We start from the raw sequence: 50,350 nt of genomic DNA, 5'->3' as shown, positions 1-50,350 counted from the left end.
TACAAAGTTACTACAAAAAAGTGAAATGCGGAAAGTTATAGTGATAGAATTGAGTTACAAGGGTTTTAGTTGAAGTGGCGATAATTCGTGAAGCCATTACAATCCCTGCCGAAGCCAAATCCTGACGCCGCAACGTTACTTGTTCGTAACCATGCCCGAAAATGCGACAAACGGGTACGGATAGCGAAACAATACGTTAAGGAATAGTGAGTTACCGATAACTCACGCAAAAATTTCGGTTACGGAAAAAGATTGCTCCGTTCCTCCCCGTTTTGCGTACCGACACCGGACTCTTCACCAACTAATTTTGAAACCAAAAAATTAAGGACGATGAAGAGTACATTTTCAGTAATCTATTACCTCAAGCGTCAGGTAGTGAAAAAGGACGGGACAGTACCCGTCATGGGACGCATCACGGTGGACGGCAGCCAGACGCAGTTCAGCTGCAAGCTGACAGTCGATCCGAAACTGTGGGACACCAAAGGTGGACGTGTCACAGGCAGAAGCGCGGCGGCACTCGAAACGAACCGTATGCTTGACAAGATGCGGGTGCGCATCAATAGGCACTATCAGGAAATCATGGAACGTGACAACTTCGTCACGGCTGAGAAGGTGAAGAACGCTTTTCTCGGACTGGAACACCGCTACCACACGCTGATGCAGGTGTACCGTCGTCACAATGAGGACTATGAGAAACAGGTGGAAGCAGGCATGAAAGCAAAAGGTACACTGGAAAAGTACCGTATCGTTTACAAGCACCTGCAAGAGTTCCTCGACATCCGCTACCATGTGAAGGACATCGCACTGAAAGAGCTTACCCCCGCTTTCATCTCCGACTTCGAGATGTTCCTGCGCACGGACAAACACTGCTGCACCAATACCGTGTGGCTGTACGTCTGCCCGCTACGGACGATGGTGTTCATCGCCATCAACAACGAGTGGCTGACACGCGACCCGTTCCGCGAGTATGAAATCAAGAAGGAGGAAACAACACGCAGTTTTCTGACCAAAGAGGAAATACGCCTGCTGATGGACGGGAAACTGAAAAACGCCAAACAGGAACTGTACCGTGACCTCTACCTGTTCTGCGCTTTCACCGGGTTGTCGTTCTCGGATATGCGCAACCTCACGGAAGAGAATATCCGCACCTACTTCGACGAACACGAGTGGATAAACATCAACCGCCAGAAAACGGGCGTGGTGTCCAACATCCGCCTGCTTGACATCGCCAACCGCATAATCGGCAAATACCGTGGGCTGTGCGAGAACGGCAAGATATTCCCCGTCCCGCATTATAACACGTGCCTTGCCGGTATCCGTGCCGTCGCCAAGCGTTGCGGCATCACCAAGCATATCACGTGGCATCAGAGCCGCCACACGGCAGCCACGACGGTATTTCTCTCTAATGGCGTACCTATCGAAACCGTCAGCTCCATGCTCGGACACAAGAGCATAAAGACGACGCAGATTTACGCGAAGATAACCAAAGAAAAACTCAATCAGGACATGAAGAACCTTGCCGCAAGGTTGAACAGTGTTGAGGAATTTGCAGGTTGCACCATCTAAAAAAGAGAAGCCATGAAACGTGACATAATCATCATAGAGGACAAGGCGGTCAGCGTAACCGGTAACGACGTGTGGATGACCGCCACCGAAATCGCCGGACTGTTCCATACGACCGTCCCGGCAGTGAACGCCGCCATCAAAGCCATCCGCAAGTCGGACGTGCTTAACGACTACGAGGTGTGCCGCTACATGCAACTTGAAAACGGACTGTACGCAGATGTGTACGCGCTTGAAATCATCATCCCCGTCGCCTTCCGGCTGAACACCTACAACACCCACCTGTTCCGCACATGGCTGGTGGGAAAAGCTCTCGCCAAAGAGAAACGGCAGGCATACGTGATGTTCATACAGAACGGAAAAGCCGGGTACTGCTGATTGCGCATACCACATAAGACAAGGAAACGGGCAGCACCACAAAAAGTGTCGCCCGTTTCCTTTTTTCTTGCCAACCGCGCTCACTCCAGCGGCTTGCGGTAATTTGCTTCCAGCACTTCACGCAGCCCCGTTTCCGGGTAAAGCACCTTCCCTCCCAAAAGTATGAAGGGCAACACGCGGTTGTTGCGGTATTCCTGCAATGTGCGTCGGCTTACGCGGAGCAGTTCCGCCACCTCGCCGTCCGTCAGGTAACGTTCCCCGTCCAGCAGAGGACGGTAACTTTCCAGAAAGGCGGACAGCCATTTCGAGCCTTTGCGCATATCCTGCACCACAGAGGCTATCGGCTCGTCTTCCATCGTAAAAACATCGTTGTTCTCGTTCATCATAACTTCGGATTCAGTGGGTGAATAAATCAAATCATCTGCCGTGCGGATAGAGCGTGCCGATAAGCGGTATCAGCCGCTTCACCTCCTCCGGCTTGTAATAAAACCTGCGGTTTATCTGCGAGTAGCCGATAAGCCGCCTGTCGCGCAGCGTCTGCAACGTGCGCGAACTTATTCTCAACTGCCTACAGACTTCCTCGCCCGTGAGCCATCTTTCCATGCGCCTCGTGTCGCTTTTGCGCCTCAGGGCGGCGACCTTCTCCGAGAGTGCGCCGAATGCCGCCACCATCATCTCGAAAGTCTTTTTCTCGATAGATACTATTTCCATATTCATGCAATTATCGGTTTGCCCGCAAAGGTAACGGTACGGTCCTGAACACGTGCCGTTTTCCGCTGAAAGGCTGCCTGTTGCGCCGTTTGACCGGGTTACGGAGCCATCTTCCGTAAAAATCTTACGTGAGTCACGTAGTGAGTTGTTAAAGCCCCTTTTGTTTATTGCCGATTTTTGCTGCAGAAACAAAAAGAAAGGACTGAATATGAAAGTGATAACGATGGAAAGTTCCGCCTTCCGGTCATTGACGGAACAGATAGCGGAGATTGCGGCACACGTCCGTGCCGCCTCCGGCGACAAGAAAGCGGCATCGCCCGACAGGTTGCTCACCACACGCGAGGCGGCGCACCTGCTTAACGTGAGTACCCGCACCCTCCAGCGTATGCGCAGCGAGCAACGCATCGGTTATGTCGTGCTTCGCGGTAAATGCCGCTACCGGCAGTCGGAAATAGACCGCCTGCTTGAAGCGTGTGCCGTCAACGAGGACGCGGCGACACCGCAGGAATTGAAACGCAACCACACGCTGCGCACTGGCGGCAAACCAAAAGGAAGGAGGACATAGGTCATGGAACTGCTCACACGAAACAACTTCGAGGGCTGGATGCAGAAGCTGATGGAACGGCTCGACCGTCAGGACGAACTGCTGCTGGCGATGAAGGCTGAGGGGAAACAGCCTACTATCACGGAAAGCATCCGCCTTTTCGACAATCAGGATTTGTGCATGCTGCTCCAGATAAGCAAGCGCACACTGCAACGCTACCGCAGTGTCGGCGCATTGCCCTACAAGACACTGGGCAAGAAAACCTATTACAGCGAGGAGGATGTGCTGACATTCCTTTCCAACCATATCAAGGACTTCAAAAAAGAAGATATAGCCTTCTACAAGGCTCGTATCCATAATTTCTTTCATAAATAACCCATTAAAACATTTTTCAAATGGCAAAGAAAAAAGACGAAAAGGACGTGCTGGTAGTCCGTGATGAGAAGACGGGCGAGATCAGCGTGGTAGCCGGGCTGAATGCAGACGGCACACCCAAGCGTACCCCTGCGAAAGCTGAGAACGCGCAGAGTTTCCTGCAATTCGACCGACAAGGCGACGTGCTGGACAACTTCTTCAAGAACTTCTTCCGGCAGTGCAAGGAACCCAGCCGCTTCGGTTTCTACCGCATCGCGGCAGACCAAGTGGATTCCATGCTTGGCGTGATGAAAGACCTGCTTCAGCATCCGTACCAGAACAAACAAATCCTTGCACCGCACAAAATCGACACCTTCCCTTATCAACAGCAGGTGCAGGAAGAGATGGCGGCACAAAAGACAGAGAAACAAGAACCTCAAAAACAGGAAAACATGGAACAACAGAAAGAACAGCAGGAAAGCCCGCAACAGACGCAGGGCAGACAGGGCTACCAACCCATCAACGAGAGCAAAATCAACTGGCAGGAGCTGGAGGACAGATGGGGCGTGAAGCGTGACGACCTTGAAAAGTCCGGAGACCTTACGAAGATGCTCCACTACGGCAAGTCCGACTTGGTAAAGGTCAAGCCCACCTTCGGCGGCGAATCATTCGAGCTGGACGCCCGCCTCTCCTTCAAGAAGGACGGTGAGGGAAATGTCAGCCTCGTGCCGCACTTCATCCGCAAGGAGCAGAAGTTAGATGAGTACAAGGAACACAAATTCTCCGACGATGACCGGAAGAACCTGCGCGAAACGGGCAACCTCGGCAGGGTCGTGGACATTGAGGACAGGGAAACGGGCGAAATCATCCCCTCCTACATCAGCATCGACCGCAAGACGAATGAAATCACGGACATTCCGGCAAACAAGGTGCGCATCCCGGAGCGCATCGGCAAGACGGAAATCACCAAACAGGAGCAGGACATGCTCCGCGCCGGACTGCCCGTGCGCGACAAGCTCATCGAGCGCAACGACGGCAGGAAGTTCGTCACCACCCTTCAAGTGAACGTGGAGCAGCGCGGCGTGGAGTTCGTGCCGGGAACCGGAAGGTCGCCCCGTACCGCACAGACGCAGGAAGCCAAAGGTGACACCTCGAAAAGTCAGGCGCAAGGCGGGGAAAATGCCGCACAGACCAAGAAGGAGCAACGCCGCAACACGTGGATGAACGAGGACGGCAGCATCCGCCCCATCAGCAAATGGAGCGGCGTGAACTTCACCGACAAGCAGAAAGCCGACTACGTGGCGGGTAAAGCCGTGAAACTGGAGAACGTGACCGACAAGCAGGGCTTCCATGCCACGATGTATATCAAGTTCAACCCGGAGAAGGGCCGCCCGTACCGCTACGAAACGAACCCCGACAACGCCCAGCAGGTCGCCCCGTCCAACGAGAGCCGCACACAGGTGGCGGTGAACAACGAGGGCAAAACCAACGAGGCGACAAAGAACCTGAAAGAGCCTTTGCAGAAAGGTCAGACCGCCCCGAAGGACGACCGCCAGCAACAGCAGCAGGAGAAGCCGAAAAAGAAGAACAACAAAGGCATGAAAATGTAATCCCGTGTCCGCCACTGAATCCAAAATAAAATCCAAAGTATCAACAAAAAAGCAAGAAAACATGAAGACAATCATTGCAGAAAAGCCCTCCGTGGCACGTGAAATCGCCCGCATCGTGGGCGCGACAAAGAGAGAGGAAGGATATTTCGAGGGAGGCGGCTATGCCGTGACATGGGCATTCGGACACCTCGTTCAGCTTGCCATGCCCGACGGCTACGGCGTGCGCGGATTTGTCCGTGACAACCTCCCGATTATTCCCGACACATTCACGCTCGTCCCCCGTCAGGTCAGGACGGAGAAAGGTTACAAGCCCGACAGCGGCGTGGTGTCGCAGATAAAAGTCATCAAAAGACTGTTCGACACAAGCGAACATATCATCGTGGCGACCGATGCCGGACGCGAGGGAGAGCTTATCTTCCGCTACCTCTACCACTATACGGGTTGCACCACTCCTTTCGTGCGCCTGTGGATCAGCTCTCTCACCGACAAAGCTATCCGTGAGGGACTGCGGAAACTCGAAGACGGCAGCAAATACGACAACCTCTACCTCGCCGCCAAAGCGCGGAGCGAATCCGACTGGCTCGTGGGCATCAACGGCACACAGGCGTTATCCATCGCCGCCGGACACGGCACGTATTCCGTGGGGCGGGTGCAGACACCAACGTTGGCTATGGTATGTGAACGCTACTGGGAGAACCGCCGCTTTACGTCCGAAGCATTCTGGCTGCTCCATATCGCAACGGACGGTTGCGACGGCGAAGTCGTGAAATTCTCATCCTCCGAGAAATGGAAAGAGAAAGAACCGGCGATGGAACTATATAATAAGGTAAAGGCGGCAGGTTGCGCCACTGTCACGAAAGCCGAGCGCAAGGAGAAGACGGAGGAAACTCCCTTGCTCTACGACCTGACCACGCTCCAGAAAGAAGCCAACGCCAAGCACGGCTTCACGGCGGAACAGACGCTTGAAATCGCGCAGAAACTCTACGAAAAGAAGTTGATAACCTATCCGAGAACGGGAAGCCGCTACATCCCCGAAGACGTGTTTGCCGAAATTCCCAAACTGCTCGCTTTCATCGGCACACAGCCCGAATGGAAAGACAAGGTGCGGGCAAAAGCCGCCCCGACACGCCGCAGCGTGGACGACGGCAAGGTGACAGACCACCATGCCCTGCTCGTCACGGGTGAGAAACCGCTCTTCCTCTCCAAAGAGGACAATACCATCTATCAGATGATTGCCGGGCGCATGGTCGAGGCATTCTCTGAGAAATGCGTCAAGGATGTGACCACTGTCACGGCGGAATGTGCCGGAGTGGAGTTTACCGTAAAAGGCAGCGTCGTGAAGCAAACCGGATGGCGTGCCGTCTATGGCGAGGAAAAAGAGGAAATTACCATCCCCGGCTGGCAGGAAGGCGACACGCTGACACCGAAAGGCTCGTCCATTACCGAAGGAAAGACCAAACCCAAGCCGCTGCATACCGAAGCCACCCTGCTCTCGGCAATGGAAACGGCGGGCAAGGAAATTGAGGACGACGCACTGCGGCAGGCGATGAAGGACTGTGGCATCGGTACTCCCGCCACACGCGCCTCCATCATCGAAACGCTTTTCAAGCGCGGTTACATGGAACGCTGCAAGAAGTCGCTTGTTCCCACCGAAAAAGGACTTGCCCTCAATTCCGTCGTCAAGACGATGCGCATCGCCGATGTTGCCATGACGGGCGAATGGGAAAAGGAGCTGGCGCGTATCGAGCGCGGGGAACTGTCCGCCGACACCTTCCGCAAGGAGATAGAGGCGTACACACGTGAGATAACCTCCGAACTGCTCTCGTGCGACAAGCTCTTCGGCAGCCGTGACTCCGGCTGCGCGTGTCCCAAGTGTGGCACGGGCAGGATGCGGTTCTACGGCAAGGTGGTACGCTGCGACAACACGGAGTGCGGACTGCCCGTGTTCCGGCTGAAAGCGGGACGCACCCTGTCCGACGATGAAATCAAAGACCTGCTCACCGAAGGGCATACCAAGCTGCTCAAAGGGTTCAAGAGCAAACAGGGCAAGAGTTTCGATGCTGTTGTCGCCTTTGACGGGGAATATAACACGACTTTTGTGTTCCCGGAGGCTAAAAAGGGCAAGAAATTTTCAGGACGGAAGAAATAGTATTAACTTTGCCACTTGTTCAGAGTAATGAATTGTTCTTCGATACCGGATTACACTCATACTTTGGATTTAGTGGTGGCACTCGGAGGGATACCGAGTGCCTTTTTCTTCCTTTTTCCAACCGATTATCCCGTTAATTATCAATCCGCTAAATCCAAAGTAATGAACAACAAGAAGAAAAACGAGGGTCAGACCGACTTTTCCTATTACGGTCTGTACCTGCTGGACTATCTCCGCACGAACAAGTTTGAACAGGCTGACGACACCGCTTTCATACGGGAACGGGCCGACCGTGCCGCCGAAACGTATGAGAGGGCACGGCTTGAAGGCTATCCCGCCGATGGTGCGCAGGAACTGGCGATGGACACGCTGCTGCGCGGGCTGCATTATTCCCGTTACGCCATCCTCCGCGAAGTCGTGGAAAACGAGTTTGCCGATGAAGTGCCGGAAGAGAAGCGTGAAGCCTTTGTCCTGAAACTGCTGCCGCTTGTCGGCAACGTGTTCTCCGTCTATGACCTCTCGGATGACAATTTCGCCCTGTCTTCCGATTACGACCTGCTCTACACGGAGCTGACGGGAGCAACCGTCCTTTACTTAGACGAATATGGCGTTTAACCGCAAACAGAAACTGCGGGACAACATCGAGGCGATACGGACGGCATTCATCCTTGACAGGGAAAACAGGACAGCGACAACCGAAGAGCGTGCCATACTTCAAAGGTACTGCGGTTTCGGCGGTCTGAAATGTATCCTCAACCCTGCAAAGGAACTGACGGATGCCGTCCGGTGGGCGAAATCCGACCTCGAACTGTTCGCCCCGACGGTGGAGCTGCACAGGCTTATCCGTGAGAACAGCAAGGACGAAACAGAGTACAAGCGGTTTGTGGATTCGCTGAAAGCGTCCGTGCTGACCGCTTTCTACACCCCCAAAGAGATAACCGACACCATCGCGGACGTGCTGGCAGATTACAGCGTCCGCCCCGCCCGTATGCTCGAACCGTCGGCAGGTGTCGGCGTGTTCGTGGATTCCATGCTACGGCACAGCCCCAATGCGGATGTGATGGCTTTCGAGAAGGATCTGCTCACGGGTACAATCTTGAGGCATCTCTATCCCGACCAGAAAATGCGCACCTGCGGTTTTGAGAAAATCGAAAGACCGTTCAACAATTATTTCGACTTGGCGGTGTCCAACATTCCGTTCGGTGACATTGCCGTGTTCGACGCGGAGTTTCAGCGGAGCGACTCTTTCGGCAGACGCTCCGCCCAGAAAACCATCCACAACTATTTCTTTCTCAAAGGACTGGATGCCGTGCGTGACGGCGGTATCGTGGCGTTCATCACCTCGCAAGGGGTATTGAATAGCACCAAGACCTCCGTGCGTAACGAGCTGTTCAGTCAGGCCAATCTGGTATCCGCGATACGCCTGCCCAACAACCTGTTCACGGACAACGCGGGGACGGAGGTGGGCAGCGACCTGATTGTCCTGCAAAAGAACCTCAGCAAGAAGGAAATGTCGCAGGACGAGCGGCTGATGACCGTGATACAGACGGACACGAAAACCGACCTGACCGACAACGCCTATTTCATCCACCACCCGGAACGCATCGTGCATACGACGTCGAAACTTGACACTGACCCCTACGGGAAGCCCGCTATGGTTTATCTGCACGAGGGCAAGACCGCAGGTATCGCCGGGGACTTGCGCCGGATGCTCAACGAGGATTTCCATTACAGGCTCGCCATGCGTCTGTATTCGGGAACAATCTGGCAGTCGGGAACGGAAGAAAAGGTTACCGTTCAAAAGGAGGCGGAGCGTCCTGCTATAAAATTGGAAACGGTATCTTCGGCGCAGACGGTGGAAACTCCGACGGAAAAACCGCAACCCGTTGAGGAAAAACCGGAGATAGAGCCACGTCCGAAATATTCTGACGGGGTGCAGCTCTCCTTGCTCAACCTCTGGGGGATGACGGAAGAGGTCAGCCAACCGAAAACCTCCAAAAAGAAAAAGACGGTGAAAAAGGCAGTTACGGCAAAGTCCACTCCGCCCAAACCGAAAGTCACGGTTACACCGACAGCTCCAACTGCAAAACCCGCTATGGAGAATAAGGAGGTGAAAGCGGAGAACACCGCCAAGCCTGCCGACCCGGACGACATCTATGCAAAGCTGGACTGGGAAACCAATCCTCCCATCAACGGCTTCTACGAGATGATGATGGAACTCACGCCGGAGCGCAGGAAGGAACTTCGGGAGCTGGCAAGGCAGCATAATGAAAAACATGAAAACAGAACGGTTGCGACGATCACGCCGGAAGTACCACGTGAACAACCCCGGCAGGAGGAAACACAGCCGGAAGCAGTCGCCGCACCTGCTGTTACCGATGCTCCACCGGAAACGGTGGCTACTTCCCTTTTTCCCGACATCGAACCGGAAAAGCCGAAGGAGGAAGTCGCGGACCTTACGCCGCGTGCCTACCATCGCACGCCGGAGATGCACCTGCGCGAAGGCTCGCTGGTGGCTGACCGGGGGCGTCATAACATCGGCTATCTGAAGGACATCACGCCATACGGGGCTACATTCCAGCCGCTCGACCTGAAAGGATACCAGAAGGAAAAGGCGTTGTTGTATGTGTCGCTGCGTGACGCCTACGAGCGTCTGTACCGTTATGAATCGCTCCGGCGCGAGGCAAATGTTCCGTGGCGAGAGCATCTGAATACCTGTTACGATGAGTTTGTCATGCGCTACGGCAACCTCAACGCCAAGCAGAACGTGAAGTTAGTGATGATGGACGCGGGCGGGCGTGACATCCTTTCGCTGGAACGGGTGGAGAACGGAAAGTTCGTCAAGGCGGACATCTTCGAGCATCCCGTTTCCTTCTCCGTGGAGAGCCATGCCAACGTAGGCTCTCCCGAAGAAGCCCTGTCCGCGTCGCTCAACAAATATGGCACGGTCAATCTCGACTATATGCGGGAGATAACCGACAGCACGGCGGAGGAGTTGCTCACAGCCCTGCAAGGACGCATCTATTACAATCCGCTCGTGACCGGTTACGAAATCAAAGACCGCTTCATAGCCGGGAACGTGATAGAGAAGGCGGAACGCATAGAGGCTTGGATGGGCGAAAACCCCGAAAGTGAGCGTATGCCGGAAGTGAAACAGGCGTTGGAGGCTCTGAAAGATGCCGAACCGCCGCGTATCGCCTTCGAGGATCTGGACTTCAATTTCGGGGAACGCTGGATTCCGACGGGTGTCTATGCCGCCTACATGAGCCGGCTGTTCGACACGGAGGTGAAAATCGCCTATTCCGCAAGCATGGACGAGTTTTCGGTTGCGTGCGGCTACCGCACCATGAAAATCACGGACGAGTTTCTGGTAAAGGGGTATTACCGGAACTATGACGGTATGCACCTCTTGAAACACGCCCTGCACAACACCTGCCCCGACATGATGAAGTCCATCGGCAAGGACGAGCATGGCAACGACATCAAGGTGCGCGACAGCGAGGGCATACAGCTCGCCAACGCCAAGATTGATGAAATCCGCAACGGTTTCTCCGAATGGCTCGAAGAACAGTCGCCGCAGTTCAAGGAACGGCTGACGACAATGTATAACCGCAAGTTCAACTGTTTCGTGCGCCCGAAGTATGACGGCTCGCACCAGACCTTCCCCGACCTCAATCTGAAAGGCTTGGCAAGCCGGGGTATCAAGAGCGTCTATCCCTCGCAGATGGATTGCGTCTGGATGCTGAAACAGAACGGCGGCGGAATTTGCGACCACGAGGTGGGAACCGGCAAGACGCTGATAATGTGCATCGCCGCGCATGAGATGAAGCGTCTGAAATTGGCACATAAGCCGATGATTATCGGGCTGAAAGCCAACGTTGCGGAGATTGCCGCCACCTATCAGGCGGCATATCCCAACGCACGTATTCTGTACGCTTCGGAGAAGGACTTTTCGACCGCCAACCGTGTGCGCTTCTTCAATAATATAAAGAACAACGACTACGATTGTGTCATCATGTCGCACGACCAGTTCGGCAAGATACCGCAGTCGCCGGAGTTGCAGCAGCGCATCCTGCAAGCGGAGCTTGACACGGTGGAGGAAAACCTCGAAGTGCTGCGGCAGCAGGGAAAGAACGTGTCGCGGGCTATGCTGAAAGGTCTGGAGAAGCGCAAACACAACCTTGAAGCGAAGCTGGAGAAGGTGGAACATGCCATAAAGTCACGCACGGACGACGTGGTGGATTTCAAGCAGATGGGCATCGACCACATCTTCATAGATGAGAGCCACCAGTTCAAAAATCTGACGTTCAACACGCGCCATGACCGTGTGGCGGGACTGGGCAACAGCGAGGGAAGCCAGAAGGCACTGAACATGCTCTTTGCCATACGCACCATACAGGAGCGCACGGGCAGAGACTTGGGAGCGACCTTCCTTTCGGGTACTACCATCAGCAACTCGCTGACGGAGTTGTATCTGCTGTTCAAGTATTTGCGTCCGAAGGAGCTGGAACGGCAGGACATCCGATGTTTCGACGCTTGGGCGGCGATATTCGCCAAGAAGACGACGGATTTTGAATTTAACGTGACGAACAACGTGGTTCAAAAGGAGCGTTTCCGCTACTTCATCAAGGTGCCGGAACTTGCCGCCTTCTATAATGAAATCACGGACTACCGCACGGCAGAGGACGTGGGCGTAGATCGTCCCAACAAGAATGAGATACTGCACCACATACCGCCCACGCCGGAGCAGGAGGACTTCATACAGAAGCTGATGCAGTTCGCCAAGACTGGCGATGCCACACTTCTGGGCAGGCTGCCGCTTTCGGAAACGGAGGAAAAGGCGAAGATGCTTATCGCCACCGACTACGCCCGCAAGATGGCACTCGACATGCGCATGATAGACCCGCATTATGAAGACCACCCCGATAACAAGGCGAGCCACTGTGCCAAGATGATCGCGGAGTATTACCAAAAATACGACGCGCAGAAAGGCACGCAGTTCGTTTTCTCGGACTTGGGGACATATCAGCCGGGCGACGGGTGGAACGTCTATTCGGAAATCAAGCGCAAGCTGACGGAGGATTACGGCATACCGCCAAGCGAGGTGCGCTTCATTCAGGAGTGCAAGACCGACAAGGCTCGGAAGGCGGTGATAGACGCCATGAATGCCGGAACGGTGCGTGTTCTGTTCGGCTCCACCTCCATGCTCGGAACGGGTGTGAACGCACAGAAAAGGTGTGTGGCAATTCATCATCTCGATACGCCGTGGCGACCGTCCGACCTGCAACAGCGTGACGGACGCGGAGTTAGAGCCGGAAACGAAATTGCCAAGCATTTCGCCGGGAACAACGTGGACGTAATCATCTACGCGGTGGAGAAGTCACTGGACAGCTACAAGTTCAACCTCCTGCACTGCAAGCAGACTTTCATCAGCCAGCTCAAAAGCGGTGCTATGGGGGCGCGTACCATCGACGAGGGGGCAGTGGACGAGAAATCGGGCATGAACTTTTCGGAATATATGGCGTTGCTATCCGGCAACACCGACCTGCTGGACAAGGCGAAACTTGAAAAGCGCATCGCCTCGCTCGAAGGGGAACGCAAGTCGTTTAACAAGGGCAAGCGTGATTCGGAGTTCAAGTTAGAGTCGAAGACGGGCGAGTTGCGTAACAACACGGCTTTCATAGATGCCATGACGGAGGACTGGAACCGCTTCCTTTCGGTGGCGCAGACCGACAGGGAGGGCAACCGCCTTAATATAATAAAGGTGGACGGTGTGGATTCCGCCGATGAGAAGGTTATCGGAAAGCGTTTGCAGGAGATAGCGAAAAACGCCACTACGGGCGGGCTTTACACACAGGTCGGAGAACTGTACGGTTTTCCGATAAAGGTGGTGAGCGAGAGGATACTCAAAGAGGGATTGGAGTTTACCGACAACCGCTTCGTGGTAGAGGGGAACTACAAGTACACCTATAACAACGGACATCTGGCAATGGCTGATCCGATGGCTGCCGCCCGAAACTTCCTGAACGCGATGGAGAGGATACCCTCCATTATCGACCAGTACAAGGCGAAGAACGAGGTGCTGGAGAGGGAGATACCGCAGTTGCAGGAGATAGCGGGCAAGGTGTGGAAGAAGGAGGACGAGCTGAAGCAGCTGAAATCCGAACTTGCCGCCCTTGACCGAAAAATACAGCTGGAACTTGCGCCGCCCACGCCCGAAGTCGCCGAAAAGGAGAAAGAAGGGCAACAGGTCAAGCCGGAAGCGGAAGATGTGAGGAACAGGCAGGCGCAATATCCCGAAAATGCACCGCCGCAGATACGCAGTCCGGCGGATAGTATCGTTGCCAACCATGTCATAATCGGGCGTCCGGGACTGTATGCCAAGGAGGAAACCCGGTTCAAAGGATTGAAAATATAACCTTAGGAATTTTATCTGAAGTATTAATAAGGGCTATCCCAAAAGGTCTAAAAGTAAATTTTATCCTTTCTGCAAGTATCTGTAGGATGGCAACTGCATTTTTTTCTTTTTGGGCAGCCCTTATTAAAATTTATTCTTATTTTAGGTTATATACATTCATGTCCATTTATGTAAAAAATCCTGCTGACCTTGTTTATGTCTTGTCAGTCACCATTTGCAAAACCATATTTGACCCTCAAAGAGGCTGAATTTGATAAGCAACTTGCTACATACTCATAATAAGGAGCTAAATAGAACACGAATGGGAAATACTCAAATGCCAAACTAAAGAAGATATTGGCCAAAATAAACGCTATACCGAGAGAGAAACTTGATTTTTCAACTTCCTAAAACAGTGTTGTTCAAACATTTCTACTTATTTGTACTTACCAGTTGAACCTACGTTTCCCTAATAAAATGTCTATGGTAAAAAGTTAAAAAATCCTCCTACTTTTGTTAGATATATTTTTTTGTGTAATTTTGTAATCGTTATGCGGCAGTAATAATATACATATTAATACGAGTTAGGAATCCTGTAGTTCTCATATGCTACGAGGAGGTATTAAAAGGTGCGTTTCGACAATGCATCTATTGTAGTATATTATTGCTTAATCCAAATGAATATTATAAATTTAGGAATTCTTGCTCACATTGATGCAGGAAAAACTTCCGTAACCGAGAATCTGCTGTTTGCCAGTGGAGCAACGGAAAAGTGCGGCTGTGTGGATAATGGTGACACCATAACGGACTCTATGGATATAGAGAAACGTAGAGGAATTACTGTTCGGGCTTCTACGACATCTATTATCTGGAATGGTGTGAAATGCAATATCATTGACACTCCGGGACACATGGATTTTATTGCGGAAGTGGAGCGGACATTCAAAATGCTTGATGGAGCAGTCCTCATCTTATCCGCAAAGGAAGGCATACAAGCGCAGACAAAGTTGCTGTTCAATACTTTACAGAAGCTGCAAATCCCGACAATTATATTTATCAATAAGATTGACCGAGCCGGTGTGAATTTGGAGCGTTTGTATCTGGATATAAAAGCAAATCTGTCTCAAGATGTCCTGTTTATGCAAAATGTTGTCGATGGATCGGTTTATCCGGTTTGCTCCCAAACATATATAAAGGAAGAATACAAAGAATTTGTATGCAACCATGACGACAATATATTAGAACGATATTTGGCGGATAGCGAAATTTCACCGGCTGATTATTGGAATACGATAATCGCTCTTGTGGCAAAAGCCAAAGTCTATCCGGTGCTACATGGATCAGCAATGTTCAATATCGGTATCAATGAGTTGTTGGACGCCATCACTTCTTTTATACTTCCTCCGGCATCGGTCTCAAACAGACTTTCATCTTATCTTTATAAGATAGAGCATGACCCCAAAGGACATAAAAGAAGTTTTCTAAAAATAATTGACGGAAGTCTGAGACTTCGAGACGTTGTAAGAATCAACGATTCGGAAAAATTCATCAAGATTAAAAATCTAAAAACTATCAATCAGGGCAGAGAGATAAATGTTGATGAAGTGGGCGCCAATGATATCGCGATTGTAGAGGATATGGATGATTTTCGAATCGGAAATTATTTAGGTGCTGAACCTTGTTTGATTCAAGGATTATCGCATCAGCATCCCGCTCTCAAATCCTCCGTCCGGCCAGACAGGCTCGAAGAGAGAAGCAAGGTGATATCCGCTCTGAATACATTGTGGATTGAAGACCCGTCTTTGTCCTTTTCCATAAACTCATATAGTGATGAATTGGAAATCTCGTTATATGGTTTAACCCAAAAGGAAATCATACAGACATTGCTGGAAGAACGATTTTCCGTAAAGGTCCATTTTGATGAGATCAAGACTATATACAAAGAACGACCTGTAAAAAAGGTCAATAAGATTATTCAGATCGAAGTGCCGCCCAACCCTTATTGGGCCACAATAGGGCTGACTCTTGAACCCTTACCGTTAGGGACAGGGTTGCAAATCGAAAGTGACATCTCCTATGGTTATCTGAACCATTCTTTTCAAAATGCCGTTTTTGAAGGGATTCGTATGTCTTGCCAATCCGGGTTACATGGATGGGAAGTGACTGATCTGAAAGTAACTTTTACTCAAGCCGAGTATTATAGCCCGGTAAGTACACCTGCTGATTTCAGACAGCTGACCCCTTATGTCTTCAGGCTGGCCTTGCAACAGTCAGGTGTGGACATTCTCGAACCGATGCTCTATTTTGAGTTGCAGATACCCCAAGCGGCAAGTTCCAAAGCTATTACAGATTTGCAAAAAATGATGTCTGAGATTGAAGACATCAGTTGCAATAATGAGTGGTGTCATATTAAAGGGAAAGTTCCATTAAATACAAGTAAAGACTATGCATCAGAAGTAAGTTCATACACTAAGGGCTTAGGCATTTTTATGGTTAAGCCATGCGGGTATCAAATAACAAAAGGCGGTTATTCTGATAATATCCGCATGAACGAAAAAGATAAACTTTTATTCATGTTCCAAAAATCAATGTCATCAAAATAATGGAGCGGTCAGGAAATTTCTATAAGGCAATACAGTTGGGATATATACTTATCTCCATTCTTATCGGATGTATGGCATATAATAGCCTCTATGAATGGCAGGAGATAGAAGCATTAGAACTTGGCAATAAAAAAATAGACGAGCTCCGAAAAGAAATAAACAATATCAATATTCAAATGATAAAATTTTCTCTATTGGGTGAAACAATACTGGAATGGAACGATAAAGATATCGAGCATTACCATGCACGGCGTATGGCAATGGACAGTATGCTTTGCCGTTTCAAGGCCACCTATCCAGCAGAGCGCATCGATAGTGTGCGCAGTCTTTTAGAGGATAAGGAACGACAGATGTTCCAGATAGTCCGGTTAATGGATGAACAACAATCTATTAACAAGAAGATAGCCAATCAAATTCCGGTTATTGTGCAGAAAAGTGTGCAGGAACAGTCCAAAAAGCCAAAACGAAAAGGTTTCTTGAGCATCTTCGGCAAAAAAGAGGGAACGAAGCCAACGACAACAACGACTACGCTCCGTTCATCCAATAGAAACATGGTCAACGAACAGAATGCGCAGAGCCGTCGATTGTCAGAACAAGCCGATAGTCTTGCTGCCCGTAATGCAGAACTTAACAGACAACTGCAAGGATTGATTTGCCAAATCGAAAAGAAGGTGCAATCTGATTTACAAAATAGAGAAAGCGAGATAACAGCCATGCGTAAAAAATCATTTATGCAGATAGGCGGCTTGATGGGATTTGTTCTTTTGCTGTTGGTCATTTCCTATATCATCATACACCGTGATGCAAAGAACATTAAACGATACAAACGCAAGACAACGGATTTGATCGAGCAATTGGAACAGTCCGTGCAACAAAATGAGATACTCATAACCTCCCGAAAGAAAGCGGTATATACTATTACCCATGAGTTGCGTACACCACTGACGGCAATAACCGGCTATACCGAACTTTTGCGGAAAGAATGCAATAGCGGTAATAATGGGCAATATATCCAAAATATACTGCAATCCTCCGACCGTATGCGGGATATGCTCAACACTTTGCTTGACTTCTTCCGCCTGGACAACGGCAAGGAACAGCCCCGTCTGTCACCCTGCCGGATTTCTGCAATCACGCACACACTTGAAACGGAGTTCATGCCTGTTGCCGTGAACAAAGGGTTGTCCTTGTCCGTGAAGACTGGACACGATGCCATTGTATTGACCGACAAAGAGCGAATAATACAAATCGGGAATAACCTGCTGTCAAACGCTGTCAAGTTCACAGAAGAAGGCGGTGTTTCTTTGATTACTGAATATGATAATGGAGTTCTGACACTGGTCATTGAAGATACAGGTACAGGCATGACAGAAGAGGAACAGAAACAAGCGTTCGGTGCGTTTGAACGTCTATCAAATGCCGCTGCAAAGGAGGGTTTCGGGCTTGGGCTTGCCATAATGCGTAATATTGTGTCGATGCTTGGCGGAACAATCCGTTTGGACAGCAAGAAAGGGAAAGGCAGTCGTTTCACAGTTGAAATTTCTATGCAGGAAGCTGAAGAACAGCTTGGATATACAAGCAATACACCTGTTTATCATAACAATAAATTCCATGATGTTGTCGCCATTGACAATGATGAGGTATTACTTCTAATGCTGAAAGAGATGTATTCCCAAGAAGGAATACACTGCGACACTTGCACCGATGCTGCGGCACTGATGGAAATGATACGCCAGAAAGAATACAGCCTGTTGCTGACAGACTTGAATATGCCTGGTATAAACGGTTTCGAATTGCTGGAACTGTTGCGTTCGTCCAACGTGGGCAATTCACCAACAATCCCGGTGGTTGTGGCAACCGCTTCGGGCAGTTGTAACAAAGGGGAACTATTGGCAAAAGGCTTTGCCGGATGCCTGTTCAAGCCGTTCTCCATATCGGAACTGATGGAGGTTTCCGACAGGTGTGCCATAAAAGCGACACCGGACGGGAAACCGGACTTTTCCGCCTTATTGTCCTATGGCAATGAAGCCGTCATGCTGGAAAAGTTGATAACTGAAACAGAAAAGGAAATGCAGGCGGTACGGGATGCAGCAAAAGAAAAAGACCTGCAAAAGCTGGATTCCCTGATCCACCACCTGCGCAGTTCGTGGGAGGTGCTCCGTGCCGACCAACCGCTGAATGTACTTTACGGATTGCTTCGTGGCGATGCTCTCCCGGATGGTGAAGCGTTAAGCCATGCCGTGACTGCTGTGCTGGATAAGGGAGTGGAAATAATACGGTTGGCAGAAGAGGAAAGGAGAAAATACGAAGATGGATAAGACAAAAATAATTGTGGTGGAAGACAACATCGTGTATTGCGAATATGTCTGCAATATGCTGTCACGGGAGGGCTACCGCAATATGAAGGCTTACCACCTCTCAACCGCGAAGAAACATCTGCAACAGGCAACAGATAATGATATCGTGGTTGCCGACCTGCGTCTGCCTGACGGCAGTGGCATAGACCTTTTGTGCTGGATGCGAAAGGAGGGAAAGATGCAGCCCTTCATCATTATGACCGACTACGCCGAAGTTAATACCGCCGTGGAAAGCATGAAACTCGGCTCGATAGACTATATTCCCAAACAGCTTGTGGAGGATAAACTTGTCCCCCTGATCCGTTCCATACTGAAAGAACGTCAGGCAGGACAACGCCGTATGCCTGTATTCGCCCGTGAAGGTTCCGCTTTTCAGAAAATCATGCACCGGATAAGGCTGGTAGCCGCCACCGACATGAGCGTGATGATATTTGGTGAGAACGGCACGGGTAAGGAGCATATTGCCCATCTGTTGCATGACAAGAGCAAACGTGCAGGCAAGCCATTTGTGGCGGTGGACTGCGGTTCACTCTCCAAAGAGCTTGCACCGTCGGCTTTCTTCGGACACGTCAAGGGAGCGTTTACAGGTGCGGACAATGCCAAGAAAGGATATTTCCATGAGGCGGAAGGCGGCACGCTTTTTCTGGACGAGGTAGGAAACCTCGCGTTGGAAACCCAACAGATGTTGCTCCGCGCCATACAGGAGAGGCGGTATCGCCCGGTCGGAGACAAGGCAGACCGGAATTTCAATGTCCGCATCATCGCTGCTACCAATGAAGATTTGGAAGTAGCGGTGAATGAAAAGCGTTTTCGGCAGGATCTTCTGTACCGCCTGCACGACTTCGGGATAACCGTTCCTCCGTTGCGTGACTGTCAGGAAGACATCATGCCGCTGGCAGAGTTCTTCCGTGATATGGCAAACAGAGAGCTGGAGTGTAGCGTGAGCGGGTTCAGTTCCGAAGCACGTAAAGCGTTGCTGACACACGCATGGCCGGGCAACGTGCGGGAACTTCGGCAGAAAGTTATGGGTGCTGTATTGCAGGCGCAGGAAGGTGTTGTCATGAAAGAGCATCTGGAACTTGCCGTGACGAAACCGACCTCTACTGTCAGCTTCGCCTTGCGCAATGACGCGGAGGATAAGGAGCGGATATTGCGTGCGTTGAAACAGGCAAACGGCAACCGGAGTGTCGCCGCAGAACTGCTCGGCATAGGCAGGACAACACTATACAGCAAACTTGAAGAGTATGGACTTAAATATAAATTCAAGCAATCATAGCCCGTAATTCACTGAATTTGGCTATCTTTGCATAACATTTGAGAAAAACGGCGATTGGCAGGAGCTTTTCGCCGCCAACATATAGGATAAGACCGCAAGGCGTTTCAAGCGAAAATCTGGTAAATTGGAACTACGGAGACGATTGCGTGATGCTTATGCTATGCTTACGCATAGCGTGCATTCACGTACTCTCCGTAAAGGCTTTACCAGAGCCATCGCTTGAAGGTAGTGTGAATTGCACGCTACTTTTTTACCCTTGCCTAACGAAAGGAAACGATTATGGGTAAAGTTCAGATTCTCGCCGTACTGACGATGGACGGATGTCTTTCTTCAGAGTTATATGATAAAGCACATCAGGATTTGTGCCTTGACCGTTGCGGTCTTGATGAAATCAGGAAGAAAGCCCTTTACCGTGTGACACCGGACTATTCCATTTCAATGCTGCACGAATGGAGAAAAGACGGCACAAACATCCGTTACCTCGCGGAAGCCACACTGGATACGGCAGATTATATAAACGGACTACTGCGTATGCACGCTGTGGATGAAATCATACTATACACCGTTCCTTTCATATCCGGAAGCGGACGACATTTTTTTAAGTCGGCTCTGCCAGAGCAACACTGGACGCTTTCCTCCTTGAAAAGCTATTCCAACGGTGTATGTCGCATTATCTATATCCTTGATAAAAAAGCAAGATAGCCAAAATGTGCGGCAAGCATACATTTCTATTTTCAGGAATAGAATAAATGTTCTGATTACAAACAATTTAAGTCGGAGATAATTTGTCCTTGTGAAAAAATATTGAATTTTATACCTCTGAAATCCAGTACTTTGTAAAATTGAGTGTTGGATTTTTTATTTTCTGCCGCGTTTTTTGCCAATTATATTCATGTGCGCACGCAGAAAACAAAGTGTAATTTTCAAAATTGACAGAACCATGAATTATTTCTTGCTGGCGGAAACCGACTTTTTCCGCCTGATAAACGAAGCCGGTGACTGCAATATGGAAACGGCATACACGGCTTTTGCCACCCAAGTGATCGAACTGTGTAACGGTAGCATGGACGCGAACCTTACCGTCATCGCGCTTGCCTACATCGAAATCGAGTTGCAGCACCATCCCGTGCGCAACCTGTCAGAAGAAAAGAGAGAGATTGCCGCCTATGTCAGCAAGGCCCTGTCTTTCGTGAGGAAGATGCAGAAATTCCTTGCCACGCCCCAAGTGCCGCCACTGATATCCGCCAACAACACAACAGAAACCGCCACCAGCCTCCTGCAATGGACGGGCAATGCCATCGACCTCGTGGAACTTATCTACGGCATCGACGAGATGGGCTGCATCAACAACGGCAACATGCCGCTCAAACAGCTTGCCCCGCTCCTTTACAAGATATTCGGGGTTGAGTCGAAGGACTGCTACCGTTTCTACACCGATATCAAACGCCGGAAGAACGAAAGCCGCACCTACTTCCTTGACAGAATGCAGGAGAAATTGAACGAGAGGATGCTGCGCGATGATGAGTTGGATCGTATGAGGAGATAAAAAACAAATTCATTAGAATAAATCACATCAATTCAATTCATTATTTTGTTATATTAGAAAAAGATATTAACTTTGCATTGAAATTGATATAGTCATAATTCAGATGAACTCAATACACGATATAACAGACTACATTATCTTACGAGTAAAATCGGAAGATAGATTTGCGTCTTTAATAAATTTAAAGTTGCAGAAGTTATTGTATTATGTTCAAGCATGGTCTTATGGTATCAATAAAAAACCTATGTTTGACGGCGAGTTTGAAGCATGGATTCATGGTCCGGTAAATCGAGAAATCTACAATCGATTTAATTCTACAAAATATCTCTATTCAGAAATCAATATTGATGATTGCATGAATCACAATGTGAGTTTATCATCAGAAGACGCTGAATTCATTGACTTTATATTGGAGAATTATCTTAAATATAGCGGTGCTGAATTAGAACGATTGTCCCACAATGAGATGCCTTGGATTGAAACACGTGGAGATTTAAATGTAAATGAGCGTTGTGACAAGGTTATTACTCCAGAACTAATGATTGAGTATTATGGGAAAAAATGGGAAACTATTAAATCTTAATTCAGATTCTCCTAAATACGGAAACAAATCATTAGTTACCAAAGAACAAGAAAATGAGTTAAAGAGAAGGAAGATAACTTTTTCCTTCTCTTACTTTAAGCAGATACCTAATTTTCAGATTGGAGAGTGTTCTAAGGGATGGCATATTGGGCTTCTTGAACGATTAGGTGCTTTGGGTACTATGACACCGCAAGAAGTATTAGAAGAAAATAGAGGTAGTATTGCATTAAGATGTCATCCAATAGATTGGAGTGCTAAAAACATTCCTATTCAACGAAAAGATTTAGATTGGCTACCAAAAGAAATATTGGACAATGAGACAGATTTTCCAATAATGCAATTTTCGATAACAAAAAGTACGGGGCGTATTGTAGGTTATTTTGATCGGGATTCTTCTATATTTCACATAGTATTATTAGATCCTGAACATAATATACAACCGGCAAAGAAAACTAATTATCAAATACAACCAACTACAAAAGGGTTATCTCAATATGATGATTTATTAAATAAGTTGGAACGAATTAAAAGTATCGTATCAGATTGTTCTGATAAAAAGTGCAAATTGCATTCACATATTAGTGTTATAGAAGAATTACATGACAATATTGTTTATATAGGACTTGATAATGACTTCTATAGCACTTATCAAGAAATCTTAAAGAAAATTCCATTGCAAAAAATTTTGGAAAACGGAATCTTAGTAAGTATGGATAATGCTTAAGTTCTAAAAAAATGAAGAAAGGTTTATGGTAAGCCTTTCTTCATTTTTTTATTTACTTCTGCTGCAACAGATATTTCAGGTTATCATCGCCCGCGATGCGCTCCAGTTCCTCCTGCACAATCTGCTTCACCTCTTCCTTGATACGCCGGTAGTTCGCCTGCACCGTTTCTTTCATGCGGTCGTTGCCGTCCTCGTCCGTGAAATCGGTAATGACCGGAATTTTCTTGTAGGCACGTTCCTCCCGCTTCACCTTCTCGGCATCCACCACAATCTCGCAGTGAAAAATTTTCTGTTCGATACGTTCGTTGAAGTTGTCGGACACCGAACCGACAAACATTCCCTGCGTCAGACCGGAAATCTTGCTCGGCGGAATGAGCGCATCCATCTGCGTGTTGATGGAGGTGGAAACATCCTGCCGGTTGATGGAGATAGACTGCCGTTTCTGCAACACCTTACCGAACCGTTCCGATAGTGTCTTTGCCGTTTCACCTACCACCTGCCCGGAGAAAATGTTACCGACCGTATTCATCACCACTTTCGCCTCCTTATCACCGTAGTCGCGCACCAGCTGGCTGAAATCCTGAAATCCCAGACACACGGCAACCTTGTTGCTTCGGGCGGTGGCTATAAGGTTGTCCAACCCCTTGAAGTATATCGTGGGCAGCTCGTCGATGATGACCGATGACTTCAGCATTCCCTTCTTGTTGATGAGTTTCACGATACGGGAGTTATACAATCCGAGAGCCGCCCCGTAGATGTTCTGACGGTCGGGATTGTTGCCCACGCATAGGATTTTCGGCTCTTCGGGATTGTTGATGTCCAGCGTAAACTCGCTGTCCGACATCACCCAATAGAGCTGCGGGGAAATCATCCTCGAAAGCGGGATTTTCGCCGACGCTATCTGCCCCATGAGCTGCTCCGCAGCCCCTCCGAGCCAAGCATCCATGAACGGGGAAAGGTAGTTTTCCAGCTCCGGGTAAGAGGTCAGTATCGGGAAAATATCCTCGTAGCGGCGGTTCAAAAACTCGATGGCATGGGGAAACGTGCAATACTTCCCGTTCTGATAGATTTTGAGATACCAGATAATGCTGGCAAACAAAATGATAGGTGACTCCACGAAGAAGTCGCCCTGCTTTTGCACATCGGGTAAGTCAAGGGCATTACTGCCCCCTTCTCCCCTAAGAACCGTACGTGAGAGTTTCCCCTCATACGGCTCAAGCAACTCAATATTTCTATTTGTTGTTAGAAATCGGCTCATACTTTCAACAGTTTCGTTTATTTCGCTTGTAGCAGTTGTTATGGACAAGTTGCCGTACAATTGAACCACCAACAGATATTTCATTGACGTTCCATGCTTTTGTACAATCTATCTCCTTGCCGCATAACGGACAAGTCCGCTTCTGCTTGTTCCATAAATATAAGAGTGACTTACGTCCTTTGAGAGATTCCAGCATTTGTTGCTCCTTTCGCTGAAAGAAATAATCATCATATTCCGGGTCGAAAGGGTTTGCCTCCCCCTTGACTTGCTTGTACGGAGTATAATGTATATCCGACAACCTTTTAAGGGTCAGGTAGTTCACTTTCTTGCTTTTTGTTTCATATTTCCATGCAAACGTCCATTTACGCCCCCGAATTTCATGCCAATACTTATCTGCAACCCAAGACTTGCGTTTCTTTGGGTGGCGACGTAAAGCCCATTTCTTTGTGAGGTTGTAAATGTGATTGTCGCAACCGTGAAAAGCATTGGTTGATGCACCATATCGGTAATAGTTTCCCCAACCTGTTATCACAGGATTGAGCATTCGTATCAGCGATTCCTGCTTACACATTTTATGTCCTTTAACGATGTCACTGATTTTTGCCCTAAAGCGTTTCTGTGCATCTTTGGACGGAGATGTGTACAGCCTTTTGCCGAACTTCCTTACATTGAAACCTAAGAAATCAAATCCATCGTATATGTTCGTAATGGTAGTTTTCTCTTCGGATAAGGTAAGACCCCTTTCTTTGAGAAATTCTATCACCATTGGTTTGACCTCGTTTTCCAATAATTCCTTATCTCGACCTGTGATTATAAAGTCGTCCGCATACCTGATAAGATTCACTTTGTAGTGGAATGTCTTATAGTTGATGAAACGTCTTTTGAATCTTTCAGCCAAGAGTGGTTGAAGTCCGTCAAGTGCCATATTTGCAAGTGTCGGTGATATGATACCTCCTTGTGGTGTACCCTCTTCTGTCGGGAACAGTTTACCATTGAATACAGCTCCACATTTCAGCCATTTTCTGAGTATTGTTTTATCCATAGGGATATTTTCAATAAGCCAGCCGTGACTGATGTGGTCGAAGCAACCCTTAATATCTCCCTCCAAAATCCATTCGGGGGAATGCTGGCGATTTAGAACCGTATCAATCTGACGAATTGCGTCCATTGTCCTGCGCTTCTTTCGGAAGCCGTAAGAAAAACGGTCGCCTGTCGTTTCGGCTATCGGTTCCAATGCCATGAGATATAATGCTTGCATCGCCCTGTCTTTCATGGTCGGTATTCCCAACGGTCGGAGTTTACCGTTCTTTTTCTTGATGTGAACCCTACGGAGCGGCTGTGGATGGTAGCCACGACGTCTAAGTTCACCGATTGCTTTGTACTTGCGCTTGGGAGAGTCCCAAAGCTGTTTATCTACTCCAGACGTATTCTTCCCTTTGTTGGAAGTAACCCTCTTTACTGCCAATGCCTTGGCGTAAAAAGAGTGGGTAAGCATCCACTGCAAGGTTTTCACCTTGTTATGTCTGCCTTCTTTCTGAGCCTTTACAATACGCGCTTGTAGCTTTCGGACATAGGTTTCACACTTAGACCAGTTCATACCGTCCCAAGTCAGATTCCTGCTGTCAGCAGGCGCACACGATGTTTTAATCTCGTTCATTTGCTTTCCTCCTTTTGAAAGTTCTAAAAGTTATCTTGTAAAGAGTTACCATATACGGAAGTCTGCCCACTTTCGTGTCGGATGATGTTACCCTCATTAACTCGTGATGTTGGTTCAATCCGTATCCTCCCCATTACAGGGCGGCATTCGCTTTCTCCGTTATCTCATACCTGCACCCCATTCGGCTTGCCTTGCGGTTCGCTTACTCGCATTATTACGAGAGAGATACAGGCTTGCCCTGTTCCACGCAATTGACAAACGGATAGTTTAGGTTCTGCCAAGTCCGCCGGCAGTGCTATGTCCGTGTAACCCCAACATGGGCGAGGGTTATCCGACTGCTTACCTTTTGGTGAGAGCTAAAGTATCTTGCGCTCCTTCAAACCTTACGACGGCTAAAGTCAGTTCACATTACGTTAACCATGCTATCCAGCCTCGCCACTCGACGGTATGATACTAACCGCCCTTGACGTTCCCTCACGGTTCAGTCTTGTCCTTTCGGAAAGTGTACTTTGTCCTATAAGCTTAGCACAACCCATCACTGGAGATGCACCTTATAGTAGGCTACCGCTGACGGAACAGCGGGTTAAATCTTGCAATATACATTGCTGTTTAACAATCAATTACGTGACTTTTCAGGTCACACATCGGGTAAGTCAAGGGCATTACTGCCCCCTTCTCCCCTAAGAACCGTACGTGAGAGTTTCCCCTCATACGGCTCAAGCAACTCAATATTTCTATTTGTTGTTAGAAATCGGCTCATACTTTCAACAGTTTCGTTTATTTCGCTTGTAGCAGTTGTTATGGACAAGTTGCCGTACAATTGAACCACCAACAGATATTTCATTGACGTTCCATGCTTTTGTACAATCTATCTCCTTGCCGCATAACGGACAAGTCCGCTTCTGCTTGTTCCATAAATATAAGAGTGACTTACGTCCTTTGAGAGATTCCAGCATTTGTTGCTCCTTTCGCTGAAAGAAATAATCATCATATTCCGGGTCGAAAGGGTTTGCCTCCCCCTTGACTTGCTTGTACGGAGTATAATGTATATCCGACAACCTTTTAAGGGTCAGGTAGTTCACTTTCTTGCTTTTTGTTTCATATTTCCATGCAAACGTCCATTTACGCCCCCGAATTTCATGCCAATACTTATCTGCAACCCAAGACTTGCGTTTCTTTGGGTGGCGACGTAAAGCCCATTTCTTTGTGAGGTTGTAAATGTGATTGTCGCAACCGTGAAAAGCATTGGTTGATGCACCATATCGGTAATAGTTTCCCCAACCTGTTATCACAGGATTGAGCATTCGTATCAGCGATTCCTGCTTACACATTTTATGTCCTTTAACGATGTCACTGATTTTTGCCCTAAAGCGTTTCTGTGCATCTTTGGACGGAGATGTGTACAGCCTTTTGCCGAACTTCCTTACATTGAAACCTAAGAAATCAAATCCATCGTATATGTTCGTAATGGTAGTTTTCTCTTCGGATAAGGTAAGACCCCTTTCTTTGAGAAATTCTATCACCATTGGTTTGACCTCGTTTTCCAATAATTCCTTATCTCGACCTGTGATTATAAAGTCGTCCGCATACCTGATAAGATTCACTTTGTAGTGGAATGTCTTATAGTTGATGAAACGTCTTTTGAATCTTTCAGCCAAGAGTGGTTGAAGTCCGTCAAGTGCCATATTTGCAAGTGTCGGTGATATGATACCTCCTTGTGGTGTACCCTCTTCTGTCGGGAACAGTTTACCATTGAATACAGCTCCACATTTCAGCCATTTTCTGAGTATTGTTTTATCCATAGGGATATTTTCAATAAGCCAGCCGTGACTGATGTGGTCGAAGCAACCCTTAATATCTCCCTCCAAAATCCATTCGGGGGAATGCTGGCGATTTAGAACCGTATCAATCTGACGAATTGCGTCCATTGTCCTGCGCTTCTTTCGGAAGCCGTAAGAAAAACGGTCGCCTGTCGTTTCGGCTATCGGTTCCAATGCCATGAGATATAATGCTTGCATCGCCCTGTCTTTCATGGTCGGTATTCCCAACGGTCGGAGTTTACCGTTCTTTTTCTTGATGTGAACCCTACGGAGCGGCTGTGGATGGTAGCCACGACGTCTAAGTTCACCGATTGCTTTGTACTTGCGCTTGGGAGAGTCCCAAAGCTGTTTATCTACTCCAGACGTATTCTTCCCTTTGTTGGAAGTAACCCTCTTTACTGCCAATGCCTTGGCGTAAAAAGAGTGGGTAAGCATCCACTGCAAGGTTTTCACCTTGTTATGTCTGCCTTCTTTCTGAGCCTTTACAATACGCGCTTGTAGCTTTCGGACATAGGTTTCACACTTAGACCAGTTCATACCGTCCCAAGTCAGATTCCTGCTGTCAGCAGGCGCACACGATGTTTTAATCTCGTTCATTTGCTTTCCTCCTTTTGAAAGTTCTAAAAGTTATCTTGTAAAGAGTTACCATATACGGAAGTCTGCCCACTTTCGTGTCGGATGATGTTACCCTCATTAACTCGTGATGTTGGTTCAATCCGTATCCTCCCCATTACAGGGCGGCATTCGCTTTCTCCGTTATCTCATACCTGCACCCCATTCGGCTTGCCTTGCGGTTCGCTTACTCGCATTATTACGAGAGAGATACAGGCTTGCCCTGTTCCACGCAATTGACAAACGGATAGTTTAGGTTCTGCCAAGTCCGCCGGCAGTGCTATGTCCGTGTAACCCCAACATGGGCGAGGGTTATCCGACTGCTTACCTTTTGGTGAGAGCTAAAGTATCTTGCGCTCCTTCAAACCTTACGACGGCTAAAGTCAGTTCACATTACGTTAACCATGCTATCCAGCCTCGCCACTCGACGGTATGATACTAACCGCCCTTGACGTTCCCTCACGGTTCAGTCTTGTCCTTTCGGAAAGTGTACTTTGTCCTATAAGCTTAGCACAACCCATCACTGGAGATGCACCTTATAGTAGGCTACCGCTGACGGAACAGCGGGTTAAATCTTGCAATATACATTGCTGTTTAACAATCAATTACGTGACTTTTCAGGTCACACCCAAGTTTTATTGAGGTTAAGCATTATCGTGTAGGCACTCTCGTAAGCGTCCGTAATATCCTCCATGAAATCCGGGTGTATGGGATTGCAACGGTGTGAGCGTCGCGGGTCGTCGAAATTGATCACATAGAATTTCGGCTTCACCTTGTAGCCCTCCGGGTGGTTCAGCAAATGGTTGTAGGCTATGGTGGACAAGTCACTGAATTTGAAGTCATATACATACATCGAGAAGCCCTTTTCAATCTGTTGCTTGATAAAATTGTTTACCACGGCGTATGACTTGCCGCTGCCCGGCGTACCCAACACGATGGACGCACGGAAGGGATTCACCACATTGATCCAGCCATTGTTCCAACGCTTTTTGTAATAGAAGCGTGTGGGCAGATTGACCGAATACTCGCTTTCGATGAGCCTCGTTTCCTGCATGAAACTCTCATTCTCGTTGTTGAAAACATCCTCCATCAGATTGTGTTTCAACAGGCGGCTCATCCACAGCCCGCCCATCAAAAGACAGACATAGCCCGTGCCGATGGTAAGGATATACAAGCCCGTCACCGCTTCAACCGGCAGCGGCAGAGCCAGTATCCACCAGTTGAGGAAAAACAGCACGAATCCGGCGGCGAGTGCCGTCCATATTCTTCCCCAAGTGATTTTCTCGCCCTTGACCCCTTTCGTACCCAGACAGGACAGGGCAAGCAGCAGGACGGCAAACAGTTTCGTGTACAGAATGGAATGGAACAGCCCCGCCGTGCGGTCGAAGTTCAGAAGGATTTTGTCCACCACACCGATGTTCACGCCCCATAGCCGGATGGCTTCGTAGCAGAACCAGTACACGTTCATGACCACTAAAATGATACTCACGGCACGCAGAAAATCCATGATTTTCGCCAATGCCCTCAAATCGTCTTCTTGTTGTGACATACATTGATTTTTTAATTGTTGATACTCCGATTACAAACCCAAGCCCTTGCGCTTTTTCTTCTTTTTGCGCTTCATCGCCCGGATGAAAGCCTCTTCCTCGGCATCTACCGCCGGACCTTCGGGAGTGAGCAAGCCCATTCCGCCCGATACGTCTTCACGGTCGTATGCGGTCTGTCCGTGTGCCTTGTCCGCAGCATCCATAGGGATGGATAACGGTATCGGCGGTTGTCCGGCGTATGGCAGGGTGAAGTGTTCCTGCAAGGCATTCGCCGAAAGCTCCTTGCCCATGCGCGAACCGTTCAGCACACTCCCCGTGCGGTGGTCGATGAAGGTAGCCCCGTAGATGCGCCCTTCCTCCGTGTAGCGCAGTACGGTGTCGATGCCCTTCTCTTTAAGTTGGGAAACAAACCTATCCTTGTCATAAGTGCCTTGCAGCACGGAAAGAACGGTACGTTTCGTCATGTCTGCCAGTTTCCTGTCCTTAATCTCCGATCTGGAACGTACAAACTTCTTCTGCATGGCTTCATAGCCTGCGGACTTCCCGAAGAGCGAGGACTTGAACGGGTTGCCCACCTTGTTGCCCCTGCCGTCCGTGACGGAATAGACCAGCCCGTGATATTCCCGTCCGCGCACGTTACCCCTCGCTTCCTCCACCGTCAGGTTATAGATGGAAAGGAGCGCACGGTATTCGCCCATCGTCTGGAAACGGTACTGCCCGTTCAGAGCTTTCACGGTGTTGCCTACCTGTTTCTTCACATCGCCTGCCGATGCGTCCACCTTGCTTAGCGGCGTGTCAAGACGGCGGTTCCTGCGCTCCGCATCGTGCAGCCCGTATTTCTTCTCCAGCTCACGGGTGATTTGTTTGCTACGATAGTAGTTGTTCTTGTCGCTGATACATTTCCCGTTCTCGTCCACCCGAACCGTCACGATGTGCAGGTGGTGGCGGTCGATGTCCTCGTGCTTGAAAACAAGATAAGGCTGGTTGCCGAAACCGAGTTTTTCCAGATACTCGCGGGCTATATCCTGCAATTCCGCATCGGTCAACGCATCCTCCGGATGCGGGTTGAGCGAAATATGCACCACCGGCTTCTCCACCTTCATCTGTGGCGGCATGAAGGTGAGAAAACCCTCCATCGCCTTGTTGATGTCCACCTTTCCCGAACCGTCATTGTAGATGCGGTTGGTCGTAAGCAACCGCCCCTGCGCCTCGTTAATCTTCTCCCCGTTATAGGCAATCGCGCCGTACAACGAGTTTCCTACACTGATTTTTGCGACCATTTCGCCTCCATTTCCCTTGAAAGTTCCACAATCCGGCGGCTCAGTTTCACGAGTTCGACGGTGTGTTGCTCTAATTTGTAGAGCAACGCCATCGCCTTTTTCTCTGAAAAATGCAGCCTCAGTTCCTTCACGACTTGGTTGTAATTCGTACCCACGGCACGGAACTGTGCATGAAAATCCGACAGTTTGGTGTAATAGTCCACCAGCGTCTTGTCCACCTTAAGCACCTTGAACGGCTGTCCGAAGAAGTGCGCCTTGAGGAAAACCGACCGTGCATAGACACCCGATTTTCCGAACATGGCGAGGAAACGGTTGTGTTCCTCCTCATTGAAACGGACGGTGTAACGGTACACCGCCGGATCAAGTTTGGGATTTCTCCCTGATTTGCTTTTCCTTTTCTCTTTCATATTACTTTGGATTTAGCGGATTGACGGCATAAGCCGCCGCTTCGGATTACAGCACCGCAGTTTTGAAAGGCTTCCCGACTTCGGAGGGAAAGCCCGCCCCCTGCAAGGGCAAGGCGTTTTCCGGGATGCTCAAAATATTTTGAGCGGCTGAAAACATACCTTGCTATGTTCAGGTGAACATAAAAATCCGTCAGGGGACGGATGGGAAGATACCTTTCAGGACTCCGGGCCGCGCACCATCGGCGAACCCTGCTGTCCGGGGGCAAAGTTACGCCCTTAAAGCTGTATTGGACAGATGCTTGACCCGGTCAATGACTGCCAACCGGCGCAACGTGCTGCCACTTGCCGGAGAAGTGATACAGGTTCCAAAATATACTTGTTTATTTGCAGCATGATTCAAGAAACGAACGATTTGAAAATATGAGAAAAGGAACATTCAAATACCCGGAAATCCGCTTCTTCGGATACTTGCCGAAACGGATACCCGAACCGTCGGAAACCCGGTTCTCCGACAATTCGGTGACGTATGGATTCAATGACTTCATGACGCAGTGTCGTCATTCATCACTTGTTCGCCGCACCGCTTCACCACAGAACCGGATACGCGATGACCCGCCCATGTGTCTGTTCACTGAAGCGGATAATGTAGCAACCAAATCCGCATATAAATAGAAAAAGAAATCTTCAACAATTAAAATAAATGGAACTATGAGTAAGGAAATCTTCGTTGCATTCGCAACACAGAAAGGTGGCATCGGCAAATCCACTGTCACGGCACTTGCCGCCAGCTACCTGCACAACGTGAAAGGCTACAATGTCGCCGTCGTGGACTGCGACGACCCGCAGCACAGCATCCACGGGCTGCGCGAACACGAAATGGGGCTTATCGACAGCAGCACCTACTTCAAGGCTCTCGCTTGCGACCATTTTCGCCGGATCAAAAAGAACGCCTACACCATCGTCAAAAGCAATGCGGTGAACGCCCTCGACGATGCCGAGAGGATGATTGCCACTGAGGACGTGAAACCCGACGTGGTGTTCTTCGACATGCCCGGCACACTCCGAAGCAACGGCGTGATAAAGACGCTCTCGCAGATGGACTACATTTTCACTCCGCTGAGTGCCGACCGCTTTGTCGTGGAGAGTACCCTGAAATTCGTCACGATGTTCCGCGACAGGCTGATGACTACCGGACAGGCGAAAACAAAGGGGCTGCATCTGTTCTGGACGATGGTGGACGGCAGGGAGAGGAACGACTTGTACGGCATCTACGAGGAAGTGATAGCCGAAATGGGCTTTCCGGTACTTTCCACCCGCTTGCCCGACAGCAAGAAGTTCCGCCGTGACCTTTCGGAAGAGCGCAAGAGCGTTTTCCGCTCCACCATCTTCCCGATGGACACGGCACTGCTGAAAGGGAGTGGCATCCGGGAGTTTTCCGAAGAGATAAGCGACATCATCAGACCGCAGTGAGCATGGGCAGCAGGAAAGTGAACACGGAAGGCATCGACGAGGAACTGCTGTTAGCCTCCATCGGGCGGCGCACACAGGACGGGACACTGCGCCCCGCACAGGAAGTACCCGCAGCTGCACCGACCGAAGAGGACACCGCCGCACCGGAACCATCTCCTGTGCAACCCGTAACACGGGAAAAAGCGCAGAGGGAAAGTGGACGCCGGAAAAGGCAGGACGAGGACTACAACGAGCTATTCCTGCGCCGCAACGAGATAAAGACCCGCCAATGTGTCTATATCAGCCGTGACGTCCACGGCAAGATCCTCAGAATCGTGAACGACATCGCCGGAGGGGAAATCTCAGTAGGCGGATATGTGGATACCGTGCTGCGCCAGCATCTGGAACAGCACAAGGAGAGAATCAACGAACTGTACAAGAAACAACGTGAAGATCTGATTTGAAAATGGAAAAAGAAATGACACCGAATGAAAAAAGACCACAGCAAGACTGCGGAGGTATGTTTACCCAAGTGCAGGCGAGTGTGGAAATACTGTCGCCTGTCCCGGTAAGCGGCAAATGCAGTGAGAAGGACTATGAACGCCTGTTCATCCGCGACCCGGAAGTAAAGGCACGTGAGGGGAAGATGGCGTATGTGCGCCCGGAGTACCACGAGCGTATCATGCGTATCACCCGTGTAATCGGGCATGACCGGCTTACGCTGTCCGCTTACATCGACCATGTGCTGACGCACCACTTCAACCAGTGCGAAGATGCGATAAAGAGCCTTTATGCCCGAAATTACAATTCAGTATTCTAACCAAAAACGGAAGGATATGAATTACACAATCAGCATGACAGACATTCTGCTGGCGGTATCGGTCGGCTGCAACCTCTGGTTCCTGTTCCTGCTCCTTTACGAGCGCATCATGGACACGCGGATTGTCCGCTTCTTCAAGGGCATTGTCGGATTATGGCGGTCACTGGACGGGAATGAGGCTAAACGCATAGCGGCACACGAGGAAGTCCCTGCGGAAAAGGCGGACATCATCGGCAAGAGCCGTTTCAGGATGGCATCCACCCGGACAACCGCTGCCATACCGACGCAAGAAGCCGCCACTATTGAAAAAGGCATTGAGCTGTCGGAGGAAGAGGCTACTTTTGACGACGGAAAAACGGGAAACGCATCCCGCCCGGCACAAGTCCCGGAGGAAAAACTCGATGAGACCTTCACGAGCATACCGCCGGAGGAACTGGGATACGGGGACGACGAACCGGAAGAGGACGCCTCGGACACGCCACGGGCTTCGGGCAGCAGCTTTGACGAGATTGACGACGCCTGCAAGACCGCCAAAAACCCGGACGCGACACAGGCGGAACGTGAAAAGGCGGCTAAGGTGTTCACCGACATGGAGGGCACGGAGTTGTACGAGAAAATGATGGAAGGCTCTTCGGAGATAGGCATCCGCATCAAGGGGCTTATCGAGATTCGGCTGAAGAAATCTGAAAAGGAGTTCGTCGTGCCGGACAACATCGAGGAGTTCGACATTCGCAACTATGTATGACAACAATAAAAGAAATGAACATGAAAGAATGACATCAACCCACGCGGCGAGGAAACGCAAGGCGCATCCCCATCCGCAACGGACACGCCCACGTCCGTGGAAACAAACGGGCATCCACTAAAACCAAAGTAAAGAAACAAAGTATCAACCGCCCGACAAAGGACCATCCACCCTTTTGACGGCAAAAAACAAGAACAGTTTATGAACAAGAACATCTTGAAAAACAGAAAAGCAATCCTCTCCGCGGCACTTGTCATCGCCGCAACCGCCTCCGCTTTCGCGCAGGGAAACGGCATCGCGGGCATCAACGAAGCCACCTCTATGGTGAGTTCTTATTTCGACCCCGGAACTAAACTGATATACGCCATCGGTGCAGTCGTCGGGCTTATCGGGGGCGTAAAAGTGTACGGCAAGTTTTCATCGGGCGACCCCGACACCAGCAAGACAGCCGCCTCGTGGTTCGGCGCGTGCATCTTCCTGATTGTTGCCGCCACCATCCTGCGCTCATTCTTCCTTTAATAAATAATGTATGGCTGAATACCCAATCAACAAGGGTATCGGCCGTCCGGTAGAGTTCAAGGGCTTGAAGGCACAGTACCTCTTCATCTTCTGCGGAGGTCTGCTGGCTCTCTTCGTCCTGTTCGTCATCCTCTACATGGTCGGTATCGACCAGTGGATATGTATCGGCTTCGGCGCGGCATCGTCCTCCCTCCTTGTATGGCAGACCTTCGCGCTGAACGCCCGGTACGGTGAACACGGGCTGATGAAATTAGGAGCGGCACGGAGCCATCCCCGATACCTTATCAACCGGCGGCGGATAACCCGTCTGTTCAAACGACAACGAAAGGAAGAAAGACAATGAGGAATACATCGAAAATGACAACACTGGAAAACAGGTTCCCACTTTTAGCGGTGGAGCATGGCTGCATCATCTCAAAGGACGCCGACATCACGGTGGCTTTCGAGGTGGAACTACCGGAACTTTACACCGTGACGGGTGCGGAGTACGAGGCGATACACAGTTGCTGGTGCAAGGCTATCAAGGTGCTGCCGGACTACTCCGTCGTCCACAAACAGGACTGGTTCATCAAGGAACGCTACAAACCGGAGCTTCAGAAGGACGACATGAGCTTTTTAAGCCGCTCTTTCGAGCGTCACTTCAACGAGCGTCCGTACCTGAAACACACCTGCTACCTCTACCTGACCAAGACAACAAAGGAGCGTAACCGGATGCAGAGCAATTTCAGCACGCTGTGCCGGGGACATATCATCCCGAAGGAGCTGGACAGGGAAACCACGACCAAGTTCTTGGAAGCCTGCGAACAGTTCGAGCGCATCATGAACGACAGCGGGCTTGTCAGGCTGCGCCGCCTCTCCACCGATGAGATTGTGGGTACTGAGGGAAAGACGGGACTTATTGAACGCTACTTCTCGCTCATGCCGGAAGGTGACACCACCTTGCAGGACATCGAGCTTTCGGCAAGGGAGATGCGCATCGGCGACAACCGCCTGTGTCTGCACACCCTCTCCGACGCGGAAGACCTGCCGGGCAAGGTGGCTACCGACACCCGTTACGAGAAGCTCTCCACCGACCGGAGTGACTGCCGACTGTCATTCGCCTCCCCGGTGGGGCTTCTGCTCTCCTGCAACCATATCTACAACCAGTATGTGCTGATAGACAACAGTGAGGAAACCTTGCAGAAGTTCGAGAAGTCCGCCCGTAACATGCAGTCGCTATCTCGCTATTCAAGGAGCAACAGCATCAACCGCGAGTGGATAGACCAATACCTGAACGAAGCCCATTCCTACGGACTGACCTCGGTACGGGCACACTTCAACGTCATGGCGTGGAGCGACGATGCGGAGGAACTGAAGCATATCAAGAACGACGTGGGCAGCCAGTTGGCAAGCATGGAATGCGTGCCGCGCCACAACACCATCGACTGCCCGACACTCTACTGGGCGGCGATACCCGGCAATGCGGCGGACTTCCCGGCGGAAGAGAGTTTCCACACCTTCATCGAACAGGCGGTGTGCCTGTTCACAGAGGAAACCAACTACCGCAGCTCGCTCTCGCCCTTCGGCATCAAGATGGTGGACAGGCTCACGGGAAAACCGCTGCACCTTGACATCTCCGACCTGCCCATGAAGCGAGGTATCACGACCAACCGCAACAAGTTCGTGCTGGGTCCTTCGGGCAGCGGCAAGTCTTTCTTCATGAACCACCTCGTGCGCCAATATTATGAGCAAGGCGCACATGTGGTATTGGTGGACACGGGAAACTCCTATCAGGGCTTGTGCGGCATGATCCGACGCAAGACAGGCGGAGCGGACGGTGTGTATTTCACCTACACGGAAGATAAGCCCATCAGCTTCAACCCGTTCTACACCGACGATTACATCTTCGACGTGGAGAAGAAGGACAGCATCAAGACCCTGTTGCTGACGCTCTGGAAGTCGGAGGACGACAAGGTGACAAAGACGGAGAGCGGCGAGCTGGGCAGTGCCGTGAGTGCCTATATTGAGCGCATCCAATCCGACCGTAGCATCGTGCCGTCGTTCAACACCTTCTACGAGTATATGCGTGACGACTACCGCAAGGAACTGGCACAGCGTGACATCAAGGTGGAGAAGTCCGACTTCAACATCGACAACATGCTCACCACCATGCGGCAGTATTACCGGGGCGGGCGTTACGATTTCCTGCTCAACTCCACGGAGAACATCGACCTGCTCGGCAAGCGGTTCATCGTCTTCGAGATAGATTCGATTAAAGAAAACCGCGAACTGTTCCCCGTCGTGACCATCATCATCATGGAAGCCTTCATCAACAAGATGCGGCGGCTGAAAGGCGTGCGGAAACAGCTTATCGTGGAAGAGGCTTGGAAGGCCCTCTCATCGGCGAACATGGCTGAATATCTGCGCTATATGTATAAGACGGTCAGAAAATATTACGGCGAGGCAATCGTGGTGACGCAGGAGGTGGACGACATTATCAGTTCTCCGGTGGTCAAAGAGAGCATTATCAACAACTCGGATTGTAAAATCCTGCTTGACCAAAGGAAATATATGAACAAGTTCGACCAGATACAGGCGTTGCTCGGACTGACGGAAAAGGAGAAGTCGCAGATACTCTCCATCAACATGGCGAACAACCCTTCACGGCTCTACAAGGAGGTGTGGATAGGCTTGGGCGGCACGCAGTCGGCGGTCTATGCCACGGAGGTCAGCGCGGAAGAGTATCTGGCGTACACCACCGAGGAAACGGAAAAAGTGGAGGTTTACCGTCTGGCGGAGAAGCTGGGCGACGACATCGAAGCCGCCATCCGGCAGCTTGCCGAAAGGCGGAGAAACAAGGAATAACTAAAAAACAGAATGTATCAACCAAAAAAGAAAAACGCGTATGAATTTACCAAAAGTGAAAATGCTGCAAGTCAGCAAGTGCCTTATCGGATTGGCGGTCATGATGCTGCAATCCTGCGACGTGGCCGACAACCGCCGCGACATGCTGTGCGGGAACTGGGAGAGCGTGGAGGGAAAACCTGACGTGCTTATCTACAAGGAGGGCGAAGCCTACAAAGTGACGGTGTTCCGTCGTAGCGGTCTGCGCCGCAAGCTCAAGCCGGAAACCTATCTCTTGCAGGAGGAGAACGGCAACCTGTTCATGAACACCGGCTTCCGCATCGACGTGTCCTACAACGAGGCCACGGATGTGCTGACTTTCTCGCCAAACGGGGACTATGTGCGGGTGAAGCCGCAGCCGGGACATCCGACCGAAGAATAACAACCACTAAAATCCAAAGTAACATGAGAACAAGAATAACAATGATTATCTGCCTGTGCCTGCTTTTCGCGGGCAGGGCAAGCGCACAGTGGGTCGTAAGCGATCCGGGCAATCTAGCGCAGGGCATCATCAATGCCTCCAAAAACATCATCCATACCTCCAAGACCGCCACGAACATGGTGAGCAACTTTCAGGAGACGGTGAAAATCTATCAGCAGGGCAAGAAGTATTACGATGCCCTCAAATCGGTGAACAATCTGGTCAAGGACGCCCGCAAGGTGCAGCAGACCATCCTGATGGTGGGCGACATCACAGACATCTATGTGAACAGTTTCCAACGGATGCTCCGTGACGGGAATTTCAGACCCGAAGAGCTTTCCGCAATCGCTTTCGGCTACACGAAACTGCTGGAGGAAAGCAACGAAGTGTTGACGGAACTCAGGAACGTGGTGAACATCACCACGCTCTCCATGACCGACAAGGAGCGCATGGACGTGGTGGAACGCTGCCACTCGAAGATGAAGCGTTACCGCAACCTCGTGAGCTACTACACGAACAAGAACATCTCCGTGAGTTACCTGCGTGCGAAAAAGAAGAACGACCTCGACCGCATCATGGGGCTGTACGGGAACATGAACGAAAGATACTGGTAGCCTATGAAGTTCGACAACCTTCATCAGATTTTACGTTCACTTTATGAGCAGATGATGCCGCTGTGTGGGGACATGGCTGGTGTGGCGAAAGGCATCGCCGGGCTGGGTGCGCTGTTCTACGTCGCCTACCGGGTATGGCAGTCGCTGGCGAGAGCTGAACCGATAGACGTATTCCCGATGCTCCGTCCTTTTGCCATCGGTCTGTGCATCATGTTCTTCCCGACTGTGGTGCTGGGCACGATAAACAGCATCCTCTCACCCGTCGTACAGGGCACGGCAAAGATGCTGGAGGCGGAAACGCTGGACATGAACCGATACCGGGAGCAGAAGGACAAACTGGAATACGAGGCGATGGTACGCAACCCCGAAACCGCCTACCTCGTGTCCAACGAGGAATTTGACAAGCAACTGGAGGAACTCGGCTGGTCGCCCTCCGACATGGTGACGATGGCGGGAATGTATATCGACCGGGGAATGTACAACATGAAGAAGAGCATCCGCGACTTCTTCCGCGAGATACTCGAACTGCTGTTCCAAGCCGCCGCCCTCGTGATAGACACCGTCCGCACCTTCTTTCTCGTGGTGCTGGCGATTCTCGGTCCGATAGCCTTCGCCCTGTCGGTATGGGACGGTTTCCAAAACACGCTCACGCAGTGGATATGCCGCTATATACAGGTCTATCTGTGGCTACCGGTATCGGACATGTTCAGCACCATACTGGCGAAGATACAGGTTCTGATGCTGCAAAACGACATCGAGCGGATGCAGGCAGACCCGAACTTCTCGCTGGATTCGAGCGACGGGGTGTATATCGTATTCCTCTGCATCGGCATCATCGGCTACTTTACCATTCCCACCGTTGCGGGCTGGATTATCCAAGCCGGAGGCATGGGCGGTTACGGTCGCAACGTGAACCAGATGGCGGGACGAGCCGGAAGCATGGCGGGCAGCGTGGCGGGTGCAGCCGCAGGAAACGCAGTCGGACGTGTCGGCAAATTGCTGAAATAATCAATGTGCAATCATAAATTGGAAAATATAAATGGAATTCAAATCACTTAGAAACATCGAATCGTCGTTCAGGCAGATACGCCTGTTCGGTATCGTCTTCCTCTCGCTGTGCGCCGTGGTGACGGTGTGGAGCGTGTGGAACTCCTACCGTTTCGCAGAGAAGCAACGGGAGAAAATCTATGTGCTGGACAACGGCAAGAGCCTGATGCTCGCCTTGTCTCAGGATTTGTCGCAGAACCGCCCGGCGGAGGCACGGGAACATGTGCGCCGTTTCCACGAGATGTTCTTCACGCTATCACCTGAAAAAAGCGCGATTGAACACAACGTGAAACGTGCCTTGCTGCTGGCGGACAAGAGCGTGTACCACTATTATTCGGACTTCGCGGAGAAGGGGTACTACAACCGCATCATCGCCGGGAACATCAACCAAGTGCTGAAGGTGGACAGCGTGGTGTGCGACTTCAACGCCTATCCCTACCGTGCCGTGACCTACGCCACACAGAAAATCATCCGGCAGAGCAACGTCACCGAGCGCAGCCTCGTGACCACCTGCCGCCTGCTGAACGCATCGCGGTCGGATGACAACCCGAACGGTTTTACCATCGAGGGTTTCACCATCATTGAGAACAAGGATTTACAGACTATCAAACGGTAACAGGACATGAAAAGTATCAGAAAATCAATGTGGGGCATGTATTGGAAACTCCACGACAAACGGAAACGCTTGGCGGCAAGTCTCAAAGGGTATCTGGACGGCTTGCCGCCGGAAACACGCCGCCGCATCGTGCTGGGGATGTTCGCCGCCTTCGCGGTGCTTGCCCTTTACACCTTCGGCAGAGCCGTCTATGACATCGGCAGGAACGACGGCTCACATATGGAAACGGGACACGCCGGACGGGTGGAACTGCCGACCCCGGCGGAAACAGGCAATCACTTAACACCTTATTTATATGGAACAGACAAAGAATGAACCGACGAAAGAGAACAAAGCTGCTCCCGAAACGGGGAAACCGAAAAAGGAGCGCGAACCGCTGACAGAGGCGCAACGGCTGAAACGGCAGAAGATGATCGTGCTGCCCGCTATGGTGTTGGTGTTCATCGGGGCGATGTGGCTGATATTCGCCCCGTCCTCCGGCAAGGAGCAACCGCCGGGAACGGACGGATACAACACCGAGATGCCCGACGCTGACAAGGCGAACCGGCAGATTATCGGCGACAAGCTGAAAGCCTACGAGCATGGGGAGATGGAAGAGCGTCAGGAGAGCCGCAACCGTGCCATCGGGCAGCTGGGCGACATGTTCGACCGCGAGATAGCGGGAACGGAGAACGGAGTGGACTTCGACCTCGCCAATCCGGGCGGCAAGGAAGAAAGGGCAAAGCCAGCCACGCCGCAGACCATCCAGTCCTCCGCAGCCGCCTACCGTGACCTGAACGCCACGCTCGGAAACTTCTACGACCAGCCGAAAAACGACAATGCGGAGATGGACGAATTGTTGGAGCGCATCGCATCGCTGGAGTCGGAACTGGAAAGCGAGAGGGGCAAGGCTTCCTCTATGGACGAGCAGGTGGCTCTTATGGAGAAGTCCTACGAGCTGGCGGCAAAGTACATGGGCGGTCAGAACGGAGGACAGCCATCGGCGGAACAGAGGGCAGAGCCAACTACCGTGCAGAAAGGGAAGAAGAACAAGGCAATGCCTATCAGACAGGTGGAGCATCAAGTAGTTTCTTCACTCTCACAGCCTATGAGTAACGCGGAGTTTGTCGCCGCCTTATCGCAGGAACGCAACCGGGGTTTCAACACGGCTGTCGGCACGGCGGAGGTATTGGACAGGAACACCATACCGGCGTGCGTGCATGGGGCGCAGAGCGTGACGGACGGGCAGACGGTAAGGCTGCGCCTGCTGGAGCCTATGGCGGTGGCAGGCAGGACAATACCCCGGGGTGCGGTGGTGGTCGGCACGGGCAAGATACAGGGTGAGCGGCTCGACATCGAGATTACCTCGCTGGAATACGACGGCACGATTATCCCCGTGGAGCTTGCGGTCTATGACACGGACGGACAGCCCGGCATCTTCATCCCGAACTCGATGGAGATGAACGCCGTCCGGGAGGTCGCCGCCAACATGGGCGGCTCGCTGGGAAGCAGCATCAACATCTCCACCAATGCCGGGGCGCAGCTCGCCTCCGACTTGGGCAAGGGGCTGATACAAGGCACGAGCCAGTACATCGCCAAAAAGATGCGAACCGTCAAGGTGCATCTGAAAGCCGGGTACAGGGTCATGCTTTACCAAGAAAAATATTGAAAACAATAAAAATTACCACTAAAATCCAAAAGTAATGAGAAAAGTAATCATCATGTTTGCCCTCGCTATGGGCATCATAACTGCCAACGCGCAGGAGAATGTAACCGTTGAAACGACCAACGGAAGTGAACCGACGAACGAAGCGAGAGCAGAGGCAAGCTCGCTTGACTATGCCTCGCAAGGAGGAGGAAGGCAAAGCCAACAACCGACCTTGACGAAGGAGGTCTATCCGCAGAAGGAGGCGGACGGCGACCTATATCACGGGCTGTCACGCAAGCTGACCTTCGACCGCATGATACCGCCGCACGGTCTGGAAGTGACCTACGACAAGACCGTCCACGTCATTTTTCCGGCGGAGGTGCGCTATGTCGATTTAGGCTCGCCCGACCTGATTGCCGGGAAAGCCGACGGAGCGGAGAACATCATCCGTGTGAAGGCTACCGTAAGGAATTTTCCCAACGAAACGAATATGTCCGTCATCACGGAGGACGGCAGTTTCTACACCTTCAACGTGAAGTACGCCGCCGAACCGCTGTTGCTCAACGTGGAGATGTGCGACTTCATCCATGACGGCAGCACGGTGAACCGCCCGAACAACGCGCAGGAAATCTATCTGAAAGAGCTGGGCAGCGAAAGCCCGATGCTGGTGCGCCTTATCATGAAGTCCATCCACAAACAGAACAAGCGCGAGGTGAAGCATATCGGCTGCAAGCGTTTCGGCATCCAATACCTGTTGAAAGGCATCTACACGCACAACGGCTTGCTTTATTTCCACACGGAGATAAAGAACCAGAGCAACGTGCCTTTCGATGTGGACTACATCACTTGGAAAATCGTGGACAAGAAGGTTGCGAAGCGTACTGCCGTGCAGGAGCAGATTATTCTGCCGCTCCGCGCGCAGAACTACGCCACCCTCGTGCCGGGCAAAAAGAGCGAGCGCACGGTCTTCACGATGGCGAAGTTCACCATCCCCGATGACAAGTGCCTCGTGGTGGAATTGAACGAGAAGAACGGCGGCCGTCACCAGTCCTTCGTGATTGAGAACGAGGATTTGGTACGCGCGGGTACCATCAACGAACTTCAAGTACGCTGACCATGAGAAAGTACATCGCAATAATCATCGCGTCGCTTGCCCTTTTTACAGGGCAGGCGCACGCCCAGCGGTGTCTGCCGAAGATGCAGGGCATCGAGGTGAGGGCGGACATGGCGGACGGCTTCAATCTCGGCGGCAAGGACGGCGGGTACAGCTTCGGGGCGGCTCTCTCCACCTACACGAAGAAGGGGAACAAGTGGGTGTTCGGTGGCGAATACCTGTTGAAGAACAATCCCTACAAGGACACCAAGATACCCGTGGCGCAGTTCACGGCGGAGGGCGGCTATTACTTCAAGATACTGTCGGACGCCCGAAAGATTGTTTTCGTCTATGCCGGGGCTTCGGCTCTCGCCGGATATGAGGCGGTAAATTGGGGGAAGAAGGTGCTGCATGACGGCTCCACGCTGCACGACCGGGACGCCTTCATCTACGGCGGTGCGCTGACGCTCGATGTGGAGTGTTACGTGGCAGACCGTATCGCCCTGCTTGCCAACCTGCGGGAGCGTTGCCTTTGGGGTGGCGACACACGGAAGTTCCACACGCAGTTCGGGGTCGGTATCAAGTTCATCATCAACTGACACGGGCATGGAAAGGACGGAAATAGATGCTGTCAGAAGGATGCCGCTTGCGGATTTTCTCGCACGGCTGGGGCATGAGCCTGTCAGAAGGAGCGGTAACGAGCTGTGGTATCTTGCCCCGTACAGGGGCGAGCGCACATCCTCTTTCCGTGTGAACGTGGCGAAACAGCTCTGGTACGACTTCGGTTTGGGCAAGGGCGGCGACATCTTCACGCTTGCCGGGGAGTTTCTGCAAAGCGATGACTTCATGAAGCAAGCGAAGTTCATAGCGGAAGCCGCCAATATGACGGTTGCCGGATGGGAAAAGCCCGTCTATCTCTCGAAGCCGACCGAATCCGTTTTTGAGGATGTGGAGGTCGCTCCGCTGCTCCGCTCACTGCTGACGGAGTATTTAGAGGAACGGGGCATCCCTTACGCCATCGCATCCCGTCACTGCTGCCGCTTGAACTACGGTGTGCGTGGAAAACGGTATTTTGCCGTTGGCTTTCCGAACATGGCAGGTGGCTATGAAGTCAGAAGCCGATATTTCAAGGGTTGCATACCTCCGAAGTCTGTATCACTGGTAAAGGCGAATGACATCCCGGCTGACGAGTGCCTCGTGTTCGAGGGCTTCATGGACTTTCTCTCTGCCGTGACGCTTGGTGTAACCGGTAACGCTGACTGTCTTGTGCTGAACTCAGTCGCCAACGTGGAGAAGGCGGCGGGATTGCTGGACGGATACGGGCGCATCGGCTGCTTCCTCGACCGTGACGAAGCCGGACGGCGGACGCTTGCCGCACTTACCATGCGATACGGGGAACGTGTCACCGACCGTTCCTCCCTCTATGACGGTTGCAAGGACTTGAACGAGTACCTGCAACTGACAACGAAAAAACAGAAAAACAACCATCTAAAAATCGAAGAACAATGAACATACTGAACAACAGAAACAAGAGAACATCAATATTCAAGGCAGTGGCGTTATGCCTGATAGCCGCCATGTCATTCACCCTCGTGTCATGTGACGATGACATGGACATCCAGCAGTCCTATCCCTTCACGGTGGAGGTCATGCCCGTGCCGAACAAGGTAGTAAAGGGGCAGACAGTGGAAATCCGCTGTGAACTGAAAAAGGAGGGCGACTTTTCGGGTACGCTCTATACCATCCGCTATTTCCAGTTCGAGGGGGAAGGCTCGCTCAAAATGGATAACGGCATCACCTTCCTGCCTAACGACCGCTACCTGCTGGAGAACGAAAAATTCCGCCTGTACTACACGGCGGCGGGTGATGAGGCGCATAATTTCATCGTGGTGGTGGAGGATAACTTTAGCAACTCCTACGAACTGGAATTTGACTTCAACAACAGGAATGTAAAGGACGACGATCTTACCATCGTTCCCATCGGCAACTTCAGCCCCTTGTTGAAATGATGCGTGTATTCATGACAATGCTCTGTTCACTTCTGACGGTCTGTTCTGTGTCCGCGCAGATCAGCCGCCAAGAGGGAACGGACGGGCAGGCGGCAATCTACCGACTGCCGCTTATGGAACGTGCTTTTTTATGCTGCCGCTACTTTGAAGGCTGGCACTCAGAAAAACACTACCCATACGTCGGTTGGGGTCACAAACTTTTGCCAAACGAGAAGTATTCGGCACGAACCATGACAAAACGGGATGCGGATGAACTTTTGCGGAAAGACCTGCGCAAATTTGTCGCCATGTTCCGTAAATTCGGGGTTGATTCGATTTTGCTTGGCACGTTAGCTTACAATGTGGGACCGGCGAAGCTGTTAGGCAGCAAAACAATCCCCAAAAGCACCTTAATCAAGAAGCTGGAAGCTGGTGACAGGAACATCTACCGTGAGTATATAGCCTTCTGCAACTACAAAGGAAAACGCCACGCCATGCTGCTCAAACGGAGAAAGGCGGAGTTTGCGCTGTTGTATATCCCATAAAAGGACTGACAAAACTGGCAAAAGACGTGCCATATTTAACTTGGCACGTCTTTTGCTCTATCACTTGATAGATTATCGTAGGATTTTCTCGTTAATTGACATCGTTGAGCCATTTTTGCCTATCGGTTTCCAAATAACACTTCAAGTTGTAAGTGTTGTGAGAGCAATACAAAACATAGTTATTAACCATAAAAAGTATAGCGAAATTATGAAGAAAGTATTTAGCCTACATTATTCATAGTGGATTCATTTCAGGTTATCAAAACAGATATGGGGACAATCTGAAGCCTCCAACTAATGTCTATCATCGAATGACCGCTTGATGTAGAGTTATAATCCTGTCCGAAGCCTTGATTTCGGCATGCTCAGGTCTGATTATCACGTCCATTTTTATGGAGCGGATATGACTTATAAGTCCGATTACAGAATCGGACTCAGGTTGATTTCAGATTATTCCACTTGTCAGGCAGAGAGTCTCGTCAAGGCTTGCGACAAAGCTTCAAGGTGTCGATGGTGTGGGGAAAAGCTGAACCTTATAAAAGTCTTTTTTTCGACTATGAAGACGGCACTCAGCATAATCCGCTTCATGAAGCTGTCCATCGTGAAGGCGCCGACCTCTGTATTGGAGAAAGCCTTCGACCTGAGACGGTATGCGGTCACATATGCCGCGCCATATAGAAACAGCCGGAACATATTGGCTCTGAAAGAACTGCACGACATCCTGTCGGCTCGAAAATACTTCAGGTCTTTTATCCATAGCTCCATTGTGCCGCGCTTACAGTAACGTCGATATACTGTCTCGGGCTTGTTGTTACGGTTGCTTGTGACTATGAAGCGGACGTTTACACCCTTGTCGGAGACTTCGATTTTTGCAATCACCCTCTGTCTGTATTTCCATGATTTGGCTTTGTACTCAAAGCTGTAGTAACGGCGTACATCCTCATGGTGAAGTTCGAAATCCCCCTTGGCACGGCGCAATTGCTTGTCGATTTTCTTCATAAGCGCAGGATTGCCCGACAGCCCTGTGATAAATCTCACATAAAGATGTGTCTTGACCCAGTCCATAAACTCATGGCTGCAGAAATGACTGTCCCCGCGGAGTTCTATTATTGTGTGAGGCCATTCCTTATGGATGTATTCAATGACTCTGCGCAGTATACCGAAGATGTTCAGCGACTTGTTGCGTCGTCCCGGTCTCAGTAGAGGAAGTATCAGCTTGCCGTTCATACCGTCGAAAATAACCATCGGCATGTAGCAGTATTCGTCATAGTAATCATTGAACAGCGACAGCTGCTGCGCCCCGTATGTGTTGGCATTTGTATCGTCAACGTCAAGAATAATCTTACGCGGAGCTTTGTCGAAGGATGAGATGTAGTCCTTGACAAACAGTTCTGCTATTTTCCATAAGGTCCTTTTGTCAATATGATTCTCAAGCCGTGTCATCGTCGGTTGTGAGCACAGGCCGGGATCCGATGCCTTGCGGCCCACGCTCATCTTAAGGGCACTGTCGTGGCGCAGGCGGTCGCAGTCGTTGGCATCCTCGTAGCCGCACATTATCTGTCCGACACGCTGGCAGACCATCTCTTCGTAGGAATGCTGTACGAAAAGTTGATTTCGATAATCCGGAATTAGGCGCGCTATCTTTCGCGCTATGCTGTCTTTCATTAGACCGACAAGCACCAGTCCTCCATTGGACGAGATGTCCGGGGCATTGAAATCGACCTGAATTTTCCTGTCAGGAAGCACGTCTTGAAAAGAAAAAAGATTTTTCTCTTGACTGACTCCGTTATTTGTTGTATCTTTGCACATGAGAACGCCGGTATTAAGTTTATTTTTAACACCTTAAAGTTAATGCTTGTAACCATTCTATTTTCCGCCTTGACACGCATGTTCCCTAAACCTACCTTTGCGCCGTAACCCTTAAACAACAATGATTATGGCAAAAGAAAAAGTAAACTACCAGGAGGTATATGACCTCTATCAGTTATGCAGTGAGACCAAGGATCTTCGTGAGTTCTGTGCGGATTATGGAGTAAATTACGACAAGTTCATGAACTGGCAGCGTCATCAGCTATGGAGCGAAAAGTTAGGCAAGACAGTTCAGGTTGAGCAACCCAAGGTTGCCAAAGTCCGGATAACCGGCAAGCCTTGCAACAGTCCAACCGTAAAGTTGGAGGTGAAACAACCTGAAGGTGAATCTCCGATTAAGTGGGTAAAACTGCAATTGACATCAGGTGCCACACTGTTCCTGAGAAACACCACAGTTCTTGACTTGAGCCTGTTGCTTAATAAAATGATAGGATGATATGCTTGGACTGAGTGCTAACCTGAACTATTACCTGTTTAACGGTAATGTGGATTTGCGGAAAGGAATCTTCCGTCTGTGTGAGAGTATAAGGGAAGAGATGTCACTTGACCCGAGCGATGCATCCAATGTATATATGTTCATGTCCAGGAACCGGAAGGTCGTTAAGATACTTCATTACGAACGCGGTTTTTATGTGCTTTACGAGAAACGTCCTGTCATGGGAAAGTTCAAGAAACCTGTGTTTGATGAAGTTTCCAAATGCTACCGGATACAATGGTCGGACATGGCCTATCTTACTGAAAGTATAGTAGTTGACAAGATGTACGTTAGTCCGAAAGATTAATATTAATACATTGATTATCAACAAAATGATGCAAAAATAAACGATAAAAAGTTTGCGTAACTGCCTGATTTTTCGTACCTTTATATCATGATTGATGAAAGGGCATACGAGTTACTTTGCTGCCAGCTGGGTCTGGCGAATGAGGAAAAGGCAGGGCTTCGCAAACAGGTAAACGAACTGATTGCGAGGCTTAAGGCTATTGAAGAATCAAACAAAGAGAACTCCAAGGCTATGGTTGATACAATCAATGACCTCAAAGAATCCCTCGAAAAGCAATCGAGTACGGTTGAACATTACAGGAAAGAGATGGAACTTATGAGAAAGCAGCTTGAGGCAAAAGACGAGGTGAACATGATGCTGGCAAATGAGATATCCAATCTCAGGCTTCAGCTTGAGGGCAGCAGGAAACACCGTTTCGGCCGTACCTCAGAGCAAAGAAGGCTGCTGAACAACCGTAACATTGACAAGTCTGCAATGGAGAAGTCCGAGTACGACGGTTCTGGCAAGAAAGGTGATGATGATAATAAGACCGATGGTAACGGTACCGGCAGCAATACCTCTTCCGGTAACGTACCTGCACAGAACTGCAGGCCTTCAAGGAAAAAGGAAACTGCTCCCCGTGCAGAAAAGAGCAGACTAAAGGTGGATAAGGTAATTGTTCATGAAATAGAAGACTATTACCAACTCCCGGATGGTGCAAGGCTTATGAAGCGTAACGGAATGGCTGATGTGTGGGAATACAGGTTTATAGAACATGTGCGTGCTCATAACGTGGAGCATGTGTACAAGGTGGCAAGGGTAAAGCTTGCAGACGGCACTTTCACTAACACGATGGAGCATCCCTTGAAAAACCTTGGAGGAATCTTTTCCCCTGATTTGCTTGCCCGTCTGCTTTGTCTGAAATATGACTTCAGTATGCCTGAGAACAGACAGATAAGACTGCTTGCAAGAGAAGGCATCCACATAAGCAATACCACGCTGAACGGCTATATCCATAACGGAATCTCCAGGCTTAGGGAGTTTATGGAAGATGTCTTCAAGGAGTTTGTACAACAGGCAAAATACCTTATGGTTGACGAGACGACCGAGCTTGTCGGAGTTGAAACACCGGAAGGCAAGGCTTACAGGAGAAAGTATTTATGGGCTTTCTTTGCAAAGCATGTCAAGTTGGTTTACTATCATTACAATAACGGCAGCAGAGCCTCTGATGTAGCAAAGACCTTCCTTGAACATTTTATGGGATCTGTATCTACAGACGGATATACGGTTTACAGGATGTTCGACGGAGAAGACTCAAAGGTGCTTCATATAGGATGCTGGACACACTGCAGGAGGCTGTGGGTCGATGCCTTGCCATCAGACAGAACTGCGATGGATATAATAGACCCTATCGGTGATATGTTCAGAAATGAAGACTTGTTCCGCACAATGAAACTCAGCGGTGAGCAGATTAAGGAAAAAAGACTTAAGCTTACGAGACCTATTCTTGAACGTATCCATCATAAGGTGGTCATGATGATGCAGGATACTAAACTCATGGCAAACGAACTGATGAGAAAGGCTGTGAACTATACGATAAACCAGTGGAAATCCCTGAAAAATATCCTCAAGGACGGTGCGGCGGAAATATCGAACAACCTCTGTGAGCAAAGGATGAAACCTGTAAAGCTGCTGCTCAAGAACTGTATGAACATAGGCAGTGAGGATGCAGCAGGAAACTCGGCATTCATCTTTTCTCTGATAGAAAGCTGTAAGCTTAATGACATAGATCCTCAGGATTACCTGAAGCACTTGTTTGAATGTATTCTTCATGGTAAGGACTGCGACAAAAAAGCCCTTCTGCCATGTTTTTATCAATCGGAATGTTAAAACAAAAATATTTTCTTACGGATATTTTTATTTTATCGGCTGAAAAACAGCCGATAAAATTGTCGTGGCGGAAAATAGAATGGTTAC

Annotated in this window: 45 protein-coding genes and 2 pseudogenes; 38 read left to right on the top strand and 9 right to left on the bottom strand. The window is 50.1% G+C overall.

The annotated features are described in order from the left end of the window. Positions 1-330 precede the first annotated feature (330 nt). Both HMPREF9447_RS27010 and HMPREF9447_RS27005 read left to right on the top strand, forming a co-directional pair. Positions 331-1,566, top strand: coding sequence for a site-specific integrase (locus HMPREF9447_RS27010; protein WP_004348478.1), 1,236 nt, complete (start codon positions 331-333; stop codon positions 1,564-1,566). Positions 1,567-1,578: 12 nt separating this feature from the next. Beyond that, the gene (locus HMPREF9447_RS27005) at positions 1,579-1,941 is read left to right on the top strand and encodes a hypothetical protein (protein ID WP_004348477.1); all 363 of its coding nucleotides are present in this window, start codon (positions 1,579-1,581) and stop codon (positions 1,939-1,941) included. Positions 1,942-2,021: 80 nt separating this feature from the next. Here HMPREF9447_RS27005 and HMPREF9447_RS27000 read toward each other — a convergent pair whose 3' ends face one another. Further along, positions 2,022-2,327 (bottom strand): helix-turn-helix domain-containing protein, encoded by a 306-nt coding sequence (locus tag HMPREF9447_RS27000; protein WP_004348476.1) that lies wholly within the window; start codon positions 2,325-2,327, stop codon positions 2,022-2,024. A gap of 31 nt (positions 2,328-2,358) precedes the next feature. Then, entirely contained in the window at positions 2,359-2,658 is a 300-nt protein-coding gene (locus HMPREF9447_RS26995) for a helix-turn-helix domain-containing protein (RefSeq protein WP_004348475.1), read from the bottom strand. Between the two features lie 202 nt (positions 2,659-2,860). Here HMPREF9447_RS26995 and HMPREF9447_RS26990 point away from each other — a divergent pair, with 202 nt between their 5' ends. From HMPREF9447_RS26990 to HMPREF9447_RS26930, 13 genes are all read left to right on the top strand, one after another. Then, positions 2,861-3,217 carry a helix-turn-helix domain-containing protein gene (locus HMPREF9447_RS26990; RefSeq protein WP_002561004.1) on the top strand — a complete coding sequence of 119 codons (357 nt, stop codon included), beginning with the start codon at positions 2,861-2,863 and terminating at the stop codon, positions 3,215-3,217. 3 nt (positions 3,218-3,220) lie between these two features. Continuing rightward, positions 3,221-3,571, top strand: a complete 351-nt coding sequence (locus HMPREF9447_RS26985; protein ID WP_004291454.1) for a helix-turn-helix domain-containing protein — start codon at positions 3,221-3,223, stop codon at positions 3,569-3,571. Between the two features lie 20 nt (positions 3,572-3,591). Further along, entirely contained in the window at positions 3,592-5,160 is a 1,569-nt protein-coding gene (locus tag HMPREF9447_RS26980) for a DUF3945 domain-containing protein (RefSeq protein ID WP_004348473.1), read from the top strand. A gap of 61 nt (positions 5,161-5,221) precedes the next feature. Next, positions 5,222-7,309 (top strand): type IA DNA topoisomerase, encoded by a 2,088-nt coding sequence (locus HMPREF9447_RS26975; protein WP_005790822.1) that lies wholly within the window; start codon positions 5,222-5,224, stop codon positions 7,307-7,309. 27 nt (positions 7,310-7,336) lie between these two features. After that, entirely contained in the window at positions 7,337-7,924 is a 588-nt protein-coding gene (locus HMPREF9447_RS26970; protein ID WP_004291461.1) for a DUF1896 domain-containing protein, read from the top strand. Further along, positions 7,914-13,727 (top strand): N-6 DNA methylase, encoded by a 5,814-nt coding sequence (locus HMPREF9447_RS26965; protein ID WP_005790817.1) that lies wholly within the window; start codon positions 7,914-7,916, stop codon positions 13,725-13,727. Before HMPREF9447_RS26970 ends, HMPREF9447_RS26965 begins: the two co-directional genes overlap by 11 nt. A gap of 656 nt (positions 13,728-14,383) precedes the next feature. Further along, entirely contained in the window at positions 14,384-16,309 is a 1,926-nt protein-coding gene (gene tet(Q), locus HMPREF9447_RS26960) for a tetracycline resistance ribosomal protection protein Tet(Q) (protein ID WP_009127153.1), read from the top strand. Beyond that, positions 16,309-18,627, top strand: a complete 2,319-nt coding sequence (locus HMPREF9447_RS26955) for a hybrid sensor histidine kinase/response regulator (protein WP_004348456.1) — start codon at positions 16,309-16,311, stop codon at positions 18,625-18,627. Before tet(Q) ends, HMPREF9447_RS26955 begins: the two co-directional genes overlap by 1 nt. Continuing rightward, positions 18,620-19,942 (top strand): sigma-54-dependent transcriptional regulator, encoded by a 1,323-nt coding sequence (locus tag HMPREF9447_RS26950; RefSeq protein WP_004293870.1) that lies wholly within the window; start codon positions 18,620-18,622, stop codon positions 19,940-19,942. Before HMPREF9447_RS26955 ends, HMPREF9447_RS26950 begins: the two co-directional genes overlap by 8 nt. A gap of 279 nt (positions 19,943-20,221) precedes the next feature. Continuing rightward, positions 20,222-20,644 (top strand): dihydrofolate reductase family protein, encoded by a 423-nt coding sequence (locus tag HMPREF9447_RS26945; RefSeq protein WP_004293871.1) that lies wholly within the window; start codon positions 20,222-20,224, stop codon positions 20,642-20,644. Between the two features lie 238 nt (positions 20,645-20,882). Next, positions 20,883-21,488: an RteC domain-containing protein gene (locus HMPREF9447_RS26940; RefSeq protein WP_004293872.1), complete on the top strand. Its 606-nt coding sequence runs from the start codon at positions 20,883-20,885 to the stop codon at positions 21,486-21,488. Positions 21,489-21,591: 103 nt separating this feature from the next. Further along, the gene (locus HMPREF9447_RS26935) at positions 21,592-22,071 is read left to right on the top strand and encodes a Panacea domain-containing protein (RefSeq protein WP_004293873.1); all 480 of its coding nucleotides are present in this window, start codon (positions 21,592-21,594) and stop codon (positions 22,069-22,071) included. Beyond that, positions 22,040-22,795, top strand: coding sequence for a hypothetical protein (locus tag HMPREF9447_RS26930; protein WP_004293874.1), 756 nt, complete (start codon positions 22,040-22,042; stop codon positions 22,793-22,795). Before HMPREF9447_RS26935 ends, HMPREF9447_RS26930 begins: the two co-directional genes overlap by 32 nt. Positions 22,796-22,847: 52 nt before the next feature. On the opposite strand, the pseudogene HMPREF9447_RS26925 reads toward HMPREF9447_RS26930, so the two are convergent. The 6 genes and pseudogenes from HMPREF9447_RS26925 to mobA form a co-directional block, all read right to left on the bottom strand. Continuing rightward, a pseudogene (locus HMPREF9447_RS26925) lies at positions 22,848-23,936 on the bottom strand (TraM recognition domain-containing protein); the annotation flags it as partial. 121 nt (positions 23,937-24,057) lie between these two features. Then, entirely contained in the window at positions 24,058-25,710 is a 1,653-nt protein-coding gene (gene ltrA, locus HMPREF9447_RS26920; protein WP_005647529.1) for a group II intron reverse transcriptase/maturase, read from the bottom strand. A 764-nt stretch (positions 25,711-26,474) separates the two neighbouring features. Further along, entirely contained in the window at positions 26,475-28,127 is a 1,653-nt protein-coding gene (gene ltrA / locus HMPREF9447_RS26915) for a group II intron reverse transcriptase/maturase (RefSeq protein ID WP_005647529.1), read from the bottom strand. 640 nt (positions 28,128-28,767) lie between these two features. Beyond that, positions 28,768-29,691: pseudogene (locus HMPREF9447_RS26910) on the bottom strand (YWFCY domain-containing protein); the annotation flags it as partial. Positions 29,692-29,721: 30 nt separating this feature from the next. After that, complete coding sequence (gene mobB, locus HMPREF9447_RS26905; protein ID WP_004348454.1) at positions 29,722-30,969, bottom strand: conjugal transfer protein MobB; 1,248 nt, start codon at positions 30,967-30,969, stop codon at positions 29,722-29,724. Continuing rightward, positions 30,948-31,376 carry a conjugal transfer protein MobA gene (gene mobA, locus HMPREF9447_RS26900; RefSeq protein WP_004291488.1) on the bottom strand — a complete coding sequence of 143 codons (429 nt, stop codon included), beginning with the start codon at positions 31,374-31,376 and terminating at the stop codon, positions 30,948-30,950. The genes mobB and mobA overlap by 22 nt, the downstream gene beginning before the upstream one ends. Positions 31,377-31,549: 173 nt before the next feature. Between mobA and HMPREF9447_RS28870 the strand changes: the two genes are divergently transcribed. The 20 genes from HMPREF9447_RS28870 (at position 31,550) to HMPREF9447_RS26805 (ending at position 45,743) form a co-directional block, all read left to right on the top strand. Next, the gene (locus tag HMPREF9447_RS28870; protein ID WP_167549140.1) at positions 31,550-31,771 is read left to right on the top strand and encodes a hypothetical protein; all 222 of its coding nucleotides are present in this window, start codon (positions 31,550-31,552) and stop codon (positions 31,769-31,771) included. Between the two features lie 25 nt (positions 31,772-31,796). Continuing rightward, positions 31,797-32,048, top strand: a complete 252-nt coding sequence (locus HMPREF9447_RS26895) for a hypothetical protein (protein WP_044138798.1) — start codon at positions 31,797-31,799, stop codon at positions 32,046-32,048. Positions 32,049-32,084: 36 nt separating this feature from the next. After that, a complete protein-coding gene (locus tag HMPREF9447_RS26890) occupies positions 32,085-32,846 on the top strand; it encodes a ParA family protein (RefSeq protein ID WP_004304276.1) in 762 nt (253 codons plus the stop codon). A gap of 2 nt (positions 32,847-32,848) precedes the next feature. Continuing rightward, entirely contained in the window at positions 32,849-33,289 is a 441-nt protein-coding gene (locus HMPREF9447_RS26885; RefSeq protein WP_004291503.1) for a DUF3408 domain-containing protein, read from the top strand. Between the two features lie 2 nt (positions 33,290-33,291). Continuing rightward, complete coding sequence (locus HMPREF9447_RS26880) at positions 33,292-33,645, top strand: DUF3408 domain-containing protein (protein ID WP_004291505.1); 354 nt, start codon at positions 33,292-33,294, stop codon at positions 33,643-33,645. Positions 33,646-33,661: 16 nt separating this feature from the next. After that, positions 33,662-34,390 (top strand): hypothetical protein, encoded by a 729-nt coding sequence (locus HMPREF9447_RS26875; protein ID WP_004304280.1) that lies wholly within the window; start codon positions 33,662-33,664, stop codon positions 34,388-34,390. A gap of 201 nt (positions 34,391-34,591) precedes the next feature. Further along, positions 34,592-34,909: a DUF4134 domain-containing protein gene (locus HMPREF9447_RS26870; RefSeq protein WP_002560983.1), complete on the top strand. Its 318-nt coding sequence runs from the start codon at positions 34,592-34,594 to the stop codon at positions 34,907-34,909. A gap of 10 nt (positions 34,910-34,919) precedes the next feature. Continuing rightward, positions 34,920-35,252, top strand: coding sequence for a DUF4133 domain-containing protein (locus HMPREF9447_RS26865; RefSeq protein ID WP_004291514.1), 333 nt, complete (start codon positions 34,920-34,922; stop codon positions 35,250-35,252). After that, positions 35,249-37,753 (top strand): TraG family conjugative transposon ATPase, encoded by a 2,505-nt coding sequence (locus tag HMPREF9447_RS26860; protein ID WP_004291515.1) that lies wholly within the window; start codon positions 35,249-35,251, stop codon positions 37,751-37,753. The genes HMPREF9447_RS26865 and HMPREF9447_RS26860 overlap by 4 nt, the downstream gene beginning before the upstream one ends. A gap of 40 nt (positions 37,754-37,793) precedes the next feature. Continuing rightward, the gene (locus tag HMPREF9447_RS26855; RefSeq protein ID WP_004291516.1) at positions 37,794-38,174 is read left to right on the top strand and encodes a DUF3876 domain-containing protein; all 381 of its coding nucleotides are present in this window, start codon (positions 37,794-37,796) and stop codon (positions 38,172-38,174) included. Positions 38,175-38,197: 23 nt separating this feature from the next. Then, positions 38,198-38,827, top strand: coding sequence for a DUF4141 domain-containing protein (locus tag HMPREF9447_RS26850; RefSeq protein WP_004304283.1), 630 nt, complete (start codon positions 38,198-38,200; stop codon positions 38,825-38,827). A gap of 3 nt (positions 38,828-38,830) precedes the next feature. Continuing rightward, positions 38,831-39,835, top strand: a complete 1,005-nt coding sequence (gene traJ / locus HMPREF9447_RS26845; RefSeq protein WP_004291518.1) for a conjugative transposon protein TraJ — start codon at positions 38,831-38,833, stop codon at positions 39,833-39,835. A gap of 31 nt (positions 39,836-39,866) precedes the next feature. Then, positions 39,867-40,490 (top strand): conjugative transposon protein TraK, encoded by a 624-nt coding sequence (gene traK / locus HMPREF9447_RS26840; protein WP_004291519.1) that lies wholly within the window; start codon positions 39,867-39,869, stop codon positions 40,488-40,490. A gap of 27 nt (positions 40,491-40,517) precedes the next feature. Then, positions 40,518-40,805: a TraL conjugative transposon family protein gene (locus tag HMPREF9447_RS28970; protein WP_018697145.1), complete on the top strand. Its 288-nt coding sequence runs from the start codon at positions 40,518-40,520 to the stop codon at positions 40,803-40,805. Next, the gene (gene traM, locus HMPREF9447_RS26830) at positions 40,786-42,138 is read left to right on the top strand and encodes a conjugative transposon protein TraM (RefSeq protein WP_004291521.1); all 1,353 of its coding nucleotides are present in this window, start codon (positions 40,786-40,788) and stop codon (positions 42,136-42,138) included. Before HMPREF9447_RS28970 ends, traM begins: the two co-directional genes overlap by 20 nt. A 34-nt stretch (positions 42,139-42,172) precedes the next feature. Then, positions 42,173-43,231 (top strand): conjugative transposon protein TraN, encoded by a 1,059-nt coding sequence (traN, locus tag HMPREF9447_RS26825; RefSeq protein WP_009132785.1) that lies wholly within the window; start codon positions 42,173-42,175, stop codon positions 43,229-43,231. A 2-nt stretch (positions 43,232-43,233) separates the two neighbouring features. Beyond that, entirely contained in the window at positions 43,234-43,809 is a 576-nt protein-coding gene (locus HMPREF9447_RS26820) for a conjugal transfer protein TraO (protein WP_004291523.1), read from the top strand. A 7-nt stretch (positions 43,810-43,816) separates the two neighbouring features. After that, positions 43,817-44,719: a toprim domain-containing protein gene (locus HMPREF9447_RS26815; protein ID WP_004291524.1), complete on the top strand. Its 903-nt coding sequence runs from the start codon at positions 43,817-43,819 to the stop codon at positions 44,717-44,719. Next, a complete protein-coding gene (locus HMPREF9447_RS26810) occupies positions 44,716-45,219 on the top strand; it encodes a DUF3872 domain-containing protein (protein WP_004291525.1) in 504 nt (167 codons plus the stop codon). Before HMPREF9447_RS26815 ends, HMPREF9447_RS26810 begins: the two co-directional genes overlap by 4 nt. After that, positions 45,216-45,743 carry a glycoside hydrolase family protein gene (locus HMPREF9447_RS26805; RefSeq protein ID WP_004291526.1) on the top strand — a complete coding sequence of 176 codons (528 nt, stop codon included), beginning with the start codon at positions 45,216-45,218 and terminating at the stop codon, positions 45,741-45,743. Before HMPREF9447_RS26810 ends, HMPREF9447_RS26805 begins: the two co-directional genes overlap by 4 nt. Positions 45,744-46,205: 462 nt before the next feature. Here the strand turns inward: HMPREF9447_RS26805 and HMPREF9447_RS26800 are convergent, their stop codons facing one another. Next, complete coding sequence (locus HMPREF9447_RS26800) at positions 46,206-47,552, bottom strand: IS1380-like element IS616 family transposase (RefSeq protein ID WP_004295325.1); 1,347 nt, start codon at positions 47,550-47,552, stop codon at positions 46,206-46,208. Positions 47,553-47,679: 127 nt separating this feature from the next. On the opposite strand from HMPREF9447_RS26800, the gene HMPREF9447_RS26795 reads away from it, so the two are divergent. From HMPREF9447_RS26795 to tnpC, 3 genes are all read left to right on the top strand, one after another. After that, the gene (locus HMPREF9447_RS26795; protein ID WP_009131422.1) at positions 47,680-48,048 is read left to right on the top strand and encodes a hypothetical protein; all 369 of its coding nucleotides are present in this window, start codon (positions 47,680-47,682) and stop codon (positions 48,046-48,048) included. A gap of 1 nt (position 48,049) precedes the next feature. Then, positions 48,050-48,394 (top strand): IS66 family insertion sequence element accessory protein TnpB, encoded by a 345-nt coding sequence (gene tnpB, locus HMPREF9447_RS26790; protein ID WP_009131421.1) that lies wholly within the window; start codon positions 48,050-48,052, stop codon positions 48,392-48,394. An 87-nt stretch (positions 48,395-48,481) separates the two neighbouring features. Next, on the top strand, positions 48,482-50,263 hold the full coding sequence (gene tnpC, locus HMPREF9447_RS26785; protein ID WP_009131420.1) for an IS66 family transposase: 1,782 nt from the start codon (positions 48,482-48,484) through the stop codon (positions 50,261-50,263). Positions 50,264-50,350: the final 87 nt, after the last annotated feature.

The sequence above is a fragment of the Bacteroides oleiciplenus YIT 12058 genome (genome assembly GCF_000315485.1).
Lineage (GTDB): Bacteria > Bacteroidota > Bacteroidia > Bacteroidales > Bacteroidaceae > Bacteroides > Bacteroides oleiciplenus.
Note: the sequence above shows the minus strand (reverse complement) of the source record. Positions and strands in the feature narration are given on the sequence as shown.

What these genes read in the sequence shown, in the direction of transcription:
- HMPREF9447_RS26955 (WP_004348456.1), top strand. Translation starts at nt 16,309, where the DNA reads ATGGAGCGGTCAGGAAATTTCTATAAGGCAATACAGTTGGGATATATA.
- ltrA (WP_005647529.1), bottom strand. Translation starts at nt 28,127, where the DNA reads ATGAACGAGATTAAAACATCGTGTGCGCCTGCTGACAGCAGGAATCTG.
- HMPREF9447_RS26810 (WP_004291525.1), top strand. Translation starts at nt 44,716, where the DNA reads ATGAACATACTGAACAACAGAAACAAGAGAACATCAATATTCAAGGCA.
- HMPREF9447_RS26885 (WP_004291503.1), top strand. Translation starts at nt 32,849, where the DNA reads ATGGGCAGCAGGAAAGTGAACACGGAAGGCATCGACGAGGAACTGCTG.
- HMPREF9447_RS27000 (WP_004348476.1), bottom strand. Translation starts at nt 2,327, where the DNA reads ATGATGAACGAGAACAACGATGTTTTTACGATGGAAGACGAGCCGATA.
- HMPREF9447_RS26985 (WP_004291454.1), top strand. Translation starts at nt 3,221, where the DNA reads ATGGAACTGCTCACACGAAACAACTTCGAGGGCTGGATGCAGAAGCTG.
- HMPREF9447_RS26820 (WP_004291523.1), top strand. Translation starts at nt 43,234, where the DNA reads ATGAGAAAGTACATCGCAATAATCATCGCGTCGCTTGCCCTTTTTACA.
- HMPREF9447_RS26990 (WP_002561004.1), top strand. Translation starts at nt 2,861, where the DNA reads ATGAAAGTGATAACGATGGAAAGTTCCGCCTTCCGGTCATTGACGGAA.
- tnpB (WP_009131421.1), top strand. Translation starts at nt 48,050, where the DNA reads ATGCTTGGACTGAGTGCTAACCTGAACTATTACCTGTTTAACGGTAAT.
- HMPREF9447_RS26930 (WP_004293874.1), top strand. Translation starts at nt 22,040, where the DNA reads ATGGGAAAAAATGGGAAACTATTAAATCTTAATTCAGATTCTCCTAAA.
- HMPREF9447_RS26995 (WP_004348475.1), bottom strand. Translation starts at nt 2,658, where the DNA reads ATGAATATGGAAATAGTATCTATCGAGAAAAAGACTTTCGAGATGATG.
- HMPREF9447_RS26865 (WP_004291514.1), top strand. Translation starts at nt 34,920, where the DNA reads ATGGCTGAATACCCAATCAACAAGGGTATCGGCCGTCCGGTAGAGTTC.
- HMPREF9447_RS26895 (WP_044138798.1), top strand. Translation starts at nt 31,797, where the DNA reads ATGAGAAAAGGAACATTCAAATACCCGGAAATCCGCTTCTTCGGATAC.
- traM (WP_004291521.1), top strand. Translation starts at nt 40,786, where the DNA reads ATGGAACAGACAAAGAATGAACCGACGAAAGAGAACAAAGCTGCTCCC.
- HMPREF9447_RS26860 (WP_004291515.1), top strand. Translation starts at nt 35,249, where the DNA reads ATGAGGAATACATCGAAAATGACAACACTGGAAAACAGGTTCCCACTT.
- HMPREF9447_RS26815 (WP_004291524.1), top strand. Translation starts at nt 43,817, where the DNA reads ATGGAAAGGACGGAAATAGATGCTGTCAGAAGGATGCCGCTTGCGGAT.
- HMPREF9447_RS26935 (WP_004293873.1), top strand. Translation starts at nt 21,592, where the DNA reads ATGAACTCAATACACGATATAACAGACTACATTATCTTACGAGTAAAA.
- HMPREF9447_RS26795 (WP_009131422.1), top strand. Translation starts at nt 47,680, where the DNA reads ATGGCAAAAGAAAAAGTAAACTACCAGGAGGTATATGACCTCTATCAG.
- HMPREF9447_RS26980 (WP_004348473.1), top strand. Translation starts at nt 3,592, where the DNA reads ATGGCAAAGAAAAAAGACGAAAAGGACGTGCTGGTAGTCCGTGATGAG.
- HMPREF9447_RS26850 (WP_004304283.1), top strand. Translation starts at nt 38,198, where the DNA reads ATGAGAACAAGAATAACAATGATTATCTGCCTGTGCCTGCTTTTCGCG.
- HMPREF9447_RS26890 (WP_004304276.1), top strand. Translation starts at nt 32,085, where the DNA reads ATGAGTAAGGAAATCTTCGTTGCATTCGCAACACAGAAAGGTGGCATC.
- tnpC (WP_009131420.1), top strand. Translation starts at nt 48,482, where the DNA reads ATGATTGATGAAAGGGCATACGAGTTACTTTGCTGCCAGCTGGGTCTG.
- HMPREF9447_RS26940 (WP_004293872.1), top strand. Translation starts at nt 20,883, where the DNA reads ATGAATTATTTCTTGCTGGCGGAAACCGACTTTTTCCGCCTGATAAAC.
- HMPREF9447_RS26975 (WP_005790822.1), top strand. Translation starts at nt 5,222, where the DNA reads ATGAAGACAATCATTGCAGAAAAGCCCTCCGTGGCACGTGAAATCGCC.
- traK (WP_004291519.1), top strand. Translation starts at nt 39,867, where the DNA reads ATGGAATTCAAATCACTTAGAAACATCGAATCGTCGTTCAGGCAGATA.
- HMPREF9447_RS28970 (WP_018697145.1), top strand. Translation starts at nt 40,518, where the DNA reads ATGTGGGGCATGTATTGGAAACTCCACGACAAACGGAAACGCTTGGCG.
- traJ (WP_004291518.1), top strand. Translation starts at nt 38,831, where the DNA reads ATGAAGTTCGACAACCTTCATCAGATTTTACGTTCACTTTATGAGCAG.
- HMPREF9447_RS26965 (WP_005790817.1), top strand. Translation starts at nt 7,914, where the DNA reads ATGGCGTTTAACCGCAAACAGAAACTGCGGGACAACATCGAGGCGATA.
- HMPREF9447_RS26970 (WP_004291461.1), top strand. Translation starts at nt 7,337, where the DNA reads ATGAATTGTTCTTCGATACCGGATTACACTCATACTTTGGATTTAGTG.
- mobA (WP_004291488.1), bottom strand. Translation starts at nt 31,376, where the DNA reads ATGAAAGAGAAAAGGAAAAGCAAATCAGGGAGAAATCCCAAACTTGAT.
- mobB (WP_004348454.1), bottom strand. Translation starts at nt 30,969, where the DNA reads ATGGTCGCAAAAATCAGTGTAGGAAACTCGTTGTACGGCGCGATTGCC.
- ltrA (WP_005647529.1), bottom strand. Translation starts at nt 25,710, where the DNA reads ATGAACGAGATTAAAACATCGTGTGCGCCTGCTGACAGCAGGAATCTG.
- HMPREF9447_RS26950 (WP_004293870.1), top strand. Translation starts at nt 18,620, where the DNA reads ATGGATAAGACAAAAATAATTGTGGTGGAAGACAACATCGTGTATTGC.
- HMPREF9447_RS26870 (WP_002560983.1), top strand. Translation starts at nt 34,592, where the DNA reads ATGAACAAGAACATCTTGAAAAACAGAAAAGCAATCCTCTCCGCGGCA.
- HMPREF9447_RS26855 (WP_004291516.1), top strand. Translation starts at nt 37,794, where the DNA reads ATGAATTTACCAAAAGTGAAAATGCTGCAAGTCAGCAAGTGCCTTATC.
- HMPREF9447_RS27010 (WP_004348478.1), top strand. Translation starts at nt 331, where the DNA reads ATGAAGAGTACATTTTCAGTAATCTATTACCTCAAGCGTCAGGTAGTG.
- traN (WP_009132785.1), top strand. Translation starts at nt 42,173, where the DNA reads ATGAGAAAAGTAATCATCATGTTTGCCCTCGCTATGGGCATCATAACT.
- HMPREF9447_RS27005 (WP_004348477.1), top strand. Translation starts at nt 1,579, where the DNA reads ATGAAACGTGACATAATCATCATAGAGGACAAGGCGGTCAGCGTAACC.
- HMPREF9447_RS26805 (WP_004291526.1), top strand. Translation starts at nt 45,216, where the DNA reads ATGATGCGTGTATTCATGACAATGCTCTGTTCACTTCTGACGGTCTGT.
- HMPREF9447_RS26880 (WP_004291505.1), top strand. Translation starts at nt 33,292, where the DNA reads ATGGAAAAAGAAATGACACCGAATGAAAAAAGACCACAGCAAGACTGC.
- HMPREF9447_RS26875 (WP_004304280.1), top strand. Translation starts at nt 33,662, where the DNA reads ATGAATTACACAATCAGCATGACAGACATTCTGCTGGCGGTATCGGTC.
- HMPREF9447_RS26800 (WP_004295325.1), bottom strand. Translation starts at nt 47,552, where the DNA reads ATGTGCAAAGATACAACAAATAACGGAGTCAGTCAAGAGAAAAATCTT.
- HMPREF9447_RS26945 (WP_004293871.1), top strand. Translation starts at nt 20,222, where the DNA reads ATGGGTAAAGTTCAGATTCTCGCCGTACTGACGATGGACGGATGTCTT.